The 57,671-nt window shown below is 27.0% G+C and carries 45 protein-coding genes (2 of these 45 only partly in view); 9 read left to right on the plus strand and 36 right to left on the minus strand.

From position 1 onward, the window contains the following. Nucleotides 1–688 carry the 5' portion of a hypothetical protein gene (locus OMES3154_RS05345; protein ID WP_156683757.1) on the minus strand. The gene continues 1,412 nt to the left of window position 1, outside the view, so 688 of the gene's 2,100 nt are visible here — the first part of the coding sequence; the start codon lies at nucleotides 686–688; the stop codon falls past the left edge of the window. Between the two features lie 730 nt (nucleotides 689–1,418). Between OMES3154_RS05345 and OMES3154_RS05350 the strand changes: the two genes are divergently transcribed. Then, entirely contained in the window at nucleotides 1,419–2,651 is a 1,233-nt protein-coding gene (locus OMES3154_RS05350; RefSeq protein WP_156683029.1) for an IS30 family transposase, read from the plus strand. Nucleotides 2,652–2,934: 283 nt separating this feature from the next. On the opposite strand, the gene OMES3154_RS05355 is transcribed toward OMES3154_RS05350, so the two are convergent. Beyond that, nucleotides 2,935–4,107: an IS110 family RNA-guided transposase gene (locus OMES3154_RS05355; protein WP_156683929.1), complete on the minus strand. Its 1,173-nt coding sequence runs from the start codon at nucleotides 4,105–4,107 to the stop codon at nucleotides 2,935–2,937. Nucleotides 4,108–4,404: 297 nt separating this feature from the next. On the opposite strand from OMES3154_RS05355, the gene pfkA reads away from it, so the two are divergent. From pfkA to OMES3154_RS05380, 5 genes are read left to right on the plus strand one after another with little or no spacing between them, the layout of a single operon-like run. Beyond that, nucleotides 4,405–5,376: a 6-phosphofructokinase gene (pfkA, locus tag OMES3154_RS05360; RefSeq protein WP_156683758.1), complete on the plus strand. Its 972-nt coding sequence runs from the start codon at nucleotides 4,405–4,407 to the stop codon at nucleotides 5,374–5,376. A 16-nt stretch (nucleotides 5,377–5,392) separates the two neighbouring features. Then, nucleotides 5,393–6,841, plus strand: coding sequence for a pyruvate kinase PykF (pykF, locus tag OMES3154_RS05365; RefSeq protein WP_156683759.1), 1,449 nt, complete (start codon nucleotides 5,393–5,395; stop codon nucleotides 6,839–6,841). Nucleotides 6,842–6,899: 58 nt separating this feature from the next. Next, nucleotides 6,900–7,490, plus strand: a complete 591-nt coding sequence (recR, locus tag OMES3154_RS05370; protein WP_156683760.1) for a recombination mediator RecR — start codon at nucleotides 6,900–6,902, stop codon at nucleotides 7,488–7,490. After that, nucleotides 7,483–8,634, plus strand: a complete 1,152-nt coding sequence (gene metK / locus OMES3154_RS05375; protein ID WP_156683761.1) for a methionine adenosyltransferase — start codon at nucleotides 7,483–7,485, stop codon at nucleotides 8,632–8,634. Before recR ends, metK begins: the two co-directional genes overlap by 8 nt. Beyond that, a complete protein-coding gene (locus OMES3154_RS05380) occupies nucleotides 8,624–10,168 on the plus strand; it encodes a peptide ABC transporter substrate-binding protein (RefSeq protein WP_156683762.1) in 1,545 nt (514 codons plus the stop codon). Before metK ends, OMES3154_RS05380 begins: the two co-directional genes overlap by 11 nt. Nucleotides 10,169–10,204: 36 nt before the next feature. Here the strand turns inward: OMES3154_RS05380 and pflA are convergent, their stop codons facing one another. The 6 genes from pflA to OMES3154_RS05410 form a co-directional block, all read right to left on the minus strand. Next, nucleotides 10,205–10,939, minus strand: coding sequence for a pyruvate formate-lyase-activating protein (pflA, locus tag OMES3154_RS05385; protein ID WP_156683763.1), 735 nt, complete (start codon nucleotides 10,937–10,939; stop codon nucleotides 10,205–10,207). A gap of 70 nt (nucleotides 10,940–11,009) precedes the next feature. Next, nucleotides 11,010–13,241: a formate C-acetyltransferase gene (gene pflB, locus OMES3154_RS05390; protein ID WP_156683764.1), complete on the minus strand. Its 2,232-nt coding sequence runs from the start codon at nucleotides 13,239–13,241 to the stop codon at nucleotides 11,010–11,012. 173 nt (nucleotides 13,242–13,414) lie between these two features. Then, nucleotides 13,415–14,497 (minus strand): FtsW/RodA/SpoVE family cell cycle protein, encoded by a 1,083-nt coding sequence (locus tag OMES3154_RS05395; protein ID WP_156683765.1) that lies wholly within the window; start codon nucleotides 14,495–14,497, stop codon nucleotides 13,415–13,417. Continuing rightward, nucleotides 14,490–15,767, minus strand: coding sequence for a UDP-N-acetylmuramoyl-L-alanine--D-glutamate ligase (murD, locus tag OMES3154_RS05400; RefSeq protein ID WP_156683766.1), 1,278 nt, complete (start codon nucleotides 15,765–15,767; stop codon nucleotides 14,490–14,492). Before murD ends, OMES3154_RS05395 begins: the two co-directional genes overlap by 8 nt. 15 nt (nucleotides 15,768–15,782) lie before the next feature. Beyond that, a complete protein-coding gene (mraY, locus tag OMES3154_RS05405) occupies nucleotides 15,783–16,871 on the minus strand; it encodes a phospho-N-acetylmuramoyl-pentapeptide-transferase (protein WP_156683767.1) in 1,089 nt (362 codons plus the stop codon). Beyond that, complete coding sequence (locus OMES3154_RS05410; protein WP_197271511.1) at nucleotides 16,871–18,091, minus strand: UDP-N-acetylmuramoyl-tripeptide--D-alanyl-D-alanine ligase; 1,221 nt, start codon at nucleotides 18,089–18,091, stop codon at nucleotides 16,871–16,873. Before OMES3154_RS05410 ends, mraY begins: the two co-directional genes overlap by 1 nt. 231 nt (nucleotides 18,092–18,322) lie before the next feature. Between OMES3154_RS05410 and OMES3154_RS05415 the strand changes: the two genes are divergently transcribed. The 3 genes from OMES3154_RS05415 to OMES3154_RS05425 all read left to right on the plus strand — a co-directional run bounded on the left by OMES3154_RS05415 (nucleotide 18,323) and on the right by OMES3154_RS05425 (nucleotide 20,514). Beyond that, entirely contained in the window at nucleotides 18,323–19,474 is a 1,152-nt protein-coding gene (locus OMES3154_RS05415; RefSeq protein WP_331458792.1) for an ATP-binding protein, read from the plus strand. 130 nt (nucleotides 19,475–19,604) lie between these two features. Further along, nucleotides 19,605–19,871, plus strand: a complete 267-nt coding sequence (gene rpmB, locus OMES3154_RS05420) for a 50S ribosomal protein L28 (RefSeq protein ID WP_156683770.1) — start codon at nucleotides 19,605–19,607, stop codon at nucleotides 19,869–19,871. 85 nt (nucleotides 19,872–19,956) lie between these two features. Then, nucleotides 19,957–20,514: a histidine phosphatase family protein gene (locus OMES3154_RS05425; protein ID WP_156683771.1), complete on the plus strand. Its 558-nt coding sequence runs from the start codon at nucleotides 19,957–19,959 to the stop codon at nucleotides 20,512–20,514. A gap of 12 nt (nucleotides 20,515–20,526) precedes the next feature. Here OMES3154_RS05425 and OMES3154_RS05430 read toward each other — a convergent pair whose 3' ends face one another. The 28 genes from OMES3154_RS05430 to rnmV form a co-directional block, all read right to left on the minus strand. Continuing rightward, the gene (locus OMES3154_RS05430) at nucleotides 20,527–21,945 is read right to left on the minus strand and encodes a copper homeostasis protein CutC (protein ID WP_156683772.1); all 1,419 of its coding nucleotides are present in this window, start codon (nucleotides 21,943–21,945) and stop codon (nucleotides 20,527–20,529) included. Nucleotide 21,946: 1 nt separating this feature from the next. Next, nucleotides 21,947–23,062, minus strand: a complete 1,116-nt coding sequence (locus OMES3154_RS05435; RefSeq protein ID WP_156683773.1) for a cysteine desulfurase family protein — start codon at nucleotides 23,060–23,062, stop codon at nucleotides 21,947–21,949. 1 nt (nucleotide 23,063) lies between these two features. Beyond that, a complete protein-coding gene (locus tag OMES3154_RS05440) occupies nucleotides 23,064–24,638 on the minus strand; it encodes a glycoside hydrolase family 57 protein (protein ID WP_156683774.1) in 1,575 nt (524 codons plus the stop codon). A 72-nt stretch (nucleotides 24,639–24,710) separates the two neighbouring features. Further along, nucleotides 24,711–25,157 (minus strand): hypothetical protein, encoded by a 447-nt coding sequence (locus tag OMES3154_RS05445; protein ID WP_156683775.1) that lies wholly within the window; start codon nucleotides 25,155–25,157, stop codon nucleotides 24,711–24,713. A 10-nt stretch (nucleotides 25,158–25,167) separates the two neighbouring features. Further along, the gene (typA, locus tag OMES3154_RS05450; RefSeq protein WP_156683776.1) at nucleotides 25,168–26,991 is read right to left on the minus strand and encodes a translational GTPase TypA; all 1,824 of its coding nucleotides are present in this window, start codon (nucleotides 26,989–26,991) and stop codon (nucleotides 25,168–25,170) included. Beyond that, the gene (locus OMES3154_RS05455) at nucleotides 26,978–27,754 is read right to left on the minus strand and encodes a formate/nitrite transporter family protein (protein WP_156683777.1); all 777 of its coding nucleotides are present in this window, start codon (nucleotides 27,752–27,754) and stop codon (nucleotides 26,978–26,980) included. Before OMES3154_RS05455 ends, typA begins: the two co-directional genes overlap by 14 nt. A 9-nt stretch (nucleotides 27,755–27,763) precedes the next feature. Continuing rightward, complete coding sequence (pdxS, locus tag OMES3154_RS05460) at nucleotides 27,764–28,636, minus strand: pyridoxal 5'-phosphate synthase lyase subunit PdxS (RefSeq protein WP_156683778.1); 873 nt, start codon at nucleotides 28,634–28,636, stop codon at nucleotides 27,764–27,766. 289 nt (nucleotides 28,637–28,925) lie between these two features. Beyond that, on the minus strand, nucleotides 28,926–29,609 hold the full coding sequence (locus tag OMES3154_RS05465; RefSeq protein ID WP_156683779.1) for a nitroreductase family protein: 684 nt from the start codon (nucleotides 29,607–29,609) through the stop codon (nucleotides 28,926–28,928). 4 nt (nucleotides 29,610–29,613) lie between these two features. Continuing rightward, a complete protein-coding gene (locus OMES3154_RS05470; RefSeq protein WP_156683780.1) occupies nucleotides 29,614–31,503 on the minus strand; it encodes a M13 family metallopeptidase in 1,890 nt (629 codons plus the stop codon). Then, nucleotides 31,493–34,429: an alpha-amylase family glycosyl hydrolase gene (locus OMES3154_RS05475; protein ID WP_156683781.1), complete on the minus strand. Its 2,937-nt coding sequence runs from the start codon at nucleotides 34,427–34,429 to the stop codon at nucleotides 31,493–31,495. Before OMES3154_RS05475 ends, OMES3154_RS05470 begins: the two co-directional genes overlap by 11 nt. Further along, complete coding sequence (locus OMES3154_RS05480; protein WP_156683782.1) at nucleotides 34,419–35,753, minus strand: glucose-6-phosphate isomerase; 1,335 nt, start codon at nucleotides 35,751–35,753, stop codon at nucleotides 34,419–34,421. The genes OMES3154_RS05475 and OMES3154_RS05480 overlap by 11 nt, the downstream gene beginning before the upstream one ends. A 111-nt stretch (nucleotides 35,754–35,864) precedes the next feature. Continuing rightward, nucleotides 35,865–36,212 (minus strand): hypothetical protein, encoded by a 348-nt coding sequence (locus OMES3154_RS05485; RefSeq protein ID WP_156683783.1) that lies wholly within the window; start codon nucleotides 36,210–36,212, stop codon nucleotides 35,865–35,867. A gap of 8 nt (nucleotides 36,213–36,220) precedes the next feature. After that, complete coding sequence (gene mnmG / locus OMES3154_RS05490; RefSeq protein ID WP_156683784.1) at nucleotides 36,221–38,074, minus strand: tRNA uridine-5-carboxymethylaminomethyl(34) synthesis enzyme MnmG; 1,854 nt, start codon at nucleotides 38,072–38,074, stop codon at nucleotides 36,221–36,223. Nucleotides 38,075–38,123: 49 nt separating this feature from the next. Beyond that, the gene (gene dnaJ / locus OMES3154_RS05495) at nucleotides 38,124–39,263 is read right to left on the minus strand and encodes a molecular chaperone DnaJ (protein WP_156683785.1); all 1,140 of its coding nucleotides are present in this window, start codon (nucleotides 39,261–39,263) and stop codon (nucleotides 38,124–38,126) included. Between the two features lie 64 nt (nucleotides 39,264–39,327). Next, nucleotides 39,328–40,008, minus strand: coding sequence for a nitroreductase family protein (locus OMES3154_RS05500; protein WP_156683786.1), 681 nt, complete (start codon nucleotides 40,006–40,008; stop codon nucleotides 39,328–39,330). A 12-nt stretch (nucleotides 40,009–40,020) separates the two neighbouring features. Beyond that, nucleotides 40,021–41,823, minus strand: coding sequence for a molecular chaperone DnaK (gene dnaK, locus OMES3154_RS05505; RefSeq protein ID WP_156683787.1), 1,803 nt, complete (start codon nucleotides 41,821–41,823; stop codon nucleotides 40,021–40,023). 15 nt (nucleotides 41,824–41,838) lie between these two features. Then, nucleotides 41,839–42,366, minus strand: a complete 528-nt coding sequence (gene grpE / locus OMES3154_RS05510; RefSeq protein ID WP_156683788.1) for a nucleotide exchange factor GrpE — start codon at nucleotides 42,364–42,366, stop codon at nucleotides 41,839–41,841. Nucleotides 42,367–42,374: 8 nt separating this feature from the next. Beyond that, entirely contained in the window at nucleotides 42,375–43,370 is a 996-nt protein-coding gene (hrcA, locus tag OMES3154_RS05515; protein ID WP_156683789.1) for a heat-inducible transcriptional repressor HrcA, read from the minus strand. Between the two features lie 120 nt (nucleotides 43,371–43,490). Next, nucleotides 43,491–45,488, minus strand: a complete 1,998-nt coding sequence (ftsH, locus tag OMES3154_RS05520) for an ATP-dependent zinc metalloprotease FtsH (protein WP_231679274.1) — start codon at nucleotides 45,486–45,488, stop codon at nucleotides 43,491–43,493. Next, on the minus strand, nucleotides 45,478–46,632 hold the full coding sequence (gene tilS, locus OMES3154_RS05525) for a tRNA lysidine(34) synthetase TilS (protein WP_156683791.1): 1,155 nt from the start codon (nucleotides 46,630–46,632) through the stop codon (nucleotides 45,478–45,480). The genes ftsH and tilS overlap by 11 nt, the downstream gene beginning before the upstream one ends. Beyond that, nucleotides 46,633–47,439 (minus strand): SpoIID/LytB domain-containing protein, encoded by an 807-nt coding sequence (locus tag OMES3154_RS05530; protein WP_156683792.1) that lies wholly within the window; start codon nucleotides 47,437–47,439, stop codon nucleotides 46,633–46,635. A 163-nt stretch (nucleotides 47,440–47,602) separates the two neighbouring features. Then, nucleotides 47,603–48,547: an endolytic transglycosylase MltG gene (gene mltG / locus OMES3154_RS05535; protein WP_156683793.1), complete on the minus strand. Its 945-nt coding sequence runs from the start codon at nucleotides 48,545–48,547 to the stop codon at nucleotides 47,603–47,605. Between the two features lie 4 nt (nucleotides 48,548–48,551). Then, nucleotides 48,552–49,637, minus strand: a complete 1,086-nt coding sequence (gene ytvI, locus OMES3154_RS05540) for a sporulation integral membrane protein YtvI (protein ID WP_156683794.1) — start codon at nucleotides 49,635–49,637, stop codon at nucleotides 48,552–48,554. Between the two features lies 1 nt (nucleotide 49,638). After that, complete coding sequence (uvrA, locus tag OMES3154_RS05545; protein ID WP_156683795.1) at nucleotides 49,639–52,473, minus strand: excinuclease ABC subunit UvrA; 2,835 nt, start codon at nucleotides 52,471–52,473, stop codon at nucleotides 49,639–49,641. Nucleotides 52,474–52,571: 98 nt separating this feature from the next. Continuing rightward, a complete protein-coding gene (locus OMES3154_RS05550) occupies nucleotides 52,572–55,205 on the minus strand; it encodes a valine--tRNA ligase (RefSeq protein ID WP_156683796.1) in 2,634 nt (877 codons plus the stop codon). Nucleotides 55,206–55,207: 2 nt separating this feature from the next. Continuing rightward, nucleotides 55,208–56,269: a hypothetical protein gene (locus tag OMES3154_RS05555; protein WP_156683797.1), complete on the minus strand. Its 1,062-nt coding sequence runs from the start codon at nucleotides 56,267–56,269 to the stop codon at nucleotides 55,208–55,210. Between the two features lie 8 nt (nucleotides 56,270–56,277). Further along, complete coding sequence (locus tag OMES3154_RS05560) at nucleotides 56,278–57,579, minus strand: hypothetical protein (RefSeq protein ID WP_156683798.1); 1,302 nt, start codon at nucleotides 57,577–57,579, stop codon at nucleotides 56,278–56,280. A 2-nt stretch (nucleotides 57,580–57,581) separates the two neighbouring features. Beyond that, a protein-coding gene (rnmV, locus tag OMES3154_RS05565) for a ribonuclease M5 (RefSeq protein ID WP_156683799.1) crosses the window boundary here: on the minus strand, nucleotides 57,582–57,671 show its 3' portion. Its footprint extends 984 nt past the window's final position; 90 of the gene's 1,074 nt are visible here — the last part of the coding sequence; the start codon falls outside the window, past its right edge — the gene reads right to left on this strand; its stop codon occupies nucleotides 57,582–57,584.

The raw sequence follows: 57,671 nt of genomic DNA on the forward strand, positions 1-57,671 counted from the left end.
TATCAGATATTATTAATTTATGAGAAACTGGTTGTTTATCAGCAGTTGCATCTACAAGTTGATCTTCTTTTCTTTTTGCATTATTTTTATCAATACCGCTTGAAGCTTCTTGCACTGCTTTCTTAAAATCTTCTTCAGGTTTAGATAAGAATTCGTTACCGTATACATATTCTACTGAACCTTCATTAGTGTAATCACCTAATTTGTAAGTTTCTCCTACTTTTTGTGACACTTCATAATCACCGAAGTAATTAGAATCATCAGCTTTTATTTTTGCACTTATTGCAGTTGTTGAACTTAATTCTAAGTCTTTAACCATTCTATTTTTATAAGTTACGTAAGCTCTTGCGTGGTCATTTTTCTTGTCTATTTTGTAATCGTCCCCACCAGCTTTAGTTATAATTGCTCCTAAAGTTACATCATGTAAATCAGATCTTAAAGCTTTAACTTCTAATTTACCTAAGTAGTCACCTGTTATAACATCTGTTACTTTGCTATCTTTATAGTTAACTAAGTGTGATCTTACTTCTGCGTCTACAACATCATCGTTATATTTACCAAACACTTCAACTTTTCCTTCAAAATCTTTAAAGTTACCTGTTTTTGTATCTCCATTAATCCCTAATTCTGCATTTGCTAAAGCTATAGTTGAGCATAAAGCAAGTACTGAAATCATTGTCTTTTTCATTTTTACCTCCCAAAATATGTGTGGTTTCTACCACTATTTTCTACATTTTACCTTTTTTTTTTGAATTTGTCTATATTTTTTTGATTTTTTTTTGGAAACTTTTGCTTTTTTTCATAAAATAAACCTAAGATCCCTGACAAGTTCTTAGTATATTATACATTATTTTCATATATTTTCAAGTTTTTTTTATATTTTTTGCTTTTTTTTTATATGTTTGTACTTTTTTTCAACAACTAAATATTTAGAAAACAAAAAACATAAATACATTAAACTCCAAACAAAGCCCTATTTTACTTGCTTTAATTTGTTTTTCACAATATATACCGTATTTAAAAATAATACACAGTAAACAGAGTAAACCAACACATAAATAATTATTCTTTTGTTAATCCAAAAGATATTATACATTATTTTTATATATTTTCAAGTATTTTTATTTTTTACATTCATCTATTAAAAAATTGTTTAGGTTTAAAATGAAGGTCCAACTAATTTCTCACATTATTTATATATACCACTAGCTATATTTTTTGCATGTTAAAGTTTGATATGCAACACATAAAAAACATGACAAACATCAATAAAATCAATAGGTTTAGAGATTTTGATAAAAAAATTTAAACCTATTTTTTTTTGATAATTCGCTAGAACTTAATAAATTCAAGTGTTCTAAACAATAAAAATTTGATATTATTAAAGTTGATATGCAACACCCTTTTTTAAAGTTGATATGCAACACTTTGGTATTCAAGAAAGGGTAAAAATGAAATTAAAAGATAGAATAGAAATAGAAATTAGATTAAGAGAAAATACTGGTATTAGAGAAATAGCAAGATTATTAAATGTTAATCCTTCAACAGTATCAAGGGAAATTAAAAAGAATAGAATGGTATGTAGAAATAAAAAAGTAATAGAATTAAATTATAGAGATAATGAGGAAATATTAGAAACACATCCATGTGAATTGCTAACTAAAAGCCCAAATGTCTGCAATGGATGTCCTAGATATATAAATAATCATTGCTACTATCACTATGTAATATACAATGCAGAACAAGCAGATAATAATTATCTTAAGTTAAAATCAGAAAGTAATTCTAAAATTAAAAATGAAGTAGTACAAATAGAGTTAAAAAAAGATATACAAAAACTGTTAAATTTAGGACAACCTATCTCACACATACATATATCATTAAAAGAAATATATAAAGACGACATGGTATCTATTCAAACAATATATGACTGGATAAGTAAAGGTATTGTTAAATATACTAAAAAGAAAATAAAGACTAGAGCAACTAATTTAAGTAAAGATAAAATAGAATATAAGAAAAGATTAGAGTTTTTAAAGAATAAGGAATTTCAAGATTTCGTAGAATATACTAAAGGCAAGAACTTAAATATAGTTGAAATGGATTTGGTATGTGGACCTTTAGGGAGTAATGGATACATACTAACAATATTTATTCCTAGAATACAGTTTTTAATGGCATATAAATTAAAATATAAAACGCCTTACGAAGTACTAAGAGTACTAGATGATATTGAAAATAAGATAGGGTATTCTATGTTTAAAAAGCTATTTGGAGTAATATTAACAGATAGGGGATCTGAGTTTTTAAAATTTAATGAAATAGAAATTAGCAAGAAAACTCTTAAAAATAGAACGAAAATATTTTACTGCGATGCAGGAACACCAACACAAAAACCATTTATAGAGAATATTCATAGATTATTAAGAAAAGTGTACCCAAAAGGTGTAAGTTTAGAGAATGTATCACAAGAAGATTTATACGAAGTAGTAAGTAATATAAATAGTTTAAAGAAAAAAGCATACAATAATAAAACCCCTAATGATATGTTTATTGAAACTTATAGTAAAACTTTACTATCAAAACTATCATTAAGGGCATATAATTGTGATGAAGTTGTTTTATTACCATTAAATACAACCTCTAAATAATTATAAACCAAATAATAAAAAATAACAATTAGAAAATCCCAAAGTGTTGCATATCAAACTTTAAAAGTATATAAAAAAAATACTAGGTGTTGCATATCAAACTTTAAAGTACAAGCTATATTTTTAACTTGAAAATAATTTCAAAAAGTGGTATCATATCTTGTATATCAAGATATAGAAAATTAAGACTAACTATTAAAAGTCAATAATAAAATTTAAATAATTATCTTAAAATTTATGCACAACAAAAATAACTATACTAATATAGAATTTTTTGAAATATTTATTTTAGTTCTACATAAGGTTCATTCTTTTTTAGAACAGCATAAATAATATGGCACATTTTACGAGCAACAGCATTAACAGCTACTAAATGATGTTTACCTTCAGAACGTTTTTTATCATAAAACTCTTTGAAAACAGTATCGTTAGTACATGCAATAAATGCAGCTTGAAATAAGGCTTTTCTTAGGTGTGTTGAGCCACGTTTACTTAAATGTCCATTTGTACCGTTAGATTCTCCTGATTGGGTAACAGTTGAATCTAAACCAGCATAAGCAACAATTTTCTTATCACTAGAAAATTTGTTAATATCACCTAATTCTGCAAGTATGGTAGCACCTGTTACAGGTCCTATACCAGGAATTGTTAGAATTGGAGTATTTAGGTCTTTGACTATTGACTCTATTTCAGATTCAAGAAGATCAATTTGTTCTTCAATAACTTTAATTTGTTCAATTAAACATTTAATTTGAATAGAGTAAGAATCAAGAGCAAAATTAATACCAAAGGAAGTTTTAGCTGCTTTTTTTAGATTGTTTAATTTTACTTTCGCAGAATTTTTAAGAGTAACATTTTTCAATACTTTTTTAAAATCGTTTGCTTTAAGTTTTTTAAAGTCTTCTGCAGTATTAAAATTAAGAAGTATTTCTTTAGAAGTTTGTCCAAAAATATCACTAAAATGTGATGAATATTCAGGGAATACTTGATCTAAGTTAGCTATAATTTTTCTTTTTAAATCACTTGTTTGCTCAATTAAATAATGTCTAAATCTAGTCATATTACGTAGATTTAAGTATTTTTCATCAGCAAGTGAAGTTGTTTCAAAATTGCCGTATCTAATAAAATCAGCAATCATAATAGAATCGATAATATCTGTTTTACGTTTTCTGATTTCAGTAGCACGACGCCAACCATCAGTTTGAATAGGGTTAATTACAATAATATTAAAACCTTTTTCTATTAGATATGAATATACTGATAGCCAATAATGACCAGTAGCTTCCATACCTACTAGAATATCATTTATTGAATATTTTTCTAATTTTTCAATTAAAGAATCAGTACCTTTAATAGAATTGGAAAAAGAATGAGCTTTAAAGATTGTATTACCATTATCATCAAGCAATGAAGCAACATGAGTATTTTTAGCAATATCAATACCTAAATAAAACATAAAATCACCTACCATTAATATATTTATAGATAGAAGTCCTCAAAGGCTGATAAAAGTCACTACCTTGTTCTAAATGCGAAGTACACTAATATGTCAACATCTAACTAATTCGTAAACACTTTATCAGAAGAGGCATCACTCTTAATAAACGAAGTCAAGCTACAAGGAGTAAACGATGTCACTCTATCTAATTAAGTATATTATATATATAAAACAATATATAAACAATATTATATAAATAAAATTTAACATATAGATTATCTAATTTTAGATAACTATATTATACAAGGAGTAAATATGAGAAAATTAGCAATTTTAACAAGTGGTGGAGACTCACAAGGAATGAATACCGCTATAAGAACCGTTGCAAAAGCTGCTATGAATAAAGGCTGGGAAGTTTACGGTATAAGAAGAGGATATAAAGGTATGTTAGATGATGATATCTTTAAATTAAGTCCTTTAGATGTTGCTGGGCTAACTGGTAAAGGAGGGACAAAACTTCTAACTGCAAGATTACCAGAATTTAAGTATCCAGAAGTTCGTGCGAAAGCTGCTGAAAATCTAAAAAAAAGAGGAATAGATCAATTAGTAGTAATAGGTGGTGATGGTTCATTTCATGGAGCACATTACTTATATGAAGAACATGGTATAAAAACTGTTGGAATACCAGGTACTATAGACAATGATATAGCTGGTACTGAGCAAACTATTGGATTTGACACAACATTAAATATAGTAAGTGATTTTATTTCAAAGGTTAGTGATACTGCAAAATCTCATGAAAGAACAATGTTTGTTGAAGTAATGGGTAGAAACTGTGGTGATATAGCTTTATTTGGTGGAGTTGCTGCAGCAGCTAACGGAATACTAATTCCAGAAGTTGAATGGAAAATAGAAGACATTGAAAATATAGTTAAAAGAAGAAGAGCTAATGGTAAAAACTATAATATAATAGTTGTAGCTGAAGGTGTTGGAAATACACATGAAATAGCAAAAGAATTAGCTACTCGTATGCCTGAATTAGATATTAGAGTAAGCGTAATAGGTCATATGCAAAGAGGTGGAGCACCTAGTGCTAACGATAGATTATTAGCAACTAAACTAGGAATAGCTGCTGTTGACATATTAGATAAAGGTGAACAAGCAGGTGTAATGGTAGGGATAGATAGAAATAATGTATCTGTACACAAATTATCTTACGCTTGGGAAAATTATTCATCAAAAAATAACAAAGATTTTTATGATATAGCAATGATGCTATCTGTATAATATAATAGGAGGTAAAATGCAAAAGCAAATTAAAATGACTAAAATAGTATGTACTATTGGTCCTAAAAGTGAAAAACCAGAAGTTTTAGAACAATTAGTTCTAGGTGGAATGAATGTAATGAGATTAAATTTCTCACACGGTGATTTTGAAGAACACGGTGCTAGAATAAAAACTATAAGAGAAATCTTTAAAAAGACAGGTAAATATGTAGCTATCTTATTAGATACAAAAGGTCCTGAAATAAGAACTGGAGCTTTTAGTGAAGGAGATGTTAAATATGAAGTAGCTACAGGAGATAAAATTGTTTTAACTACTGACTACGAATTCAAAGGAAACAAAGATAAAATATCTGTTTCATACAAAAATATGACAAAAGACTTAAAACCTGGAGATACTATCTTATTAGATGACGGTGTTATAACTTTAAACATTGATGAAATAAAAGGTGACGAATTATTATGTACAGTTAAAAACTCTGGATTATTAGGTCAAAAAAAGGGAGTTAACTTACCAGGTGTTTCAGTTTCATTACCAGCATTAGCTGAAAAAGATATAGCTGACTTAAAATTTGGTTGTGAAGTTGGAGTTGACTTTATAGCTGCATCATTTATAAGAAAAGCTTCTGACGTTGCAACAGTTAGAAAAGTATTAGATGAAAATGGTGGAGAATCAATTAAAATCATTTCTAAGATTGAAAACCAAGAAGGTATAGATAACTTTGATGAAATATTAGAATTATCTGACGGAATAATGGTAGCAAGAGGAGATTTAGGTGTTGAAGTTCCAACTGAAAAAGTTCCATTCTACCAAAAAATGATGATAGAAAAATGTAATAAAGCTGGAAAACCAGTTATAACTGCTACACAAATGTTAGACTCAATGCAAAAAAACCCAAGACCAACTAGAGCAGAAGCAGGAGATGTTGCTAACGCTATATTAGATGGTACTGATGCTGTAATGTTAAGTGGAGAATCTGCAAATGGTAAATACCCAGTAGAAGCTGTTAAAACTATGGCTAGAATATCTGCTGAAACTGATAAATTTGGTGTTAGAAAGAGAAGTTTTGATACTGAAATAACAGTTACAGAAGCAATAACTAAATCAGCTGTTTATTCAGGTGAAGCATTAGGAGCTAAATTAATAGTTTGTTGGACAAAAACTGGACGTTCAGCTAAGATGTTAAGAAAATACAATCCTACTATGCCAATAATAGCGTTAACAGATTCAGAAAAAACTGCAAGACAATTAGCTATTACTAGAGGAGTTAGAGCAGTATTAGCACAAGATTTAGATAAAACTGAAGACTTCTTCAAAAAAGCTATAGAAGTAGCTGGAAGTCATGCTGTTACAACTGAAGATGAAAACTACACTGGATTCAAAAAAGGTGACTTAGTAGTATTAGTTACTGGTATATCAGAAACAGGAACTACTAACACATTAAAAATTACTAGAATTGGTGAATAATAAATAAAATAAGTGGGAACTACTTAGTTCCCTTTAATTTTTTTTTTAAGGAAATGATATGGAAAAATTAGATGAACTAATTAAGGTTTTTAGTAGATTACAAGGTATTGGTAGAAAAAGTGCTATAAGAATTGCCTTCGATATTCTATCTAAAGATGAAAGCGAAATACAAAAAATGTTAGATACAATAAAATCATCATATGAAGCTATAAAACCATGTAGTATTTGTAATACTTTAACAAGTGATGGAATTTGTAATGTTTGTTCAGATGATAAAAGAAATAAGTCTATTATTTGTATAGTAGAAAATACAAAAGATGTTTTTGCTTTTGAAAAAGCTGGTGGGTATAATGGACTTTATCATGTTTTAGGGTCTAAATTAGATCCTCTAAATGGAATTGGTGTAGGGAGTTTAAATATCGATTCTCTTTTATCTAGATTAGATAATGTTTCAGAAATAATATTAGCATTAAACCCTGATATTGAAGGTGAAACAACATGCATGTATTTAACAAAAGTATTAGCTAATAAAAACTTAAAAATAAGTAAAATTGCAAGTGGTATTCCTATGGGGGGAAATATAGAATACACAGATATGATGACCCTTGTTAAATCACTTGAAGGAAGGACGGAAATAAAAAATGAGTAAAACATTCTTTACTTCTGAATTTGTATCACCGGGACATCCTGATAAAATATGCGATCAAATATCTGATGCAGTTTTAGATACTTGTTTAGAAGATGATGAAAATAGTAGAGTTGCTTGTGAAACTTTTGCTACTACTGGACTTGTTATAGTTGGTGGAGAAATCACAACAAATACTTATGTTGATGTTCAACAAGTTGCTCGTGATATAATAAAAGAAATTGGATATAAGCCTGGTCTTGGATTTGACTACGACTGTGGTGTAATAAATACTATTCACTCTCAAAGCCCTGATATATCAATGGGAGTTGATACAGGAGGAGCAGGAGATCAGGGTATTATGTTTGGTGGTGCAGTTAATGAAACAGATGAACTTATGCCACTAGCAATTACATTAGCTCGTGAAATCATAAGAAAACTTGTAGAATTGACACAAAAAAAAGTTTTAACTTGGGCTAGACCTGATGCTAAAACACAAGTAACATTAGAATATGAAGATGATAAAATAGTTGGAATAGATACTATAGTTTTATCAGTACAACATGATGAAGATGTTACTTTAGAACAAATTAAAAAAGATGTAAAAAACTTAGTTATAAAACCAGTACTAGAAAAATATAATCAAGATATTAGTAAAGTAAAACACTTCTATATAAATCCTACCGGAAGATTTGTAATAGGGGGACCACATGGAGATACAGGATTAACTGGTAGAAAAATAATAGTTGATACTTACGGTGGATACTTTAGACATGGTGGTGGAGCTTTTTCTGGAAAAGATTCTTCAAAGGTTGATAGATCTGCTGCATATATGGCAAGATATATTGCTAAAAACTTAGTTGCAAGTGGTCTTGCTACTAAATGTGAAGTACAATTATCTTATGCAATAGGTGTTGTAGAACCTACATCAGTTAAGGTAGATACTTTTTCTACAGGTAAATTAGATGAAGAAAAATTAGAAAATATTGTTAGAAAAGTATTTAAATTAAGTCCACGTGAAATAGAAAAACAACTATCCCTTAGAAAGCCTAATTTTAAGTATAAAGATCTTGCTAAATTTGGCCATATTGGAAGAACTGACATAGATCTTCCTTGGGAAAGACTAGATAAAGTTGAAATAATAAAGGAGATGACTAATGAAAAATAACATAAAAAAAATAATATTTCTTCTTTTTATTACTCTTTTTATGTTTTTATTAGTTGCATATTTTAAAAAACCAATTACTAAAGAAGTTGATACTACAATAACATATAACATATACACAAAGCCTAGCACAATAGATCCACATCAATTTAGAGATATGCTATCTGTTGAACTTATGAATGAGGTATATGAGGGATTACTAAGAGAAGATAAAGACGGCAATTTTATACCTGCACTATCTAGTTCATATAGTATAAGTGATGATAAACTTACTTATACATTTAAAATTAGAAAAGATGCAAAGTATAGTGATGGTTCTTCTGTTACTGCAGATGATGTTGTAAATGGCTTTATAAGAGCATTAGATCCACATACAGCTGCAAGATATGCTGAAATGCTATTTCCTATAGTAAATGCTGAAGAATATAACGCAGGTAAAGTTAGTGCCAAAGAAGTAGGAGTTAAAAAAATTGATGAGAATACAGTTGTTCTTAAACTTAATAGATTTGTCCCTTACTTTAACTACATTTTAACTCTACCCATATCTTATCCAATAGCAGATAAATTCAAAGATGATATAGCAGATATAAATACTGCCTTGTATAACGGTCCTTACCTTATTAAAAAAATGAATGATGATGAGATAATTTTAGAGAAAAATAAATTTTATTGGAATAGCAATAATGTTGAAATTAAAAATGTTAAATTTGCTGTGGTTAAAAATTATGCTGTTGTTGAAAATTTAATAAAAAATGATGAATTGGACTTAACTCGTCTTGAACCTTTTGATTTTGAAACAAAAAGAAAAAATAAAGAGCTTATGACATATCAAAATGGTCGTGCTTGGTTCATTGGTTTTAATATGGAAAATGAAATTCTTAATAAGGTTGAAAATAGACTAGCAATAAGTCATGCTATTGATCGTAATAAATATGTTAAAGATGTTAAAGATGATGGGTCTGTTGCTTCTAAATCTATAATTTCTACTCTTTTAGGAGATTATAGAAAAAATTATCCAGATAAAGATTTTTTTGAAGATAATATTAAATCAGATATATTAAAAGGTAAAAAATTAAGACTTCTAACAGGTAACACTACGTCTGAAGTTAAAGAGGCCAATTTTTTACAAGAAGAATTAAGAGTAAAATTAGGGTTAATTGTTGAAGTTCTAACTGTTAACTATTCTGATAGACTTGCATTAACAAGGCTTGGAAACTACGATATGGTTTTAGACACATATGGTCCTAAATTTAATGACCCATTAACTATGCTATATAGATTTAATAGAAATAAACCACACTTTAATGCTTGGAATAAAGAAAAGTATTCTGATTTAATAAAACAAATTGAAGTAGAAACAAACAAAGAAAAAAGACAAAAGTTAATAAACGAAGCTGAACATATACTAATAGATGAAGCTGTAATTGTTCCACTTTATTATTCTACTGAAAATTGGTTTATTAGAAATAAGTATAAGAATATAATAGTGCATCCAATATCTAATACTATGGATATACACGAAATAAAGGTAAAATAAAATTGGGAGTTTATCCCAATTTTTTATTACATACTCTTATCTATTAGTTAATTTAACTGGTAAACCATATGATGCAAATATATCTTCTGCTTTTATTATTTCTTCTTTTGTTGGTGTCTTATTATCTTTTAGTACATAAGTACGTTTCATCATTTCCCACTTTGGAGTTCCCATTTGGTGAAATGGTAATATATCAACACGTTCTACATTTGTAAATTTAGAGCAGTATTTAGCCCATTCATGTAAATCTTTTTCATCATCACTATAACCTGGTACTAAGACATATCTTAGCCAAACTGGTTTATTTATTTCTTGTAAATATTCAGCAAATTTTAAAGTAGGAGCTAAGTTTACAGAAGTTAATACTTTATACTTTTCTGGATTTATGTGTTTAATATCTAATAATACTAAATCTACATATTCTAATACTTCTTTTGCTCTATTTGTAAAAATATACCCACTTGTATCAAGTGCTGTATGTATACCATTTTCTTTACATAATCTAAATACTTCTTTAATAAAATCTGGTTGTGTTAAAGGCTCTCCACCAGATATTGTAATACCACCTGTTTTTATAAAATTCTTAATTTTAAAAACTTCCTTAAAGGTCTCTTCTGGTGTTAATTCTTTTTTATAGTCTTTAATATTCCAAGTATCCACATTATGACAATATAGGCATCTTAAAGGGCATCCTTGCATAAATAAAACGAATCTTATTCCTGGTCCGTCTTTTGTTCCAAAACTTTCAAATGAATGTATTAATCCTTTCATTTTCACTCCTTAATTAAAAAGCCAAGTGCAACACGGTTGCACTTGCACTTTTATGTATTTTCTTTTTTTATTACATCTTGTTAGATATTGTTCTGTTTATAACATCTAATTGTTGTTCTTTAGTTAATCTTACGAAGTTAACTGCATATCCTGATACTCTTATTGTAAGTTGTGGATATTTTTCTGGATGTTCCATAGCATCTTCTAATAAGTCTCTACCAAATACGTTAACATTTAAGTGTTGTCCAGTAGCTCCAAAGTATCCATCTAATAATCCAACTAGATTTACTTGTTTTTCTACTCTTTCTTTACCTAATGTATCAGGTGTTATAGCGAATGTATAAGATATTCCGTCATTTGCATCTTCAAATGGAAGTTTTGCAACTGAAGCTAATGATGCAACTGCTCCTGAAACGTCTCTTCCGTGCATAGGGTTTGCACCTGGACCAAATGGAGCTCCTGCTCTTCTTCCGTCTGGTGTGTTACCTGTCTTCTTACCATAAACAACGTTTGAAGTTATTGTTAATAATGATTGAGAAGGTATTGCGTTTCTATACATTTTATGAGATCTTATCTTATTCATGAATCTTGAAGTCATATCTACTGCAATCTTATCTGTTTCGTCATCGTTATTACCAAATGCTACATATGGAGCTTCGTTAACATAGTCAACTGCTAATCCTTCTTCATTTCTTATAACTCTAACTTTTCCAGTTTTAATAGCTGCTAATGAATCTGCTACTATTGATATACCAGCTACTCCAAATGCTTCTCTTCTTTGTAAGTCTGTATCTAATAATGCCATTTCATAGCTTTCATATGAATATTTATCGTGCATATAGTGTATCATGTTTAATGCTTTAACATAAGTTTCAGCTAACCAATCTAATACTTTGTCATATTTAGGGAACACTTCATCATAATCTAAGTATTCAGATGTTATTGGTTCAAACATTCCAGCAGGTGTTACTTGTATTCCTTTAATTTCATCTTTACCACCATTTATTGTGTATAATAATGCTTTAGGTAAGTTAACTCTTGCTCCAAAGAATTGCATTTGTTTACCAATTGTCATTGGAGAAACACAACAAGCTATACCATAGTCATCACCAAATTGTGGACTCATTAAATCGTCATTTTCATATTGTAATGATGATGTATCGATTGATGTTTGAGCAGCAAATCTCTTCCAGTTTTCTGGTAATTTTTCTGACCATAAGATAGTTAAGTTTGGTTCAGGTGCTGGTCCCATGTTGTATAATGTTTGTAAGTATCTGAATGATGTCTTAGTAACCATTGATCTTCCGTCAGCTGCCATACCACCAATTGATTCAGTTACCCAAGTAGGATCTCCACTGAATAATGCATCGTATTCAGGTGTTCTTAAGAATCTTATTATTCTTAATTTCATAACGAATTGATCTATAAATTCTTGAGCTTCAGATTCAGTTATTTTTCCTTCTTCTAAATCTCTTTGGATATATATATCTAAGAAAGTTGAAGTTCTTCCGATTGACATAGCTGCACCATTTTGGTCTTTAGTAGCTGCTAAGTAAGCTAAGTATAACCATTGTACTGCTTCATGAGCTGTTTCAGCTGGTCTTCTTAAGTCAAATCCGTAGAAATCTCCTAATCTGATTAATTGTTTTAAAGCTTTAACTTGTTCAGAAACTTCTTCTCTTAATCTGATCATTTCTTCAGTTACATCTCTACCATCTATTTCATTGTAGTCTTTTATTTTTTCTTCTATTAATTTATCTACTCCGTATAAAGGTACACGTCTATAGTCTCCTATTATACGTCCTCTTCCATAAGCATCAGGTAATCCTGTTACTATTCCTGTTCTTCTACAGTTTCTGATTGCTTCAGTGTAAACTGAGAAAACTCCATCATTATGAGTTTTTCTATATTTAGTATAGATTTCTCTTGTTTCAGGATCAGCTTCATATCCAAAAGCGTTTAATGAGTTTTCAACCATTCTCCAACCACCATTAGGGAAGATTGCTCTTTTTAAAGCTTCGTCTGTTTGTAATCCAACTATTTTTTCTAAATCTTTTTCGATGTATGCTGCACCGTATGCGTCAACTTGTGTTGGTAATTTAGTTTCTGCATTGTATATACCTTTAGCTCTTTCTTCTTTTAACTTTGGAGTTAATATATCCCAAAGTTTAGTTGTAGCCGCTGTTGGCCCTTCTAAAAAGCTTCCATCTCCAGTATATTCTGTATAGTTTAATTTAATAAAGTTTGAAACATCTATTTTTTCGTTCCATAACCCGTTTTTGAACCCTCTGTATGCGTCCATTCAAATCATCTCCTTAAAATTTTAATACATAACACTTATGTACCCTTACCTAATATAATTATACAACTAATATTGTTATATTTCAAACTAATGAAACTTTATACTAGCAATTATGTGAAATTTTTATTTTTTTCATTAAATTAAGCAATTTTGTTTCATATAGTGAAAAAACATCACTTTTCATCACTGTTTATAGCGTGTATAAGTAGCCCTATACATATGATATTAGATATCAAAGAACTTCCTCCATAACTTATAAATGGTAGTGTTATTCCTGTTGCGGGAAATAGTTCTAAATTTATTGCAACATGTAATATAAACTGATTTGTAATATTAAAAGCAACTCCAAATGCTATATATCTATTAAATTTATATTTTAATGAAAATGCTATATAAAACATTATAAATATTAAAATAGTAAATAATAATATTACAAATACCGACCCTAAAAAACCTGTTTCTTCTGCTATAGATGAAAATATATAATCTGTATGAGCTTCTGATAAATAGAAATATTTTTGAACTCCTTCTCCTATACCTCTACCTTTTAATCCACCAAGTTTTATTGCAAATACTGCTGCTTTTGCTTGTGTAGATGGACTTTTTAAAAAGTCTTCTATTCTTTGCCAAGCATAATTTTGCATAAGATATAAAACAAATACTGCTATACCCATAAGAAAAGCTAATCCACCTGTTAAAAGTACCTTATATTTTTCTTTTGCTTCTGATACTAGAAACATTAAATAAGCAATTATTAAATATTGAAGAGCTGATGTATTTGATTTTTCAGCCACTATACAAAATGTAAATAGCACTGTTAGCGCAGCAAAGTATATACTTAATTTTTTTATATTATTTTTAAGATATACCATATAAAAAGATAGTGTAATTATAAAAAATGGTTTTATAAGTTCTGATGGTTGAATACTAAAAGATAATATATTAATCCATCTATATGCACCTTTTATAGGTCTTGATATAAATCTAGGTAACAGCAGTAGTATTAAACTAACTACAACTATGAATATAATTTTTCTTTCATCTCTAATCTCAAAGTATTTAAGAAAAAAAGCTAAAGCTAAGGAAGCTATAAACCCTAATAAAATATACGCTATCCATTTATATATAAATAAATTTTCACTAGCATTATTCTTTATATTTATAGGTAAGTAAGTACTATTTATTGCTACTACTCCTACACTAATTAAAATAACTACTATTAAAATTAAAACTTTTTTTATATACGCTTTATTCATTCTTTTCTCCAAAATTACTAATTACTAATTGTTTAAATACTTTTCCTCTATGTTCAAAGCTATTAAATTGATCAAAACTAGATGTTGCAGGAGATAATAAAATATATTGCTCTTCTTTAAAGTCTATATTATTTTTTATAAACTCCATAACATTTTCTAAGTTATCTAAAACATAATGTTTATATCCAGTTTTATTAAATTCTTTTGTAAATTCTAATTTATTTTCACCTATTATTAAAGGAATTGCATTGATTTCATATATTTTTTCATATAACTTCGTATTATCTATTTTTTTATCTTTTCCACCAACAATAAGATACACCTTACTACCTTTAAAACTATCTAAAGCTACTAAACTAGATTCAACATTAGTACCTTTAGAATCATTTATAAAGTGTGTATTTTCTTTTACAAAAAACTCTTCTATTCTATGCTCTAGAGATTTTGCAATTTTTAAAAACTTTTCTATTTTTTTACTACTTATCCCTATTATCTTAGCTACTGCAATTAAAAATAACATATTTATAGCATTATGCTCGCCTTTTAATAACATATCTTTTTTAGCTATTATAACTTCATTTTCATATACTAAATTTTCACCTTTATTTTCGATATATATTTTCTTTGCTAAAAACTTTTGATTTAATAAACTATTTACCATTTTTTCATTTTTATCAATTATCATATAATCATTTTCATCTTGATTTTTAAATATATTGAATTTAGTTAAATAATAATCCATAACCGAATTATATCTAGTTAAATGATCTGGTGTTAAATTTGTTATTAAAGCAATATATGGCTTAATTTTAGGATTATTTTCTAATTGATAACTACTTAACTCCAATACTATATAGTCATAAATATTACTGTCTATTACAATATCACATAAGCTATGACCTTCATTTCCACCAAGACTTGCTTTAAAACCAACAAAATTTAATAATTCATAAATTTTTGTAACAATGGTAGTTTTCCCATTCGTTCCTGTTATTGCTATAATTTTAGTTTTTTTATCAAGATAATCAAGAGCTAAGTCTATTTCAGATATTATCCTAATACCATTTTTAATAGCATACGATAATAGCGGATTTGCCCAAGATATACCTGGACTTTTTACAATTATATCTTCTTTTTCTATAAGCTCTATTGCATCAACACTTTTAATAGCTTTTTTATCATCTACAATAATAAAGTCTAATTTTTTACTTTTCAATAAGTTTACAGCACCTTGTCCACTTATTCCTAAACCTAGTACTACATATTTCATTTTATCGCCTTTTTTCTATCTTAACTTAAGTATAATAAATGCAATTACACAAGTAATTATAGTTACAATCCAAAATCTAATTGTAACTTTAGTTTCTGACATACCACTTAATTCAAAGTGATGATGTATTGGAGCCATTTTAAATACCCTTTTTTTATATTTTTTATAATAAAAAATTTGTATAATATCTGACATTACTTCTACTATAAATATAAACCCAGCAATTGGTAATAATAATTCTTGTTTTAAAAATATAGCAATCATACCTAACATTCCACCTAATGTAAGTGACCCTGTATCCCCCATAAACACTTGTGCTGGATAAAAATTATACCATAAAAATCCAAGCATAGCCCCTATTACAGAAGATAAGTAAACTGCTATTTCACTAGCACCTTTTATGTAATAAATATTTAAGTATTTTGAAAATTCTCTATGTCCTTCTAAATATGCTACAACTAAAAACAGTATAGATACTATTAAAATAGGTCCACTTACAAGTCCATCTAAGCCATCTGTTAAATTAACTGCATTAGATGTCCCAACTACAACTAAAATAACAAATATTAAAAATAGTATAGCACCTATATATATATATGAATTTTTAATAAGTGGATTTATTATAGAAAAATCTATCTCCTTATTAACCAAACCATATTTATATATGAATAAAAATGCTAAACCTGACATAAAAGTTTCTAATAGCAGTCTTAATTTTGCAGATAGTCCCTTTTTACTTTTAGTTAATTTGAAATAATCATCAGTAAATCCAATGCTTGTAAATAAAATAGTCATACTTACTAAAAATATAGTAAACTTATTATTAAAATTACCTGAAAATATCATAGCTATAACAATAGCTAAAATTATCATAATACCACCCATAGTAGGAGTACCTTCTTTGCTAAAATGTGTAGTAGGTCCTTCTTTTCTTATTTTATCTGCCACTTTAATTTTTTTTAAGTAACTTATAAAATAATTTCCAAAAACTATTACAAACATTAAAGATACAAAAAAGGCAATCATACCTCTTACTAATGTGCTTTCAAACACCCTTAAAAATCCATATGTTGATATGAATTTACTTGATATAAAATATAACACTATTTATCACTCTCCATAATTTTTTCTAATCTCATACCACGACTTCCTTTTAGGAAAATTACTTTATCTTTTAACATTGAAATTTCTTTTTTTATACTTAAAAGATCATTTGTTTTAGTGGCACTAATATCTATATTTGACATTAGTGGTCCATATAAATAAAGTTTTTTGTATGTTATTTTTTCTAAAATATTTTTTAAATCTTTATGATACTTTACTTCATTTTCACCTAATTCTAGCATATCAGCTAAAATCAGTACTTTTTCTTTATCTTTAAATATTTCATTTAAACTAAGTAAACTACACTCCATAGATTTTGGTGCTGCGTTATACGAATCATTTATATAAATATTTTCATCTTTTTTCACAATTTCAAATCTCATTTTTGAAATTTTTAAATTATTCAATTTTTCTAAATCTACTTTAACATTTAACTGATTTAAAACTTCTATACACAAGCTAGCATTTATTGCATTATGTTTACCGTATAAGTTTATATGATACTTTTTATTATTATAAAAAAAACTAGTTCCTAAATCATCTATTAAAACATCTTTTGTATTTACTTTTAATATATTATTACCACTTAATTGAGTTAAGTACTCATCTTCATTATTTACTACTACCTTGTTTTTAGTATGCTTTATTATTTCACTTTTAGCTTCAAATATCTTTTGTCTAGTTTTTAAAAACTCTATATGTGAATCCCCTATATTTACTATTATGCTATAATCTGGCTTACAAATAGATGCTAATAAGTCAATTTCTCCAACATGACTCATACCAAGTTCTAATACTATATACTTAGAATCTAGATCTGCATTTAATAGCGTATATGGAAGTCCTATATGGTTATTATAGTTTCCACTAGTCTTATACGCTGATAATAAACTAGCTAAGATGTCTTTTGTAGTTGTTTTACCATTACTACCAGTTATTGCAATTACAACTGCTTTTAGATATTTTCTATACTCTCTTGCTAATTCTTGCATAAAAGATACTGTATCTTTAACATACAATGCGTTTTTATACTCTATATCGCTTTTTTTATCATAAACCACAAAAGCATTTTTATCAATTGCTTCTTTTATATATTCATTCCCTTTATTTATAGCAAAAAAGATATCCCCAGATTCAATATCTCTTGAATCAATGGATATTCTCCCACTAAATATGTAATTTGTATTTAATAATTTATTTAATATCTCACTTTTATTCATATAATCACCTAATGAATTGTAGCACAAAACAGTCATAAAATCTATAAATATAGGTATTTATTTAAATATTTATTACCAATATGCTTATATACTGTTAATCACGCAGTTTTTTTAAAAGTTTTTCAACTCAAATTAAGAAACTTTGTTTTTTTATAAACTTTCTTAATTCAAACTCAAAAACTTTTAACTTTTTCTTTTTGTGATAGTACAATATTAAAAGAGGTGATTATGATGGAAAAATTAATAAATAGACCTAATTACTTAAACCAGTTAATAGAAAATAAAGACATAGATTTAATAAAAATAATTACAGGGATAAGACGTTCTGGTAAATCTAGCTTACTTCAACTATTTTATAACTATTTATTAGAAATTGGAGTGAATAAAAAAAATATAATACATATAAACTTTGAGTCTTTAAAATATTCAAATTTAAAAGATTATTTAGATTTATATAACTATATTAAAAACCATATAGAAAATGACGATAAAATATATTTACTCTTTGATGAAATACAAGTTATATCTAATTTTGAAAAAGCTCTTGAATCTTTTAGGTTAGATTTTAATTGCGATATATATATGACAGGTTCTAATGCATATATGTTATCATCTGAATTTTCAACATTAATTTCTGGAAGATATATAGAAATTAAAATGCTTCCACTTTCTTTTAAAGAATTTTTAAAATTCTATAATTTTGATAAAAATATTAGCAAAGAGGAAAAATTTCAAAATTATTTACAAATAGGTGGAATGCCTATACTACATAAGCTTGGAGATTTAAAAAGAATAAACCAAACACTAGAAGGTATATATTCAACTATCGTATTAAAAGATATTCTGCAAAGAAATAGTCAAATAGATCACTCTATTTTAAGTAGACTTATTTTATTTATCTGCTCTAATATAGGTAATATTACAATAAATAAATATATGCAAATGTTAGCCGCTTCATTTTTTATATACCCCATATCAAGATACGATATAAAAGGGAAAAATTTATTAAAAACTCTAGGTAAAAACTACATTGTGGATATTGGATTTAGAAATTTACTTCTTGGGTATAGAAATATGGATAGGGGTCATATTTTAGAAAATATTGTATTTTTAGAACTAATGAGAAGAGAATATAAGGTATATATTGGGAAAATAAATGATTTAGAAATTGATTTTATTGCAGAAACTCCCCAAAAGAAGATGTATATACAGGTATCAGAAACTTTAATAGATGAAAAAAACAGAGAAAGAGAATTAAATTCATTATTTAAAATTAAAGATAACTATGAAAAAATAATATTAACTATGGACAGAGATTTTGAAAAATCATTTGATGGAATAAGAGTTATTAACATAATAGACTGGCTTTTAGAAGATTTTTAAAATTTTACTTGAAATATCTTTATTTTATGATATAATGAACTGTAATTTTGAATTTATATACGAGTTTTCTTGTAAAAATATCTTGATTATGATATAATAAAAATCTAGTAAGAAATTAGGAGGTTTAAAAATGCAAGTATGTGAAGTTTTTGGAAAAAGAACTGGGCATGGTAACTTTGTAAGTCACTCTAATAGAGCAACTAAAAGAGTATGGAGACCTAATCTACAAGTTATGACTTTAGTTATTAATAACGAAGAAGTAAGAGTTAGAGTTTCAACAAAGGCTATGAAAACTTTAAAAGGTAAGAATCCAGACCAAGTTAGAAAAATATTAATGAAGAATAAAGAAAATTTAAGCCAAAGATTAGCTAAAATTTTATTTAGAGAAGCAGAGTAGTCTAGCTTAGTAAACTCTGTTTCTAATCGTTAAGTAAAGCTAGAATAATAAGATTATTCTGGCTTTTTAATTTAAAGGAGAAATTATGTTAGTATATTTAGTAAGACATGGTAAAACAAAATGGAATTTAGAAAATAGGATTCAAGGGCATGCTGATTCAGAATTATTAGAAGATGATAATTCTCATATATTAGCAGCAAATAAGCTAAAAGGTATAGAATTTGCTCATATTTGTTCATCTGATTTAAAAAGAGCATATGTAACAAAAAATAGGATATTAGATATTTTAAAAATTGATAGTATAGATTATAGATATGAAGAATTTAGAGAAGTTGGCTTTGGAGAATTAGAAGGTTCTAAATTAGATTATGTTTTAAAGAACTACCCAGATGTATGGGCAAAATATAAAACACTTGATCATAACTTTGATCCTGGTATTTATATAAAGGGATTTGAGTCCGTAAAAAATGTATATAATAGGGCATATAACAAAATACAAGAACTTAAAAAAATTTATGGTGATGATTCAAAAATATTAATTGTATCTCATGGATCTTTAATTAGTATTTTATCAAATCATAATAAAAAAGTAGATTATGCAAAAATACCAGATAATGGCTCAGTTACTATTTTAGAGTTTTAAAAAAGGTTAGTATTAATTACTAGCCTTTTTGTTATACTCTTCAACAATTTCTTTAATCTTTTTTAATTTCATATTATAGCTAATTTGTTTAGCTCTAACTATTTCAACAATTTCTCTTCTAGTCATTTGAAACTTATTATTTATCTTACTACCTTTTTTGTACATGTTAGAATGATTTTCTAAAACATTTGAAAGATAGGAATTATCTTTCGGTATAACTTTTGAAATTTTTAAAACAAATACATTTTGAGGTAATTTTCTTTCTTTAAATTTTTCTTCAAATGTTTTAACTGATCTATCTCCGTATTGTATAGCTGCTATTGAATCTACACTATCTAAACTTAGCTCTAATTTATCATCTTCAATAAGCTCTATTAAAACAAATTTTGATTTTAAAGCTACTGCATCAATATATTTTTCAATCTCATCTATTCTAGGAGCACCTAATTCTATTAAATCAACATTTTGGGGTAATCCCCTAGAAAAAGCTTTTAATACATTGTAAGCTCCTACACTATGTCCACAAACATATTTAATATCATCTTCTGAGAACTCATAATTATCTAAAAATTTAACTGCATCATCTCCATATAGTTGAAGATCAAAGAAGTTTTGAAGTTCTTTTTTTATTAAATCTTTTTCATTGTATCTAAAATCCACTAAGTTAGGATTATTTGTAAAGTCATATAAGCTGCTTCCATCTAAGTGTTTTCCAGTAATACCTGCTCCATGTATAAATACTATATTAGATTTTTTAAATATCTTAGTTTCTCTTAATTTTTCTAATTTTCTTTCGTCCAATCTAGTATAGTCTCCAAAACTTGATGATATTTTTTTACTAAATGACCCGTGAACATTATAGTTTTGAAATTCAGATATATTTTTTTCATTTATTCCACAGCCTACTAGAATTTCAACATTAGAATTTTTAATTTTTCTAATATTTTCTAAACCTAGAACTGCATTTTTCTCATGTCCGCTAGTAAGTATCCTTTTAACTTTCATATTTTCTAGTAAATCTATTGATTTAAAATAGTCATTAGCTACATCTATTGCTCTATGAAATACAAAATCTTTATTGTCTTTTTTACAAAGTTCTATCATTTTTTGTGTTTTTTCTATATCAATTTTGAAATCTTTATTAAGTGCTCCAAAAACTATTCCATTAGTATATTTTAATATTTTTTTTGCATCTTCATACATAATATTAAATTCTTCTTTAGTGTAATTAAAATCACCACTTCTAAGTCTTATCATAGAAACTAATTGTATATTCTCATCAAGAAGTTTTCTAGCTTTTTTTATAAATTCTAAGCTTGGTGTTAATCCACCTAGTAAAAGAGCTTGATTTAATTCAACTCTTGATATTATATCTTTAAATTTATTACATAATTTAATATCTTCTATATTATCTATACATACTTCTAACATTTTATACCATCATTTCTAAGACTTCTTTTAATTTTTCTATAAAGTAATCTATTTCTTCTTTTTCGTTATATTTACTAAAACTAATTCTAATTACACCATCTATATATTCTTTACTAAGATTTATTGCACTTATTACATTACTAACCTTAATTCTACTAGAACAAGCAGAACCTGTTGATATGTATATATCAAAACTTGATAAATAGTTTAATATAGCCTCTCCTCTAGCATTTTTAAATGCAATATTTAATATATATGGACTTGCATTTTCCTTACTATTTATTCTAATATCTTTTATATCTTTTAATTTTTCTAATGTATATTCTTTTAATTTTTCTACCTTTTTTATGTTAGCATAATCGATTTCTTCCATAGCTTCTAAAAACCCTATAATTAACTCATTAGCTAGTGTTCTTGGAACTAATATATTATCGTTACTCTTACCATATACCATATTTTTAAATTTAGTATTTTTCTTTAAGTATAATGCTCCTATTCCTTTTGGACCATGTATTTTATGAGAACTCATACTAATGGCATCTACATTTAATTTAGAAAAATCTACATCAATATGTGATAGGCCCTGTACAAAATCAGTATGGAAAATTGTATTTTTATTTATTCTTTTAACAGTTTCACTCAACTTTTTAATATCCTGTATTATACCTAATTCACTATTTACATACGAAATACTAACTAGTATTGTGTCATCTGTCATAGCCTCTACTAAGCTACTTTCTAAAACTTCTCCATACTCATTTACATCTAAGTATATTACTTCATATTCTTCTTCTAAACTTTTTGTGGTTTCTAAAATAGAAGGATGTTCTATTTTAGTAGTTATAATCCTTCCATTTTTATGTGCCTTAGCTATTCCTTTTATTAAAATATTATTACTATCAGTTCCTCCTGCTGTAAAATATACATCTTCACTTGGGACTTTTAATATTTTTTCAAAAATTTTCTTTTTTTCTTTTATTTTTTTAGATACACTATTTCCAAAATCATGTATAGAATTTGCATTTGCAAAATCATTTTTCATAGAGTTTATCATTTCCGTTATCACTCTATCACTTGCTTTTGTAGTAGCTGCATTATCTAAGTATATTTTTTTCATTTTATCCTCTATATATTCTATAATCTATTTCTGGGAAAATATTATCTCTTGATTCAATTTCACTTAACCAAGCTTCATCTATTTCATGATTTTTTAATGTTTCATATAGTTTAAATAGTCTATTTGTATGATCTGATATTTTCTTTTTAGCATATCCTACCATAGTACCTGTAAACATTATAAATTCCCAACAAGAAGTTTGAGCTATCAATAACTCTCTTGCCATTTGATTTAATGCTCTTCTTTCTAAATCTGAGTTAGGCTCCCATTTAGCTAATTCCATCATTTTTTGAGCTGCTTTATGAAGATGTCTGTATACATAATCATTCGAGCTATCTACCCAAACATCATAATAACCATTTGCTCCCCAACTTGACATACTAACATTTACAACTTGATTTAATGGATATTTATCAAGATATTTAGCTGGTGTTATTGAACTAATAGAGCTATTATGCATAAATCTAAATACATATTCTAAGAATATTGGCCCTTCATACCACCAGTGTCCATATAGTTCTGCGTCATATGGAGAAACAACTATTGGTTTTCTATACTTCATATTTTTAGCTAAGTGGGCTATTTGAGCTTCCCTATTAGATACAAAGTCTTTTGCATGTTCTTTTGCTCTTTGATGTGCTCTACTCGGACTATATAAAGCTTTATATGTTCCTTTTTTATCAGTTATTGCATGGTATTTAATACCTGTATTTCTTCTTACTCCATCACTATGTAAGAAAGGTTTTACATAGTCATAGTCTAATTCATAACCTGCATCTTTATGAAATTCTCTATATAAAGCATCTCCTGGATATCCTATTTCGCTTGACCACACTTGTTCACTTGATTCTAAATCACGCGCAAATGCTGCAACTCCATTTTCTGTATAACATGGTGCATATACCCCGTATTCTGGTTTTGGATTTGCATGAAGTAAGCCATGAGCGTCAACTAAAAAATATCTTATTCCACTTTCTGCCAAATATTTATCTTGTTCTGGATAATATGCACATTCAGCTAACCATATTCCTTTTGGTTCTTTCCCAAAATGTCTCATATAGTCTATTTTAGCTTGTTTTACTTGTGCATTAGCAACTTGCGGCATATCTTTCATCATTGGTAAAAAACCATGTGTTGCTGTAACTGGAATTAATTCTAAATTCCCCATATCTTGAAATTTTTTAAATACTGGTAATATTCTTCTATTATTTTCTTCAAAAAACTTTAATGATGATGTATATACTTCATAGTTATGTTTTGCAACTTCTAATATATCCTTATAGTCTTTTAATCTTTCTAATTCTGATTCACAGAATTTTATCATTTTATTCATATGTTTTACATATCTATCCATAAGTAAAGTATCATCTAACATATTAGCAAGTGTTCCTGATACTGTTAATGTAACATTAAATGGCACATTATCTCTTTTTAAATTTTCAAACATTTTTAGTAAAGGAATATAGGTTTCTGTAATCGCTTCATATAGCCAATCTTCTTCTAAAAATTCTTCATACTCTGGATGTCTAACGTAAGGCAAGTGAGCGTGTAATACTAAACTAAAATATCCATTCATTTTTTTAATCCTCCTATATCTTTATATTTTATTTTACCACCAAAAGTCATAATTGCAACAAATTTATACTAATTAATAGGTAAGTTTATCTAAATTGCTATTAGTATAAAAATATAGTTCATAGTCTTCTCTAGTATTTAATCTTTTAATTTCTTTTTTTATTTCTAGTAAATTTCTTTGTAATTCTTTTTTTGATTTATTACTTTTTCCTAGTTTTTCTATACTTTTTTCATATATTCTATTAAGACCCTCTATTAAAATATTATCATATTCTAACTTCTCATTTTCTCTTAATAAATGTTTTCTGTAAGCTTCTTTTTTATCTTCATACTCTTTTAACTTTAGAACATCTATTTTCCCGTACTTTAATTCAAAACTTTTTTCTAAATCGTCACCTAATTTTTTTAGATTTTCATTTGAAATTTTTTTATATTTTGTATCAGCTCCACTATAGATATCTTTATTAAAGTTGCATGAGAATACGAAAAAAAGCAGTATAAATCCTAATACTTTTTTCATAATAATCTTTCTATATTTCACTTCTTTGCATCATATTTCTATATTTTTTTCTATCTTGTTCTAATAAGATTTTCTTTCTTAATCTTAAATGGTTTGGTGTTATCTCAACCAATTCATCGTCTTTAATATATTCTAGTGCCAATTCTAGTGTGAATTTTTTAGCAGGGGCTAATTTAACATTATCATCTGATCCTGCTGCTCTCATATTTGTTAATTTTTTAGATTTACATGTATTTACTACTAAATCATTTTCTTTTGAATGTTCCCCTACTATTTGTCCTTCGTATACTTCATCTGCAGGTTCTACAAAAAGAATACCTCTAGGTTGTAAATTATTTAATGCGTAAGCATAAGTAGTTCCAGATTCCATAGCAATTAAAGCTCCCTTTTTACTTGCAACAATTTCCCCCTTATATTCTTCATATTCTAAGAAAGTATGATTCATTATACCAGTTCCTCTTGTTTCTGTTAAAAACTCATTACTAAATCCAATAAGTCCACGAGATGGTGCACGAAATTCTAGTCTTGTGTAACCATCAGAACCTTTTTCCATTGAAATTAGTTCCCCTTTTCTTGTACCTAGTTTTTCTATAACAGTTCCAACAAAGTCATCAGAAACATCAATAGTAACAAATTCAATTGGTTCTAATTTTTTCCCATCTTTTATTTTATATATAACCTCAGGTCTTGAAACTGCTATTTCAAATCCTTCTCTTCTCATATTTTCAAGTAAAATTGATAATTGTAATTCTCCTCTTCCTTTTACAATAAAAGCATCTGGTGAATCTGTCATTTCAAGTCTCATTGAAACATTATGATTTACTTCTTTTTGCAATCTTTCTAAGATATTACGACTTGTTACAAATTTACCGTCTCTTCCTGCAAATGGACTTGAATTTACCATGAATGTCATAGATAGCGTAGGTTCATCTATTTCAATTAAAGGTAATTGTCTTACATTATCTTTATCAGAGATTGTTTCTCCTATATCTATATGATCAATTCCTGCTATTGTTACTATATCTCCTGCTACTGCCGTATCTACTTCTATTCTTTTTAAACCATCATAAGTATATATTCTACCAATTTTTGCTTTTTTCTCTTCACCATTTCTTTTAATTACAACGATTTCTTCATTTTTACTAATTTTCCCGTTATATATTCTACCTGTTCCAAGCTTACCTACATATTCATCATATTCTGTATTCATAATTTGCATTTGTAAGTCTTCTTCTATATCTCCGCTAGGATCAGCTACATATTCTAAGATTGCCTCAAATAAAGGTTTCATAGTATCTGATTCATCTTTTAAGCTTTTTTTGGCATAGCCATTTTTAGCACTTGTATATACAACTGGAAATTCTAATTGTACATCATTAGCCCCTAATTCAACAAATAGATCAAATACTAGATTAACTATTTCTTCTGGATCTGAATTTGGTCTATCTATTTTATTTATTACAACAATAGGATTTAATCCATGTTCCAATGCCTGTTTTAGTACATATTTTGTTTGAGGCATAACACCTTCAAATGCATCTACTAAAAGTAATACAGAATCCACCATTTTTAGTATTCTTTGTACTTCTCCACCAAAATCAGCATGCCCTGGTGTATCGATTATATTTATTTTATATCCATTATATTTTATGGAAGCATTTTTAGAAAAAATTGTTATTCCTCTTTCTCTTTCTAAATCATTACTATCCATTACTCTTTCTTTTACTTCTTCATGAGAATTAAAAGTTCCTGATTGTCTTAATAGCGCATCTACTAAAGTAGTTTTCCCGTGATCTACGTGTGCTATTATGGCTATGTTTTTAATTTTTTGCATTATTTTCTCCTAAATTTTTTGCTGCTATATATAGAGGTAGGACTATAAAGAAAGCTCCTCCAACTAAGTTACCAATACCAGCGAATAAGAAATTGTGTAAAATTTCTAATATACTAATTCCTGAATTTAACATATATGCAGCAGGTAAGTATAACATATTAGCTACAATATGGTCGTATCCTAAAATTATAAATAACATTATTGGAAACCAAACTCCAAATATTTTACCAATACTATCTTTTGTACCGTATGAAATTATAGTAGCAGCGCATACTAATACATTACATAATATCCCTTTTAAGAATATTTCGTAAGCACTTGCATGTACTTTGTGTGCTGCCATATTAAATAAAAGTTGTTTACCTTCTTCTGATAATGTGTGTGTTCTAACTGTAATATATGCTATAAAAAGGCAACCTATAAAGTTGAAAAATAGTACTACTAATATATTTACTATATATTTTGATAATTTTTCTTTTTTATCAAATACACTAACAATACCCATACAACTTGATGTGTATAAGTCATACCCTAGTAAAACTATTACTATAAGTCCAACTGGAAATACACTAGCCCCAATAAATTTAGCAAATCCTGGATCTACTTTATACAAATTAGCCGATGCTACTATATTCCCAACTGATCCTAGAGCTATTAAGGCTCCTGCCATAAATCCTAATAGAGCTATTTTTATAAATTCTCTATTTATTTTTACTTCACTTTTATGAATTAAATATTCTACTAATTCCTTTGTGTCCTTCATTTTTCTAACCTATATTCCTCTTTCTTCCATAATGATTTTTATCTCATTTTCATTAATACCAACCATAGCTTCTCCTAAATTTTCAGAAATTTCTGCTAAAATTTTTGGATTATTATAGTTTGCAACTGCTTTTACTATTGCCCTAGCTCTTTTTTCAGGATCTCCTGATTTAAATATTCCTGATCCTACAAAAACGCCTTCAGCACCTAATTGCATCATTAGCGCAGCATCTGCTGGTGTTGCAACTCCACCTGCAGCAAAATTAACTACTGGAAGTTTACCATTTTCATGTACATAAACTAATAAATCATACGGTACTCCTAATTCCTTTGCTGCAAAATATAGTTCATCTTCATTCATATTTTGTACTCTTCTAATTTCTGAGTTCATTTTTCTAATATGTCTTACCGCTTGAACTATATCACCAGTTCCTGGTTCTCCTTTTGTTCTTATCATAGAAGCACCTTCATTTATTCTTCTTAATGCTTCTCCTAAATCTTTTGCACCACATACAAAGGGAACATTAAATTTTCTTTTATCTATATGGTTTTTATCATCAGCTGGTGATAATACTTCAGATTCATCTATATAGTCAATCTCTATTGCCTCTAGTATTTGTGCTTCTACAAAATGCCCAATTCTTGCTTTTGCCATAACTGGTATTGATACAACTTCTTGTATTGATTTTATCATAGCAGGATCACTCATACGAGAAACTCCACCAGCAGCTCTAATATCAGCTGGTATACGCTCTAAAGCCATAACTGCTGATGCCCCTGCTTGTTCTGCAATTCTAGCTTGTTCTGGTGTTGATACATCCATTATAACTCCACCTTTTAGCATTTGAGCTAAATTCTTATTTAGTTCATATCTTTTGTTCATTGTTGCTTTCCTTTCTTTCTATTCACCTCTACTATTTATTATATCATTTATTAATTTTTCATATTCTGATTGAAATGTACTTAATCTAGCTATAAAATCATAATGGATTATCTAATAATACAAGAATACAAATCTCCGGAATAATTTTTTTCACCTGCTAGAATATTTATAGTATTAGATTTTAAGTCTTTAGAAGTAAATTTATTTTGTCCCTTTATTTTATAAATTATGTACAATTCTATTTCTAAACTTTCTAATTGTATTTAATAAAGGACACAGCATAATTCAGCTATTTAGCTAAATATTTTTTCAATATATCTGTTTGTAAATCTATATTAAGACCTTTATTTTTATACCATTCATCTAGTATTTTATCATAATCTATTAAAGAGTTTTCTTGTATTTTAGTGTCATAGCTATCTCTCATTGCTAGAATACTTGGTTCTAACTTTGGCTTAGTATTTTTAATGTGCACATTTTTAACACTAACACCTATAGTAAGACCTGATACAATTTGGGTATATTCTGGTAGATTAAATAATTTTTTTAATTCTTCTTTACTATTTAATACTCCTCCTATTACAGTACAACCATAGCCTAAGTCATGAGCTACTAAATTAACTGTTGAAACCATTATACCTGCATCAACTTTAGCCATAGTGTGTATATCATCTAGATTATCTTTAAATTCTAAATTCTTTTTTTCAAAAGCTTTTTTAGTTCTATAAAAATCTGTTACAAAAAGTAAGAACACAGAAGCATTTTCTATGTGGCTTTGATTACCACATAGATTTGCAATTTTTTTTATTTTTTCACGATCTTCTGTATATATTATACTTGTTTGTTGCCCGTTATAGGCACTAGGTGCTTTTGTTGCATAGTATAAGATTTCATCTAGGTCTTTTTTTGATATTTTTTCACCACTAAATTTTCTTATTGACTTTCTTTCTAATATAGCATCTTTAATTTCCATATTATTACCAAATGTTTACCCTTTTTTCTTTTGGCATAAACATTTTATCTCCTTCTTTTATATCGAATGCTTCATAAAATTCATCTAAATTTTTAGGTTGCTCATTTGCTCTTAATCTTGCTGGAGCATGTACATCTATGCTAAGCAGTAAGTCTATATACTCCTCTCTAGCTTTCATACACCAAATTCTAGCAAAGTTTATGAAAAATTCTTTTACATCAAAATCCTTACTTCTTTTTAATGCTTCTAGTGAACAACTAAGTCCACCAGCATCAGCTATATTTTCAGATACAGTTAATGTACCATTTACAGATGAACTTCCAAATTTAATTCCATCAAATTGTTCTATCATTTTTTTAGCTTTTTCATCAAAAACTTTAAAGTCTTCTTCTGTCCACCAGTTATTAATATTACCTTTTTCATCAAATAAAGCACCATTATTATCAAAAGCATGTGATATTTCGTGCCCTATTACAGCCCCTATACCACCATAGTTAGAACTTTTTGATTGTTCTATGCTATAAAATGGAGCTTGTAGTATTGCAGCTGGAAAGCAAATTAAGTTTCCAGTTGGATCATAGTAAGCATTTACCATATTAGACGGCATATGCCATTTAGTTTTATCAACTGGTTTTGCTAAATCTAGTAAGTGATGTTCTCCTAATATTCTGTCAAATTCTATTACATTTTCAAAAAATGTTTTAGTTTCATCATATCTTAGTTTTATATAAATACTATCGTATTTATCAGGATATCCAACTAATATTGAAAAAGCTTCTAATTTTTTAATTGCATTTAAAGAAGTTTTTTTATCTAGCCATTTATTTTCTTTTAGTCTATCTTTGTAAACATCTATCATAGATACAACCATTTCTCTTACATCTTCTTTTGCTTTTTCACCAAAATATTTTCTACCATAGTAAACACTAACAACATCTTGATACATTGCTGTAGCATAGTAGTAAGCATATTTTTCTACAGATTTTTCTTTTTCTACACCACTTAAAAATCTACCATATGCACCACCTTCTATTCTCATTTCATTAGTAAGTGAACTTGTCATAGATAATATTAATTTTACTATTGACCATGATTTTAAAATTTCAAAGTTTTCTTCTTTTAATATTTCACTAAATCCTTCAAAAAACTTAGGTTCTGTTACTATTACAAATTCTGGTTCATATCCAAATAACTCGTTAAATAAATCTTTAAAGCTAATTGTTTTTGCATATTTTTCTACTTCGTAAAGTAATTTTTTATTATATGATTTTGTATAGTCTGCTAATTCGGTAGAATTTTTCATATCAACTTGTAATAATTCATCAAACTTAATAGTATCTTCTACTAATTTTTCTATTTTATCTTCGCTATATCCATACATTTTTAATATGTTTTTTGCCATTTCTCTATATTTATTTAATAAGGCGTCTTTTTTAGGGTTACTTTTTTCATAGTATGTTTTATCTGGTAGTATTATTTTTGGAACGTCTAAATAAAGTGCATTATTTACTGCATCTTTCATATCAGGTGATATACTTAAATGAAATGGTAGAGAAAATCCTTTTACATCCCATTCTCTTAATATTTTTTTATAGTCTTTAAAGTCTTTTAATTCTTCTAATTTATTTACATATTTTTCTAATCCTTTTACACCTTCAGCATCTCTTTTAGAAAAATCTTTTGTGTAATTATAGAATTTTATAAACTCATTCATCATTTCATCTTCATATGTTAGTTTTTCATTAAATTCATTTATTAAAGTATCTTCTGTTTTAATAACTAAATCATTAAATCCCCCAGCTGTTGGTCTATCAGCTGGAATTACAGCTGTTTCTAACCATTTACCGTTTACTGCCATATAAAAATCTTCTTTTACTAATTTACTATCTATCATTTATTTCCCCTTTTTTTAACTTCAATATCATGGCTTTTTTAGCTTTAAGCGAAACTTCTATTTTACCATCTTTATTTGATTTTATTTTTTTCTTTGATAATAAGTCTAAATATTCTTTATTTTTATTATATGAGTAAAAACTTATTTCATTTGAATTAAATGAATTATTTAATATTATTATATATGAATAATTTTTATCATATCTTTCGTAAATAACTACATCTTTTTCATTATCTGCTAATACTTCATAAAATCTACCATAAATTAAAGTCTTATTTTTCTTTCTAATGCTTATTATCTTTTTGTACCATGTGAATAAGCTTAAATTTGCTTCTTGCTTATATACTTCACCATGATTTACTATTGATGGATTTTTCTCGTCATCAAACATATACTCATCCCATAACATTGGTTTTCTGCACCAAGGATCAGTAGCACCCCACATAGCTAATTCATCTCCATAATATATCATAGGGGCTCCTATGTATGTCATTTGAAATACAGATATTAGCTTTAATACATCAATAGGTTTTACTTTAGAATTTATCCAATCAATACTTGTATTAGGATGATAACTAGAAGCCAAATCTGGTCTTATACCGTTATACCCTTTTTCTAGTTGCTTACCTTCTTCTAAATTTCTTCCTAACATATCATTTACTATTCTTGAGTAAAGTCTATCTGTATCATGTGATCCATTTAAGTTTTGCATTGCTTGCAGAGCTTGATAAGGATACCATGATCTTTTTTCACGTAGTTCATTGAAAAAATCTTGGCTACTTAGCTTATATCTATTACCGTATTCTTTTTTCTGATTTATAAAATATCCAATAACAGTTTTTAGCCATTCATAATTCATAAGAGCATCAAATTTGTTTCCCTTATTTATATCCATGCTTCCATTTCCCCAAATTTCAGCAGTTATATATGAATCTTTTTTTGTTTTTTTAAGTACATCTCTAAATTCTATCCAGAAATCTTGATTTTCCAAACAATTTGGTACATCTAATCTAAATCCGTCTATTCCATCATCATCTTTTATATCTTTTGAAACCTTATTATCTGGTCCTAATAACCATTTACGACAAACATTAAAGATATAGCTTTTATAGTCTTCATTAAAGCTATTAAATTCTGGTAGTGTTTTAATTCCTGCCCAAGATATATATGATAAGTTATCTCTATTATATTTTATAGTGTCTAATATTTCTTTTTTTGACATAGATTCATCTATTTTTTTGTGTTTTGAAAAGTCTGTAAACTTATACCAGTCCTTATAGATAGAATTTTCTCCATCTGCTAATACCATATTAAAGCTCCAATGACGTTCACTACTATGGTTAAATACTCCATCAAATATTACCCTTATATTATTTTTGTGAAACTCTTTTATTAAATCCACCATTATTAAATCAGATTCTGTAAATACCCAAGTACTAGGATCTGCAGTTTCCATAAATCCATTTTTACCTTTATTTTCACCTACAAGATTCACTTCTAATAGTTCTAATTCACTACTATTTTTAGCATTTTTACCAAGTACATCTATGTATGTTTTAACATTTTCAGAAGTATAAACACCATGTTTACTTCCACTTGTTCTAATAGTCCCTAAATCTGGTGAAATATGCCTAAAATCATTAGCTCCATATTTATGATTTTGGAATGAATAAAATACTGGATTTAACCATACTGCATTTATTCCAAGTTCTACTAAATAAGGTATCTTTTCCTTTATACCTTGTAAATCCCCTCCATACATTCTTGCGTATTTTAATGAATAATTAAGTCCTTTTTCGTATTCAATTTCCCATCTAACTTGACTTGAAAAATCACTTGTCCATCTATTATTATTAAACTCTTGTAAGTTATTATCTCCCCACTTATTAGTATCAATAAATCTAGTTTCACTTAATTCGTTCATTTTAAAGTTTTCTGGACCAAATTCATTAAATATTGGATCATTATATCTATTTGCGTTATAGAATCTATCTGGGAATATATTGTACCAAATAGCTTCTTTACTCCAATCTGGTATATCAAATATTTCTAAATTATTATCTTCATTTACTATATATCTTTTTATATCATTTTCAAAACTATATTCTTTACCGTTGTAGTAAAGTTTTTTATTAGCATCTTTTAGAATATATAATAGGCTGAATTCTTTTATTTTCTCATCAAATGTAATGATTCTTTTAAAATAATCAAATTCATTTTGAGTATTTGTATAACGCTCTAATTCTTTTACTAATTCATATTCGCTATCATTTAGTTTTATACTTATAAAGGCTCTTTTTATATCATTTATTTGTGTTCTTATTGTAAATTCATATTGATAGTTATTTATCTTATTTATTTCACACTTTAAGGCTTCTACTACAAATTTGCCATCATCTATACTTGCTTTTTCGTATAATTTACCAGTTTCACCAATAATTAATCTTCTATTATCGCCTTTTTCAAATTCACCATTTACAACAAACTTATATTCATAATAGCCTTCTTTTAAATTTAATAAAAAGTTATTATCTTCTAAGAAAAACTCTTCAGCAATCCAATTATTAAAATTTGCTGCTATTTTTACATCTATCTTATCTTTATACTCATTTTTTAATCTGTATAACTCTGCTTTTTCAAGTATAAATTCATTATCTTGTATAGTTATTACTATATCTTTCCCTTCTTGAAACCCACTTATTATTTTAGCATCTTTTTCATTTTCATCGATATATGCGTTAAAAACTTTAACAAAAGGTACTGTATGTGTATATGTAACACATTTACCGTTTACCTTAAATGAATAACTACCTTTTTTTACATTTGTCATAATATAGCTATATTTACCATTCTTATTAACTATATCTACTGTTTTAAAAATTTCTAAATTTTTAAAAATCTCTAATTTTATTATATTATCCTTCATTATCTATTCTTTCAAATATTTTTTTAGTTTCTTCTTCATAACCCGGTTTTTCAAGTAATGCAAACATATTTTTCTTATATGCTTCAACTCCTGGTTGATCAAATGGATTTACTCCATTTACATATCCAGATATAGCAACAGCTTTTTCAAAGAAATAGAATAAATATCCTAAGTTATATTCGTTTATTTTATCTATTGATATTTCTATATTTGGCACATTACCGTCAACATGAGCTAATACTACTCCTTTTTTAGCCATCTTATTTACATAATCTAATGATTTTCCTGCTAAGAAATTAAGACCATCTAAATCTTCCTCATCTTTTTCTATAACTATATCATTTATTACATTATCAACACTTATTATTGTTTCAAATATATTTCTTTTTCCTTCTTGTATAGCTTGACCTATTGAGTGTAAATCAGTTGAAAAACTTGCTGATGTAGGGAAAATTCCTTTTAAATCTTTACCTTCAGATTCAGCAAATAATTGTTTTAACCATTCTGCAATAAATTGTAATCTTGGTTCATAGTTTACAAATATTTCTATATCTTTTCCTTTTCTGTATAAGATATTTCTTATTGCTGCGTATTTCATTGCATCATTTTCAAAAAAGTTTTTATTAGATAAATCTATTCTAGCTTGATTTGCACCATTCATTAAATCATCTATATTAATTCCAGCTGCTGCTATTGGAAGTAATCCTACTGCTGTTAATACAGAGAATCTTCCTCCTACATTATCTGGTACAACAAATGTTTCATAAGCTTTTTTATCTGATAAAGTTTTAAGAGCTCCTTTTTTCTTGTCTGTTGTGGCATATATTCTACTTGCAGCTTCTTTTTCACCATATTTTTCTTCTAATAATTTTTTAAATATTCTAAATGCTATAGCAGGTTCTGTTGTAGTTCCTGATTTAGATATAACATTCACTGAAAAATCTTTATCCTTAACTAAGTTATATATATCAGTTATATAATTAGGACTCATATTGGTTCCAACGAAATATACTTCTACGTCATTAGTTTGATTGTAATAAGTTGGCAACATAAATTCGATAGCAGCTCTTGCTCCTAAATATGATCCTCCAATACCTATTACTACTAATGCCTTACTTTCTTTTCTTATCTTTAATGCAGCTTTTTTTATTCTTTCAAATTCTTCTTTATCATAATCTTTTGGTAAATCCATCCAACCTAAAAAGTCACTACCTAGAAAGGACTTGTCATCTAACATCTTATCTGCTACTTCAACAAAAGGCTTAATTGCTTCTATTTCTTTTTTATTTACAAATTGTTTTGTGTATTTATCATTAAATATCATAGTCAGTCTCCTTTTAATTTCTTTATTTACTCTAAATTTTATTCTAGCATATTTTTAATAAAAAATACATAGAAAAAAAAAGATTAGGCATAAGCATCTAATCTTTTAATTTTATTTATTTATTTTCTCCTCAATATACTTTATGTAATCATCTAATATATGTTCCACATTTACATTAAGGTACGAAAAAAGATCTGTTATAAAATGTCTATATTTATATGCTGCATAGACTTTAATTTTAGTACTATTTTTAGATATTTTATGGAAGGTAAAATCTAATTCAAACTTTATAAATTTGCTTTCTAGTATATAATAAAGTCTTTTATTTTCTATATTTTCTTTTATAGTTTCAGTATATATATCATCTTTTTCTACTATCTTTTTCCTATTATCAAATACAAGGTTATATATATCATCTATATTATATTCTAATTCATATTCTTTTTCTTCTACTTGCATATATTCCTCTATTTATTTAATATTGCAATAAGAAGTGCAATATCATTGTATGTAACTCCACTTATTCTACTTGCTTGTCCTATATTTTGTGGTTTAACATAACTAAGTCCTGATTTTGCAATGTTAGATAAACCCGTTACACTACTATAGTCAAAATTATCTGGAATTAACATATTTTCTAATTTTTTATAATTTTCTATTTGTTTTTCTTCTCTTTTTATAAATGCATCATATTTTGCATTTATTTCAACTTGTTCTTTTGTTAGTTTATCTAATTCTTTTACTTCAATAAACTCATGTAAATTATCATAATTTATTTCTTGCCTAGCTAAAAATTCATAAGCTGTATTGGGACTTGTCATAGCTGCATTTTCTTTTATTTTTGATAATTTTTCATTTGTTTCATTTGTTGGGTATATTTTAATACTTTTTAATCTTTTTATTTCTTCATCTATTTCTAATTTAACTTTTCTAAAATAACTAATAACTTCTTTTGGCATTATCCCAATTTCATCAGAGATTTCTAAAAGTCTTAAAAAAGTATTATCTTGTCTTAAACTTAGTCTATATTCTGCTCTTGATGGTAATACTCTATATGGCTCTGGTGTACTTTTATTTATTATATCATCTATCAATACCCCTATATATGCCTCACTTCTATCAATTACAATTTCTTTTTTGCCTTGAATTTTTCTAGCTGCATTAACTCCTGCTATAAAGCCTTGAGTTGCAGCTTCTTCATACCCACTTGTCCCATTTATAGTACCAGCAGTATATAGTCCTTCTATAACTTTTGATTCCATAGTATGTTTTAATTGGTATGATGGAATATAGTCATATTCTATAGCATAACCATATCTTAGTATCTTTGCATTTTCTAAACCTTTTATAGTATGCAGCATCTTCTCTTGTGCAAATGCTGGCATTGCTGTTGTGAATCCATTTACATATATTTCATCATTGTATTCACTTTCTTCTTCTAAAAATATTTGGTGATCATACTTATCAGGAAAGTTTAAAACTTTTCTATCTAAAGAAGGGCAATGTCTAGGTCCTTTCGTTCCTACAATTCCAGTAACTATAGGTGAATATTTTAAAAGTTCTTTTGCTACTTCTATAGTTTTTTTAGTTGTATAAGTTAGATAAGTTGGTCTTCCTTTATAGTTATTATTAACAGTTTCATATGAGAAAAATCTAGGGTCGGTATCGCTTTCTAATTTTTGTAGATTAGAAAAATCAATACTTTTTTTATCTATTCTAGGCGGTGTTGCTGTTTGGTATCTATCAAATTCTATACCATTTTCTTTTAATGATTTTGGTAAATCTACACTTGATTTTTCACCAGCACGACCACTTTTATACTTAACATCTCCTATTATATAGTAAGCATCTAAAAAAGTTCCTGTACAAAGTATTACTGCTTTTGCATAATATGTCATACCTAATTCATCTTTTATACCATAGACTTTTTTGTTTTCTATTAATAAATCAGTAATGGTCCCCTGTATTACAGATAAGTTTTCTTGCATTTCTAATTTTTCACGCATACTTAATCTATACTTTTCTTTATCTGCTTGGGCTCTTGTTATTCTTGCGGCTAGTCCTTTTGTATGGTTTAAATTTTTTAATTGTAAATTATTTTCATCAATAGTTTTAGACATTTGAGCACCTAATACACCAATTTCAGTAACTAAGTTACTTTTACCAGGCCCTCCTATACTAGGATTACAACTCATCAGTGCGATTTTATCTAAATATATTGTAAAAAGTGCTGTTTTTAATCCCAGTCTTGAGCTTGCAAATGCTGCTTCTATACCAGCGTGTCCTGCTCCTACAACTATAACATCAAAATTATTATCCATTTTGTCTCCATTTCTTGTTTTTATATTTATTTTATCACTTTATATTAACTTAGACAAATAAATTCTTTAAAAAACTAAAAAATGAATGTTGCTCTGTATAATTTTTTTGATTTAATGATTTTTCTAATTTTTCTACTAGCTTTTTCTGTTCTTGATTTAAGCCAACAGGAAGCTCTACTTTAAAAGTTACTATTTGACTACCTACATTACCTCTAAAGTTTAATCCTTTTGATCTTAGTGTTGTTTTTGTATTAGTTTGAGTACCTTCTTCTAGCTTGTATTTTTCTTTTCCATAAAGAGTAGGAATTTCAATTTCTTTACCTAGTATTGCATCTGTAAATTTAACTGGTACTTCTAGGTGAATATCTAATCCATTTCTTTTAAACATTTTATCTTCTTCAACATTTATTCTTAAGTATAAATCTCCAAATTCTCCACCACCTTGTGGATAATTACCTAGACTTCTAACTCTCATTCTAGTTTGATCTTCTATACCGCTTGGTATTTTAAATGTTTTTTCTATTTTTTCTTCCACATAAGCTAAACCTTGACAATTAGAACATTTTTCTTTTGCTACCTTCCCACTTGCCATACAATTATTACATTCTTCTGTTTGTTGTACTTGACCAAAAATTGAGTTTCTAACTTTTGTTACATATCCTCGTCCACTACACACATTACATGTTACAAACTCTTTATTTTTAGCTCCTGTTCCATCACAAACCGAACATTTTCCTTTTCTTGTATAGCTAACTTTTGCTTCATAATCAGATACTATATCTTTTAATTTTAAATTTATTCTATACTCTAAATCTTTTCCTCTAACTACCCTTTCATAATTTCTACTTTCGTATGAAGATGAAGAGCCTCCGAAAAATGAACTAAAAATATCAGAAAAATCAAATGAAGAACCATCAAATCCATTAAAACCTGAAAAGCCTTGACCTCCCATATTTCCGTTTTCAAATGCAGCATGACCATATGAGTCATACATTTGCTTTTTATTATCATCACTTAATACTTCATAAGCTTCTGAAATTTCTTTAAATTTAGCTTCAGCTTCTTTTTTATTATCTTGATTTAAATCAGGATGGTATTTTTTTGATAATTTTCTATATGCTTTTTTTATTTCATCTTTAGATGCCCCACGATTTAACTCAAGCACTTCATAATAATCTTTTTTTGCCATTATACTTTATTTCTCCTATTTTTTATAAGTAAATAATATGGGCAAGAGCTTTGCCCATATTCTATTAACCCTTTTTAGAAAATATCTTCGCTATTATATCTGTATGTAATGGATGATCTACTCCTATAGATTTAAACCAATCATCTAAGTCTTTATCATATCCAAAGTAAGCTTTTTCCACCAATTCTTTGTCATATTCATCTTCCATAGCAATATCTAATTTAGGTTTAGTATTTGTTTTAGAATTTTCTAAACTAGGTACTCCTAATGTCATTCCAATAGCTATTTCAGTATGTTCTGGGAGCTTAAATAATTTTTTCATTTCTTCTGGTTGTCTTAAAGCACCACCTATTATAGTAGAACCATATCCATAATTATGAGAAGCTATATTTATCGCATAAGTAATAATACCCGCATCAATTTTTGCCATTTGTTTCATAGCATCTAAATTACTTTCCATTTCAAGACCTTTTTTATCTAATACTGCTTTCACCTTATATAAATCAGTTACTAATAGGATAAATACATTAGAACTTGCAACTTGTGGTTGATTACCACAAAGTTTTGCAATTTCTTGTATTTTTTCTTTATCTCTTGTGTAAAGTATTGTAGTTAACTGAGCATTGAATGCGTTTGGTGTTCTTGTTGCTAAGTGTAATATATCTTTTAAATCTTCGTCTTTTACATTTTCATCTTTAAATTTTCTAATTGATTGTCTATCTAATATAGCTTTTCTTACATCCATTGTATTTTCTCCTTAGTTTACTATTTCTGGTTCTTCACTGTCATTTGAATTATTTGCATTTGTGTTTTGTTCTTGTGTTTTAGCTGCCTCTTGATAAACTCTTGTTGCAAAACCTTGAGCAACTTTAGCTACTTCATCGATTTTAGCTTTTATTTCACTTACATCTTCTGAATCTTTTACTTTTTTCAATTCTTCTAATGCCTTAGTTATATCTTCTTTTTCGTTTCCTTGTAATTTAGCTTCATTTTCTTTTAACATATCTTCAGTTGATATTAAAATTTGATCAGCTTGGTTTCTTACTTCAACTAATTCTTTGAATTTTTCATCTTCTTTTGCATTAGCTTCTGCCTCTTTTTTCATTCTTTCAATATCATCTTTTGTTAAGTTACTTGAACCTGATATTACTATAGAATTTTCTTTTCCTGTACCTTTATCTTTAGCTGATACATGTACTATACCATTTGTATCTATATCAAATGTAACTTCTATTTGAGGTATTCCTCTTTTTGCTGGTAATATTCCACCTAATGTAAATTCTCCTAATTTATGGTTATCAGCAGCTTTTGCTCTTTCACCTTGATATACAGCTATTCCAACTTCTGGTTGATTATCTACTGCAGTACTGAATACTTGTGATTTTTTAGTTGGTATAGTAGTGTTTTTATCTATTATTGCTGTAAATACTCCACCTAATGTTTCTATTCCTAATGATAATGGAGTTACGTCTAATAATAATACTCCTTTTACATCACCTTTTAATACTCCACCTTGTATAGCTGCTCCTGCTGCTACTACTTCATCTGGATTTATTCCTTTATTTGGTTCTTTACCAAAGTAATTTTTAACCCAATCTTGAACAGCTGGAATTCTAGTTGACCCTCCAACTAATAGTATTTCATCTATTTCACTTGGATTTAAACCTGCATCTTTTAATGCTATTGAAACTGGAGTTTTAGTTTGTTCTACTAAATCTTTAGTTATTTCATTAAATGCCGCTCTTGTTAATTTAGTTTCTAAGTGTTTAGGCCCTGTTGCATCTACTGTTATAAATGGTAGTGATACTTGTGTTTCTAATGTAGTAGATAATTTTTTCTTAGCATCTTCTGCTGCATCTTTCAATCTTTGATAAGCCATTTTATCATTTCTTAAATCTATACCATTTTCTTTTTTGAAGTTATCTGCTAACCAGTTTATTATCTTTTCGTCAAAGTTATCTCCACCTAAATGGTTATTACCATTAGTTGCTAATACTTCTACTACACCGTCTCCGATTTCTAGTATTGATACGTCAAATGTACCTCCACCTAAGTCAAACACTAATATTTTTTCATCTTTTTTCTTATCTAAACCATAAGCTAATGCTGCTGCTGTTGGTTCGTTTACAATTCTATCTACTTTTAATCCAGCAATTTCTCCTGCATCTTTTGTAGCTTGTCTTTGTGCATCTGTAAAGTATGCTGGTACTGTGATAACTGCTTCTGTTACAGTTTCTCCTAAATAGCTTTCAGCATCTTTTTTAAGTTTTTGTAAAATTTTAGCTGATATTTCTTGTGGAGTATATGCCTTACCATGTATATTTACTTTATAGTTTTCTCCCATATGAGTTTTAATTGAACTTACTGTTGATTCTGGTTGAGTTATTGCTTGTCTTTTTGCAATTGTACCAACTACAACTTCTCCATTATCTTTAATATTTACAACTGATGGTGTAGTTCTTTCTCCATCACTATTTGGTATTATTGTATAAGTTCCTCCATCCATTACTGCAACACATGAATTTGTTGTTCCTAAATCTATTCCTATTACTTTTGCCATATTAAATTCCCCCTATTATTTTTTATTTATTACAACCATTGCTGGTCTTATTACTTTACCTTTTAATTTATATCCTTTTTGTAATACTGATACTATTACATCATTTTCCATGTCTTCATTTGATACAGTACTTACTGCTTGATGAGAATATGGATCATATTTTTCATTTTCCGCAATAATTTCTTCTAGTCCTTCTTCTTTTAAGTATGTGATCATACCATTTTTTAACATTTCAAGACCTTCTAAAAGTGCATCCATATCATGATTTGATCTAGCAGACTGAGTTGCCATTGATAAAACATCTATGCTCTCAACTTGCTTCACTATTAAAGATTCGCAAGCATATTTTTTATACTCACTAAACTCTTTATCTTTTCTTTTTTTGTAGTTTTCAAAATCTGCTAATTTAATTGCATATTCTTTCTTCCACTCATTAATTTCAGCTTCTAGTTTTTCTATTTTATCTTCAAGGCTTTCTTCTTTTTCAACCTTATTTTCATCATTTATTATTTCTTCCACTTGCTCACTTATATTTTCTTCCATTTACACTCCTAACCTAATAACTTTATGCCCTGCATATATGATAGAGATTTTATTAGTATTTCGTTTACATATTGTAATTTTGCTATATTTTCTTTATAGTCCATTCTAGTTGAACCTACTATACAAATAGCTCCAAGTTCATTTTCATATTCAAACTTTGTGAATATTAAACTTAAATTTTCTAATTCCTTTATTCCTAAATCTGCACCAAATAACACATTTACTTCATATGTAGAAAATTTATCGTTTTCTATTATTGATTTTAAAATATTTTTAAAATTCTCTTTATCTTCTATAAACTTAAGACTTGATTCTAAATTTTCTAAATGTAATAACAATGATGTTTCATTTGCAATATGTAACTTAGTTGTATTATCACTTTCAAATCCTTCATCTAAACTCCCTATATTTAATAGAACTTGCTTTAACTCTACTAGACTATATCCATTTTCTTTTATTATGTTGTTTATATACTCACTTAATTTCTTTATTGTATACTCTGTCGTATAATTTTTTAAAATTAAATTTGCAGTTCTTACAACTCCAGATTCTGTTATAGCTACTATAAAGACTCTATTTTCATTTACATATACCATCTCTACTTTTTTTAATCTATTTTTTTCTAAAGATGGTTCTAAAGTAATTACTGTACTATTAGAAGATTTTGCTACTAATTCAGTAATTGCTTTTATTATACTACTTAATTGTTTACTTTTAAGTCCTTCAAAGGAATCAAAGCAGTCACTATACTCATCACATGAAATATACGGCATTATGTCATCGATATATTTTTTATACCCATCTTTTGTAGGAACTCTACCAGATGATGTATGAACTTTTTCTATAAGTCCCTTATCTTCTAAGTCTGCCATTGTATTTCTAATAGTAGCTGAAGATACTCCAACATCGTATTTTTTCTCTATTGTTCTAGAGCCTACACTTTCACCCGTTTTAATATAGTGTGCAATTATTGTGTATAATATTTGTTTTTCTCTATCATTCATATTCACACCTCTTGTTAGCACTCTTTATCGTCTATTGCTAATAGTATAATACTACTTTATTTTTACTTTGTCAAGAGATTAAAAAAAGAATCTACTAAATCTAGTAAATTCTCTTGTTTTCTAATAATATTCTTCTAATTCTTCTGTTGTCATATTCATTACTTCATCAACTGATTTACCAGCAACTAATGCTCTTACTTCTTGCCCTGTTATTGTTTCTTTTGCTCTAACTAGACTTGCTATTCTATCAAGTGCTTCTAAGTTTTGTTTCATTAGTTCTACTGTCATTTCATATCTTTCTTTTAATATTTTACGAACTTCTAAATCAATCTCACGATTTGTTTCTGAACTTATAATATTTTTATATGATTCTTGGCTATCTACCATGTTTATAGGCCCTAAGCTACTCATACCATAATATCTGACATAAGCTTCTGCTCTTCTTGTGGCATTTTCTATATCTGAACTAGCTCCAGTACTAATATCTCCCATTACTAATTCCTCTGCAACTCTACCACCAAAGCTTACCATTATTTCTTCTAATATCTTATTTTTTGAAACATACATCTCATCTTTTGGTAGAGGCATCATATATCCACCTGCATTACCACGAGGTATTATAGTTAGTTTATGAACTTTATCAGCATTTGGTAGTAGTGAAGCCATTAGTGCATGTCCACCTTCATGATAAGCTGTTAGTTTTAAATCATATTCACTTATCTTTTTACCTCTTCTACCTATACCCATTCCTATTTTATCTACTGCTTCATCAAGATCTTTCATAGTTATTTCTTCTCTATTTTCTCTTACAGCTAATATCGCAGCTTCATTTAAAATATTTGCTAAATCTGCTCCAACATAACCAGGTGTTATTTTAGCTATATCTTCTAATTTGACATCTTGACTTAATTTTTTACCTTTAGCATGTACTTTAAGTATTTCTTCTCTTGCTTTTAAATCTGGCGCTGATACAGTTATTTTTCTATCAAATCTTCCCGATCTTAAAAGTGCTTTATCTAATACATCTTCTCTATTTGTTGCAGCTATTACTATTATTTGAGTATCAGTATCAAATCCGTCCATTTCAACTAGTAATTGGTTTAGAGTTTGTTCTCTTTCCTCATTACCTCCAGATCTACCTTCTCCTCTTTTTCTACCAATAGCATCTATTTCATCTATAAAAATAATTGCTGGTTTAGATTTTTTAGCTTCATCAAATAAATCTCTTACACGAGAAGCTCCAACCCCTACATACATTTCAACAAATTCTGATCCAGATATATTGAAAAAACTTGCTCCACTTTCACCTGCAACTGCTTTTGCTAATAGTGTTTTACCCGTACCAGGTTCACCTACTAACATAACCCCTTTTGGAACTCTAGCACCTGCTTTAGAAAATTTAGTTGGATCTTTTAAAAAGTCTACTACTTCTTCTAATTCTTTTTTCTCTTCATCCAGTCCTGCTATATCTTTAAAATTTACATTTGGTTTTTCTTTAAGTCTTGCTTTTGCTTTACCCATTGTAAACGGATTTACTCCACCTTGACCTCCACCCATAATTCTTCTGCTTATAAACATAAATAAAGCAATTAATATTATCATAGGTAATATATTTAAAATTATCTGTACTATTATAGAGCTTGCGTAACTATTAACTGCTTTTAATTCAACATTTTTATCTTGAATTACTTTCATAATAGTTGTATCATCACCTATTCTATTAGTAATCTTTTTAGTTTCATACTCTAATTTAGCATCTATTGCTTTTCCATATATGTTATCTTCTTTTTCATATACTTCAGAAATATCACCTTGTTTTAGTTTTTCGATAAAATTAGTATAAGTAACCTCTTTTACAGAATTGTTGCTTATTCTATTTCCAAAGAAATAGTATGCAGATAATACTATTAAAAATATAGCTAAGAAAAATGTTAGACTTGATATATTAGGTTTTTTACCACCATTTCTTCTTTTTAATTCTTCAACTTTTTTTCTAAAAGCCTCTTCTTCTTCATCTTCTATATCTTTTTTTTCTTCTTTTTTTTCTTCTAACTTTTCTTCTTTATTTTCTTCTTTTTGTTCTTCTAACTTTTCTTTTTCGTTTTCGTTATTCTCCACTCTTATCCTCCTTTTTTATGACAAGATAATTTGAGTTCTTTTTTATATCTCTCGTAATTTTTTTAGAATATTTAAGATCTCCCACAGCTAAAATTCCTATATTAGAATCTATTATAGGGATCTTATTTTTTTTAATACTATCTACTTTTAGCTTTATTAGTATATCTTTTAGCTTTTTATTATCTAAATAATCGGCATTTTTTCTACTTCTTATTATAAGTTTATCTATGTCTTTTATATTATATATATTATATTCTTTTTTTTCAAGATAGCTGTAAATTTTATTATATTCTAATAAAGCTATACTATATCCATTTATACTAATTTTTTCATTTAATAGAATAGTTTTTTCGAATTCTTTTTTTTCAATTTCTTTTCTGTCTAAAATATCAAAAAAATTATATGAACTATACCAAACATACTTATTATTAAGATTTATTATTTTCCCATTTTTATTTTCTATACTTAATATTTCATCTATTTTGTTTGAACTAATATCAACATCAAACTCTTTTAATCTTTTTGAAATCTTTTCTTTTTTTAAAAATTCATCTGAATTTAGATTTTCAATAAGCCTATCAATATTATCTAAAAAATTTTCATTTATATCCTTCATTATTGGAAAAATTAAATTTCTTATCTTATTTCTACTATACTTATTTTCATGATTTGTGTAATCAATTCTATATTCAATATTGTTTTCTTCTAAATATTTTAATATATCCTCTTTTTTATCATCTAATATTGGCCTTATTATATTCCCTCTTTTTTTAGGAATCCCTTTTAAACCTTCTAGTGATGTTCCCCTTATCATTCTAAATATTATAGTTTCTACATTATCATTTTTATTATGACCTGTTGCTATATATTCAAAACCATTTTCTAGCCTTACTTTTTCTAGTATATTATACCTTAACTCTCTAGCTTTATCCTCAGAAAAGTTATCTAGCTTAATATCTTCTATTTTATAAAAAAGATTTTCTTTTTTAGAAAAGTTTAGAACAAATTCTATATCTTTATCTACATCTAATCTCACATTATGATTAACATAGCAAATACCTAAATCATGTCCTTCTTTTTTTAATTTATGGTATAAATATACTGAATCCGGACCACAAGAAAAAGCAATTAAAATTTTACTCATTTACTTTAAATCTCCCAGTTTATTTATTTTAACACCTTTATAATAGTATTTTATTATTTTTTTATAGTCATAATTTTTTTCATTAGCTAAATATTTAGCTCCCCATTGACTCATACCAACATTATGTCCATTACCTTTTCCTCTAATATATACATAATTTCCTATCTGCTTCATTTTGAAATTATTACTAGGAACATTTTTATTAGTTAAAGTTCTTCTTATAACATTTTTATTTAGATATGGTATTCTAGAATATGACATTTTAAACTTTTTCTCTAAATCCTTTAACTTTATCTTGTATTCCCATTTTTTAGAATTACTATAATCAGTTACACTTTGTAGATACGGTACTTCTTTATTAAAAACTTCTAGCGCTGATTTGGTTCTATCACCAGAACTTGAATGATAAAGTGCTAAAATCGGTACATTTTGATAAGTAATCACTTCATCTTTAGTTAAATCAACTGCTTTTATAACCTGTTTTTTTTCATTTCTCATACCACGATAAACTTGTGATAAATCAGAATCAAATATATCAAAACCAACATTTTTGTTGTTTTTTATAGTATTTATTGCATAAGTTCTTGCAGCTAAACTTTGTGCTTTTAGTGCTTCTAATCCAAAATATACAGGCATTTCTGCAGACACTACTGAGTATAGATAATCTTCTAATCCAACTTCATTTATTACATCTTTATTTTCCAATCTATATACTTTACCTCTATAAGGATTATTATTTACATAATATACTCCATTAACTTTTTTTATTACTGGATTATCGTAACTTAACTTTACTTTTATACTCATCCCATGTATTTCAGGATCATCAACTTCTTTTTTTAATTTAAAAATAATGCTCTCTAAATTTATACTCTCTTTTACTATTAAATTTCTTGTGCTCGTATCTTCTATTCAGAAAACACAACAAAAGAAAATAATAATGCTATAAAAGCTAATACTTTTCTCATTTTCATTTAATATGACCACTTTCTTTACGTTTTTTTAAATGTTCTTTATGCGTCTTAGAATAATATGTTTTTTTATTATATGTGAAAAAATATAAATAATTTGTTTTAATAGGATTAATACTAGCCTCTATACTCTCACTTGATGGATTTGATATTGGACTTGGGGGCAATCCCTTATATTTATATGTATTGTATAAAGAAGTATTTTCTAATAATTCTTTTTTAGAAACTTTTTCATCTAATATATATCCTAATGTTGCATCTGATTGTAGCATCATATTTTTATTTAACCTATTATGAAAAACACTTGATATATATTTTTTTTCTTTATCATTATCTATTTCTTTTTCAATAATTGACGCTATTTTTATTATATCATAAAATTTATTTTTATCATATTTTGATGGAGGATATTTTTCTAAAAATTCTTTTAAAATTTTATCAAGTATTTCATATGCGCTCTCATCGCTTGAAAAATAGTAAGTGTCTGGGTATAGATATCCTTCGAATATTTCATTATGTGGATAATAAAAATCATATCCGCTCATAGCTTTTAACATATCTTTTTTGTTAGCCAGTCCCAAACTATCTATTCTTTCTATTACTTTCTCTGAAGTAAATCCCTCGGGAATTGTTAAGCTTATATTATTAAATTTTGGATTTTTTAAACTTTTTAATATTTCTTGTTTACTCATATTACTAAAAAATTCAACATTTCCAGATTTTATATACCTATCTTCTTTTGTTACATAAAAGTAAAATTTATCTTCTATACCATAGTTTAAGCTTAATTCTTTGTATATACTACTTATACTCTCATTTTTTGATACAAATACTTTTTTACCTTTTACATTCTGTTTTTTTATAGTAATATTATATATTCCACTAATAAAAAATACAAAACATAGTATTATAGTATATTTAAACAATTTAATTATTAATTTCATCTTACTAACTATTATCTCCAACTAAAAACTTAACAAATCCGTATTTTATTTCTTCATAAAACACTATTTTTAAAATAGATAGTATAATAGGTCCTATTAAGACTCCTATTAGTCCAAAAAATCTCATTCCTAAATATATAGCTATTAAAGCAACTAAAGGGTGCATCTTAGCTCCTCCACTAATTAACTTAGGTTCTAATATTTGTCTTGTTGCCCATATCATAAAAGATAGCACTAATATCAATGTCCCAAATAAATAGTTAGAGTTTATAAAGCTAATTATACTCCAAGGTACCATTACCGCTACTGCACCTACTAACGGAAGTGCATCCACAATACAAATCACAAAAGCATATAGTAGTATGTATTCTATATCATGAGTTATTAGGTTTATTATAGAAAAACCTATAAAAAGTTCTACAAAGCAAAGTAAAATAAGTTTTATTTGTGCTTTAATATATACAACTAATACATTTAAAACCCCTTCTTTTATTTCTTTATATTTTTTTAACCAAGATGATGGTACTTGTTTTTTTAAAAATTCTTCTATTTCGTTTTCATCACTTATTATTATAAAGGATGAAATTATCATTATGATTATAAATATAAGTATATTTGGAACTCTTTTTATAATAGAAAGTATTATACTTATTGTATTTAGCACATACTTACTTACAAAGCTAACTATTCTTTCAAGCAAGCTAGTTATGTATTCTCCCATTGATTTTGGTATATATTCTGAATTTATACTAGCCAAAAATTTCTTTACTTCACTTAAAACTATGTTTTGGTTATCTAAAATATATAAACTAAACTTGTATCCTTCAATAATGATACTGACTATTGCCCAAACTATAAGGGCTCCTATAGTTAGATAAAAAATTAGTAGCACTAATATTTTTACAACATTATTGTCAATTTTTAACTTATTTTTTATAAATTTAATTATTGGATTTACCATAGCAACTATTGCTAGTGAAAAAACAAAAGGTAATAAATAGATACTTATTTTAAAAACTAAAAATAGTAATATTAAAACAGATACTACATAAAATATACCATTAAACTTTTTTATATTAAATTCTCCCACTTTATTCTCCTAACATTTTTTTTAAATATTTTCCTGTATATGATAGCTCATTTTCACAGATTTTTTCAGGTGTACCATATGCTATAATTTGTCCACCATTGTCTCCACCTTCAGGCCCCATATCTACAATATAGTCTGCTGATTTTATTACATCTAAGTTATGTTCTATAACTATTACAGTATTCCCTTTATCGACTAAAGAATTTAAAACACTTAGTAATTTTTTTACATCCTCAAAATGAAGTCCTGTTGTTGGTTCATCTAATATGTATATACTATCTCCACTACTTATTCTACTTAATTCTGATGCTAGCTTTATTCTTTGTGCTTCTCCTCCTGATAAACTAGTTGAGCTTTGACCTAAACTTATATAGTCCATACCAACATCTATTAGTGTTTTTAATTTTCTATTTATACTAGGTATTTTTTCAAAGAAATTATATGCTTCTAAAACTGACATATTTAAAACATCAGATATATCATACCCTTTATATTTAACTTCCAGTGTTTCTTTATTATATCTTTTTCCATTACAAACATCACATTTCACATAAACATCTGGCAAGAAATTCATTTCTATTTTAATAATACCAGCTCCACTACATGTTTCACATCTTCCACCTTTAATATTAAATGAAAATCTACCTTTTTTGTACCCTTTCATTTTTGCATCTTTAGTTTCAGAAAATAGATCTCTAATATCATCAAAAACTCCAGTATATGTTGCTGTATTTGATCTTGGTGTTCTTCCTATTGGACTTTGATCTATATCTATGATTTTTTTAATATCTTCATAATTACTTATACTTTTATACTCTAGTGGATACATTTTGCTTTTATATACTTTCTCCATTAGTGCTGGATAAAGTGTAGAATTTATTAAAGTTGATTTCCCACTTCCAGATACTCCACTTATACAAGTAAATACTTTTTTAGGGATTTTTAAATTAACATTTTTTAAATTATTTCCACTACATGATTTAATTTCTAAATAGTCATTTGATTTTCTTCTTTTTTTAGGTACTTGTATTTTCTCAATCCCACTTAAATATTTACCAGTTAAAGATTTAGGGTTTCCCATAAGCTCTTTAGGTGTTCCCATTGCAACTATATTTCCACCATAAATACCTGCATTTGGTCCTATATCTATTAAATAGTCTGATTCTTTCATAGTATCTTCATCATGTTCTACTACAATTAAAGTGTTTCCTATTTCTTTTAATTCTTTTAAAGTAGCTAATAGTCTATCATTATCTCTTTGATGAAGACCAATACTTGGCTCATCTAGTACATAAATAACACCTGTTAGCTTACTTCCTATTTGTGTTGCTAATCTTATTCTTTGTGATTCTCCACCTGATAATGTTTTAGTAGCTCTTGATAAACTTAAGTAATCAAGACCTACATTTATCATAAATGAAATTCTTTCTTTTATTTCTTTTAATATTTCTTTTGATATGTATATTTCTTTTTCACTTAGTTTTAAATTATCAAAAAACTCATATGCTTTTTTTATATTTTCTTTTGTTACATCTATTATATTTTTATCATTTATTGTAATATTTAAAACTATCTCATTTAATCTATCTCCATTACAACTAGAACATATGATTTCTGTCATATACTTATTTTCTAATTCCTCTAGTAATGTTTCACTAAATACATCTTTTGACATATATCTTTTTTTAGCTAATCCATAAATACCCTCAAAAGTTTTTTTCCCATTATATTTATACTCTTTTGTATTTATATTAAAATTAAACTTATTAGAATTACCGTATAATAGAGTTTCTCTTTCTTTCTCATTTAATTCATTATATGTTTTATCTTTATCTATATTATTAGCTTTTAAAAAAGATAAAAACAAATGATAAGTCCAAGAATTTTTAGAAGTTCCTCCGCTAATATATACTCCACCATCTGATATTTTTTTATTCTCATCTAGAATTAGTTTTTTGGGATCTACTTCTAGACTACTACCTAAACCATTACACAAACTACATGCTCCAAATGGGGCATTAAATGAAAATAGCCTAGGAACTACTTCAGGAAATACTATATCTTCATGATTTACACAAATATATCTTTCTGAGTATTCTGATATTTCTTTATTTATTTGTATAGCTACTCCTCCATCAGTTAATTTTGATGCTATTTCTATAGAATCCGCTATTCTTGATTCTTGTTCTTCATCATCTTTTTTTACTAATATTCTATCTATTATTGCATATATATCATGTCTTTTATTTTTATCTAATTCAATTTCTTCATCTAAATCTAAAACTAGCGAATCAACTAACACTCTTTGGTATCCTTGTTTTTTCAAGTTAGCAAATACATTTTTAAATGCACCTTTTTTATCTTTTGCAATTCTTGCCATTATTATTAATTTATCTTTTTCATTGGTCTTTTTTATTATTTCTTCTTTTATTTCACTTAATGAAGTTTTTTGTACCTTTGATTTACAAATAGGACAATGAACTATACCAATATTCGCCCATAATAGTCTCATATAGTCATATATTTCTGTCATTGTAGCTACTGTTGATCTTGGATTTTTTGATACACTTTTTTGTTCAATAGATATTGCAGGCGATAGGCCTTCTATACTATCTACTTCAGGTTTTTTTACTTGAGATATGAACTGTCTTGCATAAGCACTTAGACTTTCTACATATCTTCTTTGTCCTTCAGAATAAATGGTATCAAAAGCAAGGCTAGATTTCCCACTACCCGATACTCCAGTTATTACTACCATCTTATTTTTAGGTATATCCAGAGAAATATTTTTTAGATTATTTTCTCTAGCACCTCTAATTTTTATATATTCTTGCATAACACACCTTCCTAAGTTATTATATCATATCAAATAATTTGTGTACATAAAAAAGCCACTCTTACCCTAATTTTAGGATAATTATGGCTTTTTTCACATTAATTAAATTTCTTTAGATTTTGTCTAAGCTTATCTAACTTATCATTTAATTCTTTTTCGATTCTTCTTTCTTTTTCTATTACATCACTAGGTGCTTTTTCCATGAATTTTTCATTAGATAATTTAGATACTACTCTTTGTAACTCTTTATTAGTTTTATTTATTTCATTTTCAATTTTTTCTATTTCTGCTTTTTTATCAATTAAATCCATTAAAGGTACATATATTTCAGTATTTAAAACAACTCTAAATCCAACTAATTCTGGAACAGTTACATCTGTTTCAATTTTTTCTATATTAGATAACTTATCCAATATTTTTGGATTTTCTAATAGGATATTTTTTTCTACATCACTATTTGTTTTAAATATTAAATGTATCTTTTTAGCTGGGCTTACATTTGCTTCTGCTCTAATATTTCTAACTGATGATATTATTTCTTGTAAGAAACTAAACTTAGATTCTATTTCGTCATCAATATATTTCATATCACCTTTTGGAAATTCTTGTAACATTAATGTATCACCTGATACTTTAACATCTTGCCATATATATTCTGTAATATATGGTATAAATGGATGTAATAATCTTAATGAGTTATCAAGTGTATGACGAAGTACATATTGTGCTACTTTTTTGTCTTCTAAATCAGTACTGTTATATATTCTAGTTTTAGCTATTTCTAAATACCAGTCACAAAAATCACCTTTGAAAAATTCAAATGCTTTTTTAATAGCATCGTTTATCTCATATGAATTCATATTTTCATCAATTTCTTTAGACATTCTATTTAATCTACTTAATATCCATTTATCTTCAAGTTTTAAGTTGTTTTCATCTATTTGTGTGTTATAGTCAAAATCACTTAAATTAGATAAACAGAACTTAGATGCATTCCATATTTTATTCATAAAATTAGAACCCATATCTACTAAGCTTTCACTAAATCTAATATCAAGTCCTGGACTTGTATTAAATAGTAAACTAAATCTTAATGAATCTGCTCCTTTATTTGCAATTAAGTCTAATGGATCTGGTGAGTTTCCTAAAGACTTACTCATTTTTCTTCCAATTTCATCTCTTACTATACCGTTAAAGTATACCTTTTTAAATGGTATTTCATCTTTAACATATAGGCTCATCATTATCATACGAGCTACCCAGAAAAATACTATATCTGCTCCAGTTATTAAACTAGTTGTTGGGAAGAATGTTTTTAAATCAAGAGTTTCTTCTGGCCAACCTAATGTTGTAAATGGCCATAAACTAGATGAGAACCATGTATCTAATACATCATTATCTTGTCTTAATTTTTTATCCTCTCCTGCTAATTTTTGAGCTTCTTCTAGGTTTCTTGCTACATAAAGATTATCATTTTCATCATAAAAAGCTGGTATTCTATGTCCCCACCATATTTGACGAGATATACACCAATCACGAATATTATTTAACCAGTTAAAGTATATTTTTTCCATTCTTTTTGGACTTAATTCAATTTGTCCGTCTTCAACAACTTTTATAGCCTTTTTAGCAAGTGGTTCCATTCTTACAAACCATTGTTTTGAAACTCTTGATTCTATAACACTACCACATCTATAGCAATGTCCTACTGAATTTTTATGAGCTTCTACTTTTTCAAGTAATCCTAGATTATCTAAGTCTTCAACTATTTTCTTACGAGCTACAAATCTATCTAGACCTTCATATTCATTACCTAATTCATTTATTTTAGCATCTTCTGTAAAAATATTAATAAATTCTAGATTATGTCTTTTACCTACTTCAAAGTCATTTGGATCATGTGATGGAGTCATTTTTACTGCCCCTGTTCCAAATTCCATATCTACATAACTATCTTCTATTATAGGGATTTCTCTATTTACTAAAGGTAATATTACTTTTTTACCTTTTAAGTGTGTGTATCTAGGATCTTCTCCATTAACTGCAACAGCACTATCTCCTAACATTGTTTCTGGTCTTGTTGTTGCTATTATTAAATACTCATTTGAATCTTTTATAGGATATTTAATATGCCAAATGAAACTATCACTTTCTATATGATCTATTTCATCATCAGCTAGAGCTGTTTTGTCCTTTGGACACCAGTTTACAATGTATTCTCCTCTATATATTAAATCATCATTATATAGTCTTACAAATACTTCATTTACTGCTTCGTTTATATCACTATCCATAGTGAATTTTTCACGTGTCCAGTCAAGCGATGCTCCTATTTTTCTAAATTGCTTTGTTATAATATTCCCGTATTTTTCTTTCCACTGCCAAGTTCTTTTTAGAAATTCTTCCATTCCTATTTCTTCTTTACTTGTACCTTCATCTTGTAGCATTCTTTCAACCTTATTTTGAGTTGCAATTCCTGCATGATCAGTCCCTGGTATCCAAAGTGTATTATATCCACTCATTCTTCTATGTCTAATAATAGAATCTTGTATTGAAATATTTAATGCGTGTCCTATATGTAGTATACCTGTAACATTAGGTGGAGGTAATACTATAGTGTAACTTGGTCTTGTATCTTCATTATCTGCTACAAAATATTTATTTTCTTCCCAAAATGAATATAGATCTTTTTCTACATTACTTGGTATATATGATCCATTATATTTTTCCATTCTTATTCCTTTCCACTTATATATGTATATTCTATGTTGTACCTTTTATTTAAATATTCTAACATTTGAAGCCCTTTAAAATCAAGTACATTAGTATATATTATTTCACTTATATTCTTATCTATTAGTATATTTTTCAGACTATTCTTTATATCTACTATATTATTTTCATTTAAACCATTAGGTAAATATATTTTAACTTCCATTTCACTAATTTTTTTTATAGCTATTAAATTTATTTCAAAATTATCTACTAAAAATAGTGATTCTAATAAATATCTTTGGTTTTTTGCTTCTACATAAGTATCATAATAGTTTTCATAATGTATTCTATCTAAAAATTTAAATTTATCTATTAAAAGACAAGAATAATTATTTATATCTTTTCTAATATAGAAATTAAGATTGTATAGATTTTTTCTAGAATCTATTTTATATATACTATAGTTTAATATAGCCTTATCTATTTTTTTCATTTCTTTAAATAAGTTATCTATATCAACATCAGAGTCTAGCTTGTAGTCTAATATTAAATACGAGTAAACATCATCATCTAATGATCTTGGTGTATAATTATATGTAGAGCCATATTTTAATAAGTTTAATAATATTATTTTTCTTGATAGATAGTAGTAAGGAACTGTTTTATCTAATTCAACTTTAATATAGAAATACTTTTTATCTTTATTTTTTTCATATATTATTTCAGATAAATTTTCCTCTAGAATTTTTAATTCTTTTTCCTGTTTTTTTGTATCCTTATTTTCAGAAATTAAGTTATATATTTCCTCTAACTTTGATATTACATTAAACACATCATACTTATATTCAAAATATTCGCTTTTATCTCTTTCTATTATTAAAAATATTTTTTTTAGTAAACTTAGCGTATCTATATATTTAAGCATTGATAAATAGAAGGTATCTGTTTCTATTCTATTTATCATAGATATAAAGGGATTAAAGTCACTTTTAACTGGATCTACTATTTTAAGTAGAAAATCTACTAACTTGTGTAAGATTTTTTTATCACGTAAAAGTATCTTATTTTGTTTTTTTTCCATACCAACTCCTAGATATATGATTTTAAATTTATTAATAAGGCTTTTTTACTATCTTTTAAAATAGCATAACCTAAATATTCATTCGATTTTGTTTCAAGAGATTTCACAAAAATTTCTTCTTGATGCAGTATATCTTTTACTAGAAAAACATATGAATGATTTTCTATTTTTAATACTAATGCTTTTTTTATCTCATTTGATGCTTTTATTATTGGAAGATGTGATTCATTAAATTTATAGTAACTAATGTTATTTATACTTACTATATTCTCCTTATTAAAGTCTTTGTAATCAACAACATAATTTGTATCTATTGCATAATACCCTAAATCTACCTGTATAATTAGAGAATTTAATGTTAAAAAATTTAGTGTCGTAGTAAACTCTAAGCTATTATCATCAGTAAATTTAACTTCACCTAAATCCTTTAATAGACTATATACATTAAGTATAGCTAATTCTTGTTCTCTTATTTCTTCATCATCTGATAAAATTTCAAACTCATTATTAAATATTGTTTTATATATCTTATTATCAGATAAGTGATTAGAGTGTATATCCATTACTAATTTATTAAAATCTTGTGTAAATGATATACTAAAGTCAAGCTTATTATATACCAATTCTTTTTTTCTTTTTTCTGTTTCTAATTCTATTAATGTGTAAACTAAATCTTTTATGGCAGGTTTTAGTTTATAGAAAATTAATTTATCTAATTTTATATTAGTTACATTAAATTTAAAATCAAAATCTATTCCTAAATTTCTAGCATAATCACTAAATCTAGTCTTCATTTTATTAAATTCTAATTCAAGCTCAAATAATCTAAGATTTACAACCGATGCTTTTAATCTATATTTAATCTCTCTTAGCTTTTTAATATCTTTTTTATACTTTTCTTTTATTTTATCAGGTAGATATCTATCATATGTTTCTAAACTTTTTCTTAAATAAAATATCTTATCTACATCATCTAATAAATTATCAATTTGTATAGGCTTTATATTTATATTATTTTTAGTTTTTTCTTCTACATCAACTAACTCTAACTTATACTTTGATATATATATATTTTCATATAGATACTTATGTATCTTATTTTCTATACTTCTGTCAGCAGATGTTATACTGTATGATATACTTGCATTTAACTTATTTTCGTTATATTCATTTATATTTTGTGTTTTAAAAAATATAAAATCTCTATTTTCAATATTAAATTCATCTTCTAAATTATTTAATAAGAGCATAATATTATTATCATTTAAATTAATATTCTTTTTTAGCTCTATACTCAACTTATATTCCATTTTTATCCTTTTTGAAATCTTTTAACACTTTCTGGTACGAAATCTATATATTTATCAAATTCATTTCTTATCTTAGTTGCAGATATATTAAA

It is taken from the genome of Oceanivirga miroungae (genome assembly GCF_902505095.1).
Lineage (GTDB): Bacteria > Fusobacteriota > Fusobacteriia > Fusobacteriales > Leptotrichiaceae > Oceanivirga > Oceanivirga miroungae.

What these genes read in the sequence shown, in the direction of transcription:
- dnaJ (WP_156683785.1), bottom strand. Translation starts at nt 39,263, where the DNA reads ATGGCAAAAAAAGATTATTATGAAGTGCTTGAGTTAAATCGTGGGGCA.
- OMES3154_RS05395 (WP_156683765.1), bottom strand. Translation starts at nt 14,497, where the DNA reads ATGAATAAAGCGTATATAAAAAAAGTTTTAATTTTAATAGTAGTTATT.
- pykF (WP_156683759.1), top strand. Translation starts at nt 5,393, where the DNA reads ATGCAAAAGCAAATTAAAATGACTAAAATAGTATGTACTATTGGTCCT.
- OMES3154_RS05475 (WP_156683781.1), bottom strand. Translation starts at nt 34,429, where the DNA reads ATGAAGGATAATATAATAAAATTAGAGATTTTTAAAAATTTAGAAATT.
- pflB (WP_156683764.1), bottom strand. Translation starts at nt 13,241, where the DNA reads ATGGACGCATACAGAGGGTTCAAAAACGGGTTATGGAACGAAAAAATA.
- OMES3154_RS05455 (WP_156683777.1), bottom strand. Translation starts at nt 27,754, where the DNA reads ATGAAGGACACAAAGGAATTAGTAGAATATTTAATTCATAAAAGTGAA.
- tilS (WP_156683791.1), bottom strand. Translation starts at nt 46,632, where the DNA reads ATGAGTAAAATTTTAATTGCTTTTTCTTGTGGTCCGGATTCAGTATAT.
- OMES3154_RS05430 (WP_156683772.1), bottom strand. Translation starts at nt 21,945, where the DNA reads ATGTTAGAAGTATGTATAGATAATATAGAAGATATTAAATTATGTAAT.
- OMES3154_RS05410 (WP_197271511.1), bottom strand. Translation starts at nt 18,091, where the DNA reads ATGAATAAAAGTGAGATATTAAATAAATTATTAAATACAAATTACATA.
- pfkA (WP_156683758.1), top strand. Translation starts at nt 4,405, where the DNA reads ATGAGAAAATTAGCAATTTTAACAAGTGGTGGAGACTCACAAGGAATG.
- hrcA (WP_156683789.1), bottom strand. Translation starts at nt 43,370, where the DNA reads ATGAATGATAGAGAAAAACAAATATTATACACAATAATTGCACACTAT.
- OMES3154_RS05485 (WP_156683783.1), bottom strand. Translation starts at nt 36,212, where the DNA reads ATGCAAGTAGAAGAAAAAGAATATGAATTAGAATATAATATAGATGAT.
- mltG (WP_156683793.1), bottom strand. Translation starts at nt 48,547, where the DNA reads ATGAAATTAATAATTAAATTGTTTAAATATACTATAATACTATGTTTT.
- rpmB (WP_156683770.1), top strand. Translation starts at nt 19,605, where the DNA reads ATGCAAGTATGTGAAGTTTTTGGAAAAAGAACTGGGCATGGTAACTTT.
- OMES3154_RS05440 (WP_156683774.1), bottom strand. Translation starts at nt 24,638, where the DNA reads ATGAATGGATATTTTAGTTTAGTATTACACGCTCACTTGCCTTACGTT.
- OMES3154_RS05480 (WP_156683782.1), bottom strand. Translation starts at nt 35,753, where the DNA reads ATGATATTTAATGATAAATACACAAAACAATTTGTAAATAAAAAAGAA.
- pdxS (WP_156683778.1), bottom strand. Translation starts at nt 28,636, where the DNA reads ATGAACAAAAGATATGAACTAAATAAGAATTTAGCTCAAATGCTAAAA.
- OMES3154_RS05415 (WP_331458792.1), top strand. Translation starts at nt 18,323, where the DNA reads ATGGAAAAATTAATAAATAGACCTAATTACTTAAACCAGTTAATAGAA.
- uvrA (WP_156683795.1), bottom strand. Translation starts at nt 52,473, where the DNA reads ATGCAAGAATATATAAAAATTAGAGGTGCTAGAGAAAATAATCTAAAA.
- pflA (WP_156683763.1), bottom strand. Translation starts at nt 10,939, where the DNA reads ATGAAAGGATTAATACATTCATTTGAAAGTTTTGGAACAAAAGACGGA.
- recR (WP_156683760.1), top strand. Translation starts at nt 6,900, where the DNA reads ATGGAAAAATTAGATGAACTAATTAAGGTTTTTAGTAGATTACAAGGT.
- dnaK (WP_156683787.1), bottom strand. Translation starts at nt 41,823, where the DNA reads ATGGCAAAAGTAATAGGAATAGATTTAGGAACAACAAATTCATGTGTT.
- OMES3154_RS05355 (WP_156683929.1), bottom strand. Translation starts at nt 4,107, where the DNA reads ATGTTTTATTTAGGTATTGATATTGCTAAAAATACTCATGTTGCTTCA.
- metK (WP_156683761.1), top strand. Translation starts at nt 7,483, where the DNA reads ATGAGTAAAACATTCTTTACTTCTGAATTTGTATCACCGGGACATCCT.
- OMES3154_RS05500 (WP_156683786.1), bottom strand. Translation starts at nt 40,008, where the DNA reads ATGGATGTAAGAAAAGCTATATTAGATAGACAATCAATTAGAAAATTT.
- OMES3154_RS05445 (WP_156683775.1), bottom strand. Translation starts at nt 25,157, where the DNA reads ATGAAAAAAGTATTAGGATTTATACTGCTTTTTTTCGTATTCTCATGC.
- OMES3154_RS05530 (WP_156683792.1), bottom strand. Translation starts at nt 47,439, where the DNA reads ATGAGTATAAAAGTAAAGTTAAGTTACGATAATCCAGTAATAAAAAAA.
- OMES3154_RS05465 (WP_156683779.1), bottom strand. Translation starts at nt 29,609, where the DNA reads ATGGAAATTAAAGATGCTATATTAGAAAGAAAGTCAATAAGAAAATTT.
- OMES3154_RS05555 (WP_156683797.1), bottom strand. Translation starts at nt 56,269, where the DNA reads ATGGAAAAAAAACAAAATAAGATACTTTTACGTGATAAAAAAATCTTA.
- OMES3154_RS05550 (WP_156683796.1), bottom strand. Translation starts at nt 55,205, where the DNA reads ATGGAAAAATATAATGGATCATATATACCAAGTAATGTAGAAAAAGAT.
- OMES3154_RS05435 (WP_156683773.1), bottom strand. Translation starts at nt 23,062, where the DNA reads ATGAAAAAAATATACTTAGATAATGCAGCTACTACAAAAGCAAGTGAT.
- OMES3154_RS05425 (WP_156683771.1), top strand. Translation starts at nt 19,957, where the DNA reads ATGTTAGTATATTTAGTAAGACATGGTAAAACAAAATGGAATTTAGAA.
- murD (WP_156683766.1), bottom strand. Translation starts at nt 15,767, where the DNA reads ATGAAATATGTAGTACTAGGTTTAGGAATAAGTGGACAAGGTGCTGTA.
- OMES3154_RS05470 (WP_156683780.1), bottom strand. Translation starts at nt 31,503, where the DNA reads ATGATAGATAGTAAATTAGTAAAAGAAGATTTTTATATGGCAGTAAAC.
- OMES3154_RS05350 (WP_156683029.1), top strand. Translation starts at nt 1,419, where the DNA reads ATGCAACACTTTGGTATTCAAGAAAGGGTAAAAATGAAATTAAAAGAT.
- mnmG (WP_156683784.1), bottom strand. Translation starts at nt 38,074, where the DNA reads ATGGATAATAATTTTGATGTTATAGTTGTAGGAGCAGGACACGCTGGT.
- OMES3154_RS05380 (WP_156683762.1), top strand. Translation starts at nt 8,624, where the DNA reads ATGAAAAATAACATAAAAAAAATAATATTTCTTCTTTTTATTACTCTT.
- OMES3154_RS05560 (WP_156683798.1), bottom strand. Translation starts at nt 57,579, where the DNA reads ATGGAATATAAGTTGAGTATAGAGCTAAAAAAGAATATTAATTTAAAT.
- typA (WP_156683776.1), bottom strand. Translation starts at nt 26,991, where the DNA reads ATGCAAAAAATTAAAAACATAGCCATAATAGCACACGTAGATCACGGG.
- grpE (WP_156683788.1), bottom strand. Translation starts at nt 42,366, where the DNA reads ATGGAAGAAAATATAAGTGAGCAAGTGGAAGAAATAATAAATGATGAA.